At 72.5% G+C, this 54070-nt stretch carries 53 protein-coding genes, 1 tRNA gene and 2 riboswitches (2 of these 56 only partly in view); of the genes, 16 read left to right on the top strand and 38 right to left on the bottom strand.

Annotation, left to right across the window (positions count from 1 at the left end):
- The 4 genes in view from OEIGOIKO_RS26570 to OEIGOIKO_RS26555 are tightly spaced (at most 55 nt apart) and all read right to left on the bottom strand, a layout consistent with a single transcriptional unit that may run on beyond the window.
- Nucleotides 1-805 carry the 5' portion of a 2-aminoethylphosphonate ABC transporter permease subunit gene (locus OEIGOIKO_RS26570; RefSeq protein WP_125056113.1) on the bottom strand. Its footprint begins 107 nt before the window's first position, so 805 of the gene's 912 nt are visible here — the first part of the coding sequence; its start codon is at nt 803-805; its stop codon lies off the left edge, out of view.
- A gap of 55 nt (nt 806-860) precedes the next feature.
- Complete coding sequence (locus tag OEIGOIKO_RS26565) at nt 861-2009, bottom strand: ABC transporter ATP-binding protein (RefSeq protein WP_246177543.1); 1149 nt, start codon at nt 2007-2009, stop codon at nt 861-863.
- Nucleotides 2006-2773: a phosphonatase-like hydrolase gene (locus tag OEIGOIKO_RS26560; RefSeq protein WP_125056112.1), complete on the bottom strand. Its 768-nt coding sequence runs from the start codon at nt 2771-2773 to the stop codon at nt 2006-2008. The genes OEIGOIKO_RS26565 and OEIGOIKO_RS26560 overlap by 4 nt, the downstream gene beginning before the upstream one ends.
- 5 nt (nt 2774-2778) lie before the next feature.
- Nucleotides 2779-3900, bottom strand: a complete 1122-nt coding sequence (locus tag OEIGOIKO_RS26555; protein ID WP_125056111.1) for a TIGR03364 family FAD-dependent oxidoreductase — start codon at nt 3898-3900, stop codon at nt 2779-2781.
- Between the two features lie 250 nt (nt 3901-4150).
- On the opposite strand from OEIGOIKO_RS26555, the gene OEIGOIKO_RS26550 reads away from it, so the two are divergent.
- Nucleotides 4151-5869: a DUF2079 domain-containing protein gene (locus tag OEIGOIKO_RS26550; protein ID WP_246177542.1), complete on the top strand. Its 1719-nt coding sequence runs from the start codon at nt 4151-4153 to the stop codon at nt 5867-5869.
- A 36-nt stretch (nt 5870-5905) separates the two neighbouring features.
- On the opposite strand, the gene OEIGOIKO_RS26545 is transcribed toward OEIGOIKO_RS26550, so the two are convergent.
- The gene (locus OEIGOIKO_RS26545; RefSeq protein ID WP_125056109.1) at nt 5906-6664 is read right to left on the bottom strand and encodes a GntR family transcriptional regulator; all 759 of its coding nucleotides are present in this window, start codon (nt 6662-6664) and stop codon (nt 5906-5908) included.
- 705 nt (nt 6665-7369) lie between these two features.
- Nucleotides 7370-8632 carry an ROK family transcriptional regulator gene (locus OEIGOIKO_RS26530; protein ID WP_174857223.1) on the bottom strand — a complete coding sequence of 421 codons (1263 nt, stop codon included), beginning with the start codon at nt 8630-8632 and terminating at the stop codon, nt 7370-7372.
- A gap of 56 nt (nt 8633-8688) precedes the next feature.
- Here OEIGOIKO_RS26530 and OEIGOIKO_RS26525 point away from each other — a divergent pair, with 56 nt between their 5' ends.
- Both OEIGOIKO_RS26525 and OEIGOIKO_RS26520 read left to right on the top strand, forming a co-directional pair.
- Nucleotides 8689-9786 carry a Gfo/Idh/MocA family oxidoreductase gene (locus tag OEIGOIKO_RS26525; RefSeq protein WP_125056107.1) on the top strand — a complete coding sequence of 366 codons (1098 nt, stop codon included), beginning with the start codon at nt 8689-8691 and terminating at the stop codon, nt 9784-9786.
- Nucleotides 9783-10337 carry a heme-degrading domain-containing protein gene (locus tag OEIGOIKO_RS26520; protein ID WP_246177541.1) on the top strand — a complete coding sequence of 185 codons (555 nt, stop codon included), beginning with the start codon at nt 9783-9785 and terminating at the stop codon, nt 10335-10337. Before OEIGOIKO_RS26525 ends, OEIGOIKO_RS26520 begins: the two co-directional genes overlap by 4 nt.
- 8 nt (nt 10338-10345) lie before the next feature.
- Here the strand turns inward: OEIGOIKO_RS26520 and OEIGOIKO_RS26515 are convergent, their stop codons facing one another.
- The 5 genes from OEIGOIKO_RS26515 to OEIGOIKO_RS26495 form a co-directional block, all read right to left on the bottom strand.
- Nucleotides 10346-12268 (bottom strand): choice-of-anchor A family protein, encoded by a 1923-nt coding sequence (locus OEIGOIKO_RS26515; RefSeq protein ID WP_125056106.1) that lies wholly within the window; start codon nt 12266-12268, stop codon nt 10346-10348.
- 165 nt (nt 12269-12433) lie between these two features.
- Nucleotides 12434-13291: a fumarylacetoacetate hydrolase family protein gene (locus OEIGOIKO_RS26510; protein WP_125056105.1), complete on the bottom strand. Its 858-nt coding sequence runs from the start codon at nt 13289-13291 to the stop codon at nt 12434-12436.
- Between the two features lie 137 nt (nt 13292-13428).
- The gene (locus OEIGOIKO_RS26505) at nt 13429-14337 is read right to left on the bottom strand and encodes a YidC/Oxa1 family membrane protein insertase (RefSeq protein WP_125056104.1); all 909 of its coding nucleotides are present in this window, start codon (nt 14335-14337) and stop codon (nt 13429-13431) included.
- Nucleotides 14338-14436: 99 nt separating this feature from the next.
- The gene (locus OEIGOIKO_RS26500; RefSeq protein ID WP_031013120.1) at nt 14437-14742 is read right to left on the bottom strand and encodes a DUF6412 domain-containing protein; all 306 of its coding nucleotides are present in this window, start codon (nt 14740-14742) and stop codon (nt 14437-14439) included.
- Between the two features lie 160 nt (nt 14743-14902).
- Nucleotides 14903-15961 carry a PucR family transcriptional regulator gene (locus OEIGOIKO_RS26495; protein ID WP_125056103.1) on the bottom strand — a complete coding sequence of 353 codons (1059 nt, stop codon included), beginning with the start codon at nt 15959-15961 and terminating at the stop codon, nt 14903-14905.
- A gap of 634 nt (nt 15962-16595) precedes the next feature.
- Between OEIGOIKO_RS26495 and OEIGOIKO_RS26490 the strand changes: the two genes are divergently transcribed.
- From OEIGOIKO_RS26490 to OEIGOIKO_RS26480, 3 genes are all read left to right on the top strand, one after another.
- Nucleotides 16596-17306, top strand: a complete 711-nt coding sequence (locus OEIGOIKO_RS26490; protein ID WP_246177540.1) for a hypothetical protein — start codon at nt 16596-16598, stop codon at nt 17304-17306.
- Between the two features lie 402 nt (nt 17307-17708).
- Complete coding sequence (locus OEIGOIKO_RS26485; RefSeq protein ID WP_125058963.1) at nt 17709-19220, top strand: NADH-ubiquinone oxidoreductase-F iron-sulfur binding region domain-containing protein; 1512 nt, start codon at nt 17709-17711, stop codon at nt 19218-19220.
- A gap of 232 nt (nt 19221-19452) precedes the next feature.
- Nucleotides 19453-20520 carry an SCO0930 family lipoprotein gene (locus OEIGOIKO_RS26480; protein WP_413790151.1) on the top strand — a complete coding sequence of 356 codons (1068 nt, stop codon included), beginning with the start codon at nt 19453-19455 and terminating at the stop codon, nt 20518-20520.
- Here the strand turns inward: OEIGOIKO_RS26480 and OEIGOIKO_RS26475 are convergent.
- The 4 genes from OEIGOIKO_RS26475 to OEIGOIKO_RS26460 form a co-directional block, all read right to left on the bottom strand.
- Complete coding sequence (locus OEIGOIKO_RS26475; RefSeq protein WP_125056102.1) at nt 20498-22114, bottom strand: sodium:solute symporter family protein; 1617 nt, start codon at nt 22112-22114, stop codon at nt 20498-20500. The genes OEIGOIKO_RS26480 and OEIGOIKO_RS26475 overlap by 23 nt on opposite strands.
- Complete coding sequence (locus OEIGOIKO_RS26470; protein ID WP_174857222.1) at nt 22111-22368, bottom strand: DUF3311 domain-containing protein; 258 nt, start codon at nt 22366-22368, stop codon at nt 22111-22113. Before OEIGOIKO_RS26470 ends, OEIGOIKO_RS26475 begins: the two co-directional genes overlap by 4 nt.
- An 11-nt stretch (nt 22369-22379) precedes the next feature.
- Entirely contained in the window at nt 22380-23201 is an 822-nt protein-coding gene (locus OEIGOIKO_RS26465) for a class E sortase (protein ID WP_246177539.1), read from the bottom strand.
- Nucleotides 23202-23440: 239 nt separating this feature from the next.
- Complete coding sequence (locus tag OEIGOIKO_RS26460; RefSeq protein ID WP_371858967.1) at nt 23441-24835, bottom strand: DUF445 domain-containing protein; 1395 nt, start codon at nt 24833-24835, stop codon at nt 23441-23443.
- A 258-nt stretch (nt 24836-25093) separates the two neighbouring features.
- Here OEIGOIKO_RS26460 and OEIGOIKO_RS26455 point away from each other — a divergent pair, with 258 nt between their 5' ends.
- Nucleotides 25094-26452 carry an SGNH/GDSL hydrolase family protein gene (locus tag OEIGOIKO_RS26455; protein ID WP_125056100.1) on the top strand — a complete coding sequence of 453 codons (1359 nt, stop codon included), beginning with the start codon at nt 25094-25096 and terminating at the stop codon, nt 26450-26452.
- 125 nt (nt 26453-26577) lie between these two features.
- Here OEIGOIKO_RS26455 and OEIGOIKO_RS26450 read toward each other — a convergent pair whose 3' ends face one another.
- From OEIGOIKO_RS26450 to OEIGOIKO_RS26435, 4 genes are all read right to left on the bottom strand, one after another.
- Complete coding sequence (locus OEIGOIKO_RS26450; RefSeq protein WP_125056099.1) at nt 26578-27291, bottom strand: DUF1707 domain-containing protein; 714 nt, start codon at nt 27289-27291, stop codon at nt 26578-26580.
- Between the two features lie 17 nt (nt 27292-27308).
- Nucleotides 27309-28370, bottom strand: coding sequence for an ABC transporter ATP-binding protein (locus OEIGOIKO_RS26445; RefSeq protein WP_246177538.1), 1062 nt, complete (start codon nt 28368-28370; stop codon nt 27309-27311).
- A gap of 8 nt (nt 28371-28378) precedes the next feature.
- Nucleotides 28379-29143, bottom strand: coding sequence for an ABC transporter permease (locus OEIGOIKO_RS26440; protein WP_246178109.1), 765 nt, complete (start codon nt 29141-29143; stop codon nt 28379-28381).
- A 67-nt stretch (nt 29144-29210) separates the two neighbouring features.
- Nucleotides 29211-30041: an ABC transporter permease gene (locus OEIGOIKO_RS26435; RefSeq protein WP_125056097.1), complete on the bottom strand. Its 831-nt coding sequence runs from the start codon at nt 30039-30041 to the stop codon at nt 29211-29213.
- 263 nt (nt 30042-30304) lie between these two features.
- Here OEIGOIKO_RS26435 and OEIGOIKO_RS26430 point away from each other — a divergent pair, with 263 nt between their 5' ends.
- Nucleotides 30305-32743 (top strand): transglycosylase domain-containing protein, encoded by a 2439-nt coding sequence (locus OEIGOIKO_RS26430; protein ID WP_125056096.1) that lies wholly within the window; start codon nt 30305-30307, stop codon nt 32741-32743.
- Nucleotides 32744-32814: 71 nt separating this feature from the next.
- Here the strand turns inward: OEIGOIKO_RS26430 and OEIGOIKO_RS26425 are convergent, their stop codons facing one another.
- The 3 genes from OEIGOIKO_RS26425 to OEIGOIKO_RS26415 form a co-directional block, all read right to left on the bottom strand.
- Complete coding sequence (locus tag OEIGOIKO_RS26425; RefSeq protein WP_030023730.1) at nt 32815-33135, bottom strand: DMT family transporter; 321 nt, start codon at nt 33133-33135, stop codon at nt 32815-32817.
- Between the two features lie 34 nt (nt 33136-33169).
- Nucleotides 33170-33242, bottom strand: a riboswitch (guanidine-III (ykkC-III) riboswitch).
- Between the two features lie 91 nt (nt 33243-33333).
- Entirely contained in the window at nt 33334-33717 is a 384-nt protein-coding gene (locus OEIGOIKO_RS26420) for a GroES family chaperonin (protein ID WP_174857221.1), read from the bottom strand.
- A 19-nt stretch (nt 33718-33736) separates the two neighbouring features.
- Complete coding sequence (locus OEIGOIKO_RS26415; RefSeq protein WP_125046746.1) at nt 33737-34057, bottom strand: DUF3618 domain-containing protein; 321 nt, start codon at nt 34055-34057, stop codon at nt 33737-33739.
- Nucleotides 34058-34250: 193 nt separating this feature from the next.
- Between OEIGOIKO_RS26415 and bcp the strand changes: the two genes are divergently transcribed.
- The gene (bcp, locus tag OEIGOIKO_RS26410) at nt 34251-34718 is read left to right on the top strand and encodes a thioredoxin-dependent thiol peroxidase (RefSeq protein WP_125056095.1); all 468 of its coding nucleotides are present in this window, start codon (nt 34251-34253) and stop codon (nt 34716-34718) included.
- A gap of 94 nt (nt 34719-34812) precedes the next feature.
- Here the strand turns inward: bcp and OEIGOIKO_RS26405 are convergent, their stop codons facing one another.
- Nucleotides 34813-36174 (bottom strand): sensor histidine kinase, encoded by a 1362-nt coding sequence (locus tag OEIGOIKO_RS26405; protein ID WP_125056094.1) that lies wholly within the window; start codon nt 36172-36174, stop codon nt 34813-34815.
- A complete protein-coding gene (locus OEIGOIKO_RS26400) occupies nt 36174-36680 on the bottom strand; it encodes a hypothetical protein (protein ID WP_125046740.1) in 507 nt (168 codons plus the stop codon). The genes OEIGOIKO_RS26405 and OEIGOIKO_RS26400 overlap by 1 nt, the downstream gene beginning before the upstream one ends.
- Nucleotides 36681-37189: 509 nt before the next feature.
- Between OEIGOIKO_RS26400 and OEIGOIKO_RS26395 the strand changes: the two genes are divergently transcribed.
- The 4 genes from OEIGOIKO_RS26395 to OEIGOIKO_RS26380 all read left to right on the top strand — a co-directional run bounded on the left by OEIGOIKO_RS26395 (nt 37190) and on the right by OEIGOIKO_RS26380 (nt 40343).
- Nucleotides 37190-38728, top strand: coding sequence for an MFS transporter (locus tag OEIGOIKO_RS26395; RefSeq protein WP_125056093.1), 1539 nt, complete (start codon nt 37190-37192; stop codon nt 38726-38728).
- A 160-nt stretch (nt 38729-38888) separates the two neighbouring features.
- Nucleotides 38889-39551 carry an HNH endonuclease signature motif containing protein gene (locus OEIGOIKO_RS26390; protein ID WP_125056092.1) on the top strand — a complete coding sequence of 221 codons (663 nt, stop codon included), beginning with the start codon at nt 38889-38891 and terminating at the stop codon, nt 39549-39551.
- The gene (locus tag OEIGOIKO_RS26385) at nt 39548-40210 is read left to right on the top strand and encodes an HNH endonuclease signature motif containing protein (RefSeq protein WP_125056091.1); all 663 of its coding nucleotides are present in this window, start codon (nt 39548-39550) and stop codon (nt 40208-40210) included. The genes OEIGOIKO_RS26390 and OEIGOIKO_RS26385 overlap by 4 nt, the downstream gene beginning before the upstream one ends.
- A 50-nt stretch (nt 40211-40260) precedes the next feature.
- Nucleotides 40261-40343, top strand: a tRNA-Leu gene (locus tag OEIGOIKO_RS26380).
- Nucleotides 40344-40391: 48 nt separating this feature from the next.
- Here the strand turns inward: OEIGOIKO_RS26380 and rdgB are convergent.
- The 5 genes from rdgB to OEIGOIKO_RS26355 form a co-directional block, all read right to left on the bottom strand.
- Nucleotides 40392-40994: an RdgB/HAM1 family non-canonical purine NTP pyrophosphatase gene (rdgB, locus tag OEIGOIKO_RS26375; RefSeq protein WP_030023741.1), complete on the bottom strand. Its 603-nt coding sequence runs from the start codon at nt 40992-40994 to the stop codon at nt 40392-40394.
- A 35-nt stretch (nt 40995-41029) separates the two neighbouring features.
- On the bottom strand, nt 41030-41470 hold the full coding sequence (locus tag OEIGOIKO_RS26370; RefSeq protein ID WP_125056090.1) for a hypothetical protein: 441 nt from the start codon (nt 41468-41470) through the stop codon (nt 41030-41032).
- Nucleotides 41471-41705: 235 nt separating this feature from the next.
- Complete coding sequence (locus OEIGOIKO_RS26365; protein ID WP_125056089.1) at nt 41706-41870, bottom strand: SCO1431 family membrane protein; 165 nt, start codon at nt 41868-41870, stop codon at nt 41706-41708.
- 153 nt (nt 41871-42023) lie between these two features.
- Nucleotides 42024-42755: a ribonuclease PH gene (rph, locus tag OEIGOIKO_RS26360; RefSeq protein ID WP_031007338.1), complete on the bottom strand. Its 732-nt coding sequence runs from the start codon at nt 42753-42755 to the stop codon at nt 42024-42026.
- Nucleotides 42756-43043: 288 nt separating this feature from the next.
- Entirely contained in the window at nt 43044-43277 is a 234-nt protein-coding gene (locus OEIGOIKO_RS26355) for a glucose PTS transporter subunit EIIB (RefSeq protein ID WP_003986022.1), read from the bottom strand.
- Between the two features lie 228 nt (nt 43278-43505).
- Between OEIGOIKO_RS26355 and OEIGOIKO_RS26350 the strand changes: the two genes are divergently transcribed.
- Together OEIGOIKO_RS26350 and OEIGOIKO_RS26345 are read left to right on the top strand one after the other, a co-directional pair.
- On the top strand, nt 43506-44816 hold the full coding sequence (locus OEIGOIKO_RS26350; protein WP_125056088.1) for a PTS transporter subunit EIIC: 1311 nt from the start codon (nt 43506-43508) through the stop codon (nt 44814-44816).
- Nucleotides 44817-45102: 286 nt separating this feature from the next.
- Complete coding sequence (locus OEIGOIKO_RS26345) at nt 45103-46368, top strand: PTS transporter subunit EIIC (protein WP_125056087.1); 1266 nt, start codon at nt 45103-45105, stop codon at nt 46366-46368.
- Nucleotides 46369-46566: 198 nt separating this feature from the next.
- Here the strand turns inward: OEIGOIKO_RS26345 and OEIGOIKO_RS26340 are convergent, their stop codons facing one another.
- Nucleotides 46567-47319 (bottom strand): MBL fold metallo-hydrolase, encoded by a 753-nt coding sequence (locus OEIGOIKO_RS26340; protein WP_031007345.1) that lies wholly within the window; start codon nt 47317-47319, stop codon nt 46567-46569.
- A 363-nt stretch (nt 47320-47682) separates the two neighbouring features.
- Here OEIGOIKO_RS26340 and OEIGOIKO_RS26335 point away from each other — a divergent pair, with 363 nt between their 5' ends.
- Entirely contained in the window at nt 47683-48192 is a 510-nt protein-coding gene (locus OEIGOIKO_RS26335) for a type II toxin-antitoxin system PemK/MazF family toxin (protein ID WP_125056086.1), read from the top strand.
- 70 nt (nt 48193-48262) lie between these two features.
- Here OEIGOIKO_RS26335 and OEIGOIKO_RS26330 read toward each other — a convergent pair whose 3' ends face one another.
- The 8 genes from OEIGOIKO_RS26330 to OEIGOIKO_RS26300 form a co-directional block, all read right to left on the bottom strand.
- On the bottom strand, nt 48263-49213 hold the full coding sequence (locus OEIGOIKO_RS26330) for a PLP-dependent cysteine synthase family protein (RefSeq protein WP_125056085.1): 951 nt from the start codon (nt 49211-49213) through the stop codon (nt 48263-48265).
- Nucleotides 49213-49518 (bottom strand): MoaD/ThiS family protein, encoded by a 306-nt coding sequence (locus OEIGOIKO_RS26325; protein WP_125056084.1) that lies wholly within the window; start codon nt 49516-49518, stop codon nt 49213-49215. Before OEIGOIKO_RS26325 ends, OEIGOIKO_RS26330 begins: the two co-directional genes overlap by 1 nt.
- 139 nt (nt 49519-49657) lie before the next feature.
- A complete protein-coding gene (locus tag OEIGOIKO_RS43980; protein WP_359873471.1) occupies nt 49658-49771 on the bottom strand; it encodes a putative leader peptide in 114 nt (37 codons plus the stop codon).
- Nucleotides 49772-49871: 100 nt separating this feature from the next.
- A complete protein-coding gene (locus tag OEIGOIKO_RS26320) occupies nt 49872-50705 on the bottom strand; it encodes a (2Fe-2S)-binding protein (RefSeq protein WP_218040007.1) in 834 nt (277 codons plus the stop codon).
- Nucleotides 50702-51550 (bottom strand): ABC transporter ATP-binding protein, encoded by an 849-nt coding sequence (locus OEIGOIKO_RS26315; RefSeq protein ID WP_125056083.1) that lies wholly within the window; start codon nt 51548-51550, stop codon nt 50702-50704. The genes OEIGOIKO_RS26320 and OEIGOIKO_RS26315 overlap by 4 nt, the downstream gene beginning before the upstream one ends.
- A complete protein-coding gene (locus OEIGOIKO_RS26310) occupies nt 51547-52596 on the bottom strand; it encodes a FecCD family ABC transporter permease (RefSeq protein WP_125056082.1) in 1050 nt (349 codons plus the stop codon). Before OEIGOIKO_RS26310 ends, OEIGOIKO_RS26315 begins: the two co-directional genes overlap by 4 nt.
- Before the next feature lie 5 nt (nt 52597-52601).
- Complete coding sequence (locus OEIGOIKO_RS26305) at nt 52602-53606, bottom strand: ABC transporter substrate-binding protein (RefSeq protein ID WP_125056081.1); 1005 nt, start codon at nt 53604-53606, stop codon at nt 52602-52604.
- 35 nt (nt 53607-53641) lie between these two features.
- Nucleotides 53642-53756: riboswitch (cobalamin riboswitch) on the bottom strand.
- Nucleotides 53757-53836: 80 nt separating this feature from the next.
- Nucleotides 53837-54070, bottom strand: partial view of a M67 family metallopeptidase gene (locus OEIGOIKO_RS26300; RefSeq protein WP_031007361.1) — the 3' portion only. It continues 189 nt past the right edge of the window; 234 of the gene's 423 nt are visible here — the last part of the coding sequence; its start codon lies off the right edge, out of view; its stop codon occupies nt 53837-53839.

Raw genomic sequence — 54070 nt, 5'->3', positions numbered from 1 at the left:
TGTTGACGACGGCGACGACGCACGCGCCCGTGTAGTCGCCGTCGAGGATGGCCTTGGTGTAGACGAGCACGGGCAGCGTCACCACGTCCTTGGCGCCGGTGAACAGCACGATCCCGAACTCGTTGAGCGTCAGCACGAGGACGAGCGCGCCGCCCGCCGCCAGCGAGGGCAGCGCCTCGGGCCAGATCACCTTCCGTACGATCCGGGCCGGCCGGGCGCCGAGCGACGCGGCGGCCTCCAGCTGCCCGGTCTCCACCTGGGAGAAGGCCGCGAGGAGCGGGCGCAGCACGAAGGGCGTGAAGTACGTGATCTCGGCGAGGAGCACGCCCCACGGGGTGTGCAGGAAGGCGAACGGCCCGGCCGCGGCGCCGGTGGCGTCCGTCCACAGTCCGTTGGCCAGCCCGGCCGTGCCGTACACGAAGAGCAGGGCGAGGGTGATCAGGAAGGACGGGAAGGCGAGGAAGACGTCGACGAAGCGGCTCAGCGCCCGGCTGCCCGGGAACGGGACGAACGCGATCACCAGCGCGAGGACGAAACCGAGCAGCAGACAGCCGACGGTGGCGCCGACGGCGATCAGCACGGTGTTCCCGAGCGCGTCCCGGAAGGACGCCTCCGCGAAGACCTGTGCGTACGGGGCGGTGGACGGCGGGCCGCCCTCCTCGCCCGTGAACGACTGCCGTACGACCAGGGCCAGCGGGTAGAGGAAGACGAGGGCGAGGGCGGCGAGCGGGGGCAGGGCCCAGAGGAGCGGTGAAAGACGCGCGGCCCGGCTTCCCGCGCCCTGGCTTTTCGCGCCCGTTCCCATGTCCCGGCTTCCCGCGTCCCTTCCTGTGCCTCGCGGCAGCGCAAGGGTCTCCGGCCTACTCATCGGCGGTGCTCCCCGCCCCGGCCGGCAGCAGCACCGCGTCCTCGGCGGCGAAGTGCAGGACGACCTCGGCGCCGGGCTCCGGAGTGGCGCGCAGCTCCCGTACGTCCGCCATGACGCGGTGCCCGGCCACGTCCGCGTACACCCGGTGGGTCGCGCCGCGCCACTGCACCTCGGTGACCCGGCCGTGCAGCGCGTTGGGCCCTTCGCCGAGTCCGACGAGGTGCGGGCGTACGCAGAGTGTGGCGGACGCGCCGGGGGCCGCGCCGTCGGCGGGGGTGACGGCCAGCCGCGTACCGGCGAAGTCCGCCGTGCCGTGCGGACCGGCGGTCACCGGCAGCAGGTTGGCGTTGCCGACGAAGGAGGCGGTGAACTCGGTGCGCGGGCGCCGGTAGAGGTCCTGCGGGGTGCCGCAGTCGCGCAGCCGCGCCCGGTCCATGACGGCGATACGGTCCGCCAGCGTCAGGGCCTCCACCTGGTCGTGGGTGACGTACAGAATCGATACGTCCGGCAGTTCGCGGTGCAGCCGCGCCAGTTCGGCGAGCATTCCGGAGCGCAGCCGGGCGTCGAGGGCGGACAGCGGCTCGTCCAGGAGCAGCACCCCCGGCCTGATGGCCAGTGCCCGCGCGATGGCGACGCGCTGCTGCTGCCCGCCGGACAGCTCACGCGGGTAGCGCCGCGCGTACGCGGCCATGCCGGTCATCTCCAGTGCCTCGGACACGCGCGCGGCGGTCTCGGCACGCGAACCGGTGCGCCCGCGCCGCGCCTTGAGGCCGAACGCGACGTTGTCCTCGACGCGCAGGTGCGGGAAGAGCGCGTACTGCTGGACGACCATGCCGATGCCGCGCCGGTGGGGCGGCAGCCCGGTCATGTCCCGGCCGCCGATCAACACGCGCCCCGCGCACGGCCGGACGAATCCGGCGACCGCCCGCAGCGCGGTGGTCTTGCCGGAGCCGGACGGGCCGAGCAGGGCCATCACCTCGCCCGGTTCGACGGTCAGGTCGAAGTCCTCCAGGACGACGTTTCCGCCGTACGCGACGGAGACGTGGTCGAAGCGGATGCCGGAGGGGGCGGGGGCAGGTGTGGAAACGGGGGCCGTGGGGGCCGTGGGCGCGCCGTCGCGGGTACCGATGGCGGCACTCATACAGGACGCTCCGGCCACCGGCCGCCGCTCTGCCGCTCCCGGCCGCCGCTCTGCGGTTCCTCTCCGCCGTCGAGCAGTGCGGGCAGTCCGGCCACCGAGCCGAGGACGTGCGTGGCGCCCGCGCCGCGCAGCGCCGCTTCGTCATGGGCGCCGGTCAGGACCCCGGCCACGACCGAGGCACCCGCCCGGCGGCCGGAGCGCATGTCGTACGAGGTGTCACCGGCGACCGCGATCTGCTGCACGGAGTCGGCGGCGCCGGTCCGCAGCAGCGCGGCCAGCACCATGTCCGGGTACGGCCGCCCGCGCCCGCCCGCGTCGGCGGGGCACAGGGTCAGCGTCACCAGGTCCCGCCAGCCCAGCGCGTCCAGGATGGCGTCCTGGGTGACCCGTGCGAATCCGGTGCTCAGCACGACCGTGCGGCCCGCGTCCTGAAGGGCCTCGACGGCCTCCCGGGCGCCGGGCAGGGGCGCGATCCGCCCGCCGTCGACCAGTTCCCCGTACGCCTCCTCGAAGGCGCTGTTGGCGCGCCGCGCCCGCTCCTCGTCGCCGAACAGGTGCCGGAAGACGGAGATCTTCGACTCGCCCATGGTGGCGCGGACGTACGCCAGGTGCTTCTCGTGCTCGGCGCTGCCCGGTACGACGCCGAGCCGCCCGGCCGCCACGCTGAACGCCTGCTCGACCAGCCCGCCGTCGGCCACCGTCGTGCCCGCCATGTCGAGCACGACCAGCGAGATCCGTGCCCGTTCCGTGTCGTCCACCGTCATCACCCTCACCACCCGATCTCGTTCGCGGTCTCCTCGGCCAGCGCCGGGGAGCAGGTCATGCCGCGCCCGCCGGGCCCGGTGACCAGCCAGACGCCGTCGCGCACCTGCTGCCGGTGCACGACGCGCGAGGTGTCCGTGCACTGCGCGTACACCCCGGCCCAGCGGCGGCGCACGGCGGGCAGCGGACGCCCGAGCAGGCCCTCGACGACCCCGGCCAGGTGCTCGTACGGGTCCTCGACGACATCGAACCCGAACGGCGCGTCGTACTCATGCGTGTCACCGATGGTCAGTCCGCCGTCCGCGCGCTGCACCATCAGCAGCTGCATCCGGTGCTCGGCCGCCACGGGCGCCTGCGGCCGCGCCGCCGCCCACTCGTCCAACTCGGGCCCGTCGTAAGCCGGGTAGTAGCGGAAGCTGTCCGCATCCGCGACCGAGGTGGTCAGGGCCTCGCCGAGCGGCGCGGTCTGCATCATCTGGAGCCGGACGCGGCGCACCGGCAGGTCGGGCACCAGCTCCCGCACCAGACCGCCGAGCCAGGCGCCGGTGCAGAGCACGACGGCGTCCCCTTCGTGCAGGTCACCGTGGTCGTCGCGGACAGCGCGTGCACCAACGACCTCGCGTACTTCACGACCCGCCAGAAAGGTGTAACGCCCGGACGCCGTCAGCGCCTCGCGCAGCGCGCGCTGGGCGGTACGCGGTTCCACGGCGGCATCACGCTCACACCACAGCGCGCCGGCGAACTCGCCCCGCAGGGCAGGGTTCACGTCCCGCACCTCGTCGGCGTCGAGCAGCTTGAAGCCCCGGGACGCGGCGTCCGGGCGGCGCAGGGCGGCCTCCGCGACGGCGCGCTCCGCCTCGTCCCGTACGACGGTCAGTGAACCGTTCGCCCGGAACCCGAGGCCTGGGACCCGCGCTCCGATGTCCTCCCACAACTCCCGCGCCCGCAGCGCCGTCTCCAGCTCCGCTCCACCGGCCCGCCCGCCGACCCAGACCAGCCCGAAGTTCCGCACCGAGGCGCCCCGCGCCTCGGCCTCCCGCTCGATGTGCACGACCTCGTGCCCGCGCCCGACCGCTTCCCAGGCGTGCATGGTCCCCAGCACCCCGGCTCCGACAACTATGACTCGCATGCCGGGAACGTTCGCGGGGCCGGGTGGCCCGGGGCGGGCCGGGAGGCGACGCCGGGGTGAACGGGGACTCAATCTTGGCCTAGACCCGTTATCGTTTCGTGACTATCAGGGGGTGTTCCGCTCTCCGGCTTCGCTCACGGGCAGCCACACGTGTTTGATCGCGCCTACCCCGTGCGTGTTTCTCTCCGCAGACAAGCACATGGAAGAAGACTTCCGATCGGCATCCTTCTGCCGATCGAGGGGAACAGGCGTGCCGACAACTCATCACACAGAATCCTGGGAAAGCGGCCGCCGTGCCGAGCTCACAGCTCCCCCGTCGCCTTCACGCACAGCGTTCGACAGGCGCACCGAAGGAGTCTCGGAATACCTTTCGATTCGCCGCACCCGTCTATGGACCGCCCTCTGCTTCGCCATCTCCTTGACTCTGGGCCTGCAGCAGTGGAGTGCGGGAAATCTGGGCGGTTTCGACCTGGGGATCTTCGACCAAGCAATCCGCAACTACTCCGGCTTCCGATTACCCGCATCGGAACTGAAGAGCACCCACCATGGTTTCCCGCCGGACTTCTCCATACTGGGAGACCACTTCTCCCCCGTACTGGCGCTCCTCGCTCCCCTTTACTGGATCTGGGACGACCCGCGCGTACTCCTGATCGCCGAAGCGGCGCTCTTCGCCGCCGGAGTCCCCGTGGTCCGGCGCATCGCGGAGAGCTGTTTCGAGAGCGCACCGTCCCCGGTCGTCGCCCGGGCCGCGCATCTCGCCGGTGCGGCGTACGCGCTGGGGTGGCCGCTGATGACGGCGTCCCGCCGCGGTTTCCACGAGGTCGCGTTCGCCGTTCCCTTGCTGCTGCTCCTGCTGGAGCGGGGAATGCGCCGGCGCTACGGAGCTGTACTGGTGTACGCCGGATTGCTGTGCTGCACCAAGGAAGACCTGGGCCTGGTGGTCGGCGTCCACGGCGCGGTGCTGGCCTACCGCAGCCGACGCGGCGGCGTAAAAGGCCGGGCAGGCATCGCGACCGGGGCGGCCCTGTTCGTCCTGGGCCCTGCGGCCTCCCTCGTGACCATCAAGTGGCTGCTCCCGATGATGGGAGGAACTCCGGGGTTCTACTGGAGCTACGGTCAACTGGGTCCCGATTTCGGCGCCGCCCTGCTGCGCATCGTGGCGGAACCCTGGATTCTGTTCGGTGTGGCCACCGCACCGACGGTGAAAATCACGCTGGTCCTGTGGCTGTTCGGCACCTTGCTGTTCCTGCCGCTGGGGTCGGCGACGGCGTGGTGCGCGCTGCCTCTGGTGGCAGAGCGCATCCTGTCCGAGACGTCGAACCACTGGACGGTCCTGTACCACTACGACGCCTTCCTCTGGCCGGTCCTGCTCACGGCCGCAGTGGAAGTGTCGGGAAGGCTCTACCGTCGGAGCCGCACGAGCGGTCCGGAAATGCGCGAAATCCGCAGGAGTCGGAGGAGCCGCAGAAGCCGCAGTACGAGCTGGGCCGTGCGGTGGTGGGGGCCGGGCGCCGGATTTTTGACCCTGGTCATCGCCGTCCCCTTCGGCTTGTTCGTCCTTCCCCACCCCACCTACTGGACGCCCGCCCCGCACACTCGCGCCCTGCGCGAAGCGGCGCGGATGATTCCCGCCGGGGCTTCAGCGGAGGTGGACAACATCATCGCGCCGCACCTGACCGCCCGTGGCCCCGTGGTGCTGGCGGACACGGTTCCGCGCGGCGCGGATTACGTGCTGCTCCAGTTCGGCGCCGTCTCGTTCCCCTTCACTTCGGTCGCCCAGGAGCAGGCGTACGCCGATTTTCTGTTGAAACACGGATACCGCCGGGTCTGGGAGCACGACAGAGTGCTGCTGTTGCACCGCGAAGCCGAATTCCCGATCACCCCGGAGGTCCCTACCGCCGGCCCCGAAGGCAACCCGGTTCCGGAAGGAACAGCACCGGGAACGGGAATGAGCATCTTCCGGGGCTGAGGCGGGCGGGACTGTTGGCCGGGAATCCGGCTGCCGTCAGTCGCCCAGATGGGTCGTGAACGAGAAGCGGTCGCCCCGGTAGAGGGACCGCACCCGCTCCAGCGGTACGCCCCGGGTGTCGCGGGAGAGGCGGTGGATCAGCAGCATCGGGAGGGCGCCCGGTGTGCCGATCAGCAGGGCCTCGCGTGGGGTGGCCAGTACGGTTTCCAGGCGCTCGTCCGCGTTGCCGAAGCCGATGCCCAGGTGCTCGTGGAGGTAGGCGTAGAAGGAGGAGTCGGGCTCGAACTCCGTGTCCAGGTGCGGTACGCGTGCCACGGCCACGTACGTGCTCTCCAGCCCCACCCGTTCCTCGTCCGCCAGCAGCACCCGCTCCAAGTGCCACACCTCGTCGCCCACTTGCAGGCCCAGTTCCCCGGCCAGCCTCGGCTGCGCGGGAAAGCGGTCCAGGCCGACGAGATGACGGCCCGGCCGGCGGCCCTGCTTCCGTACACCCTCGGTGTAACTCGCCAGGGACAGTGGCTGCTCCAGCTTGGGGCTCGCCACGACCGTGCCCCGGCCGAGGCGCCGCAGCCGTCCCTCCAGGTGGAGTTCGCGCAGCGCCAGGCGCAGAGTTTCGCGGGAGACCTCGAAGCGCAGGGCCAGGTCGCGTTCGGTGGGCAGCGCCTCGCCCTCGCCCAGTTCGGCGAGGAGCGCTTCGATCCGGACCTTCGCCGCGTAGTACTTGGGGATGCGTCCGTGCTCGGGAATGCCGGAGCGGATCGGTGCGCCAGGTTCCTGGCCGTTCGGGTAGTCCACCGGCCGATCCTCGCACCCTTCTCGCAGGGCGGGTCGGCGGGTTCGGCGTCGGCGGCTTCGACGTCGATGGCTTCGACGTCGGCGGCTTCGACGTCGATGGCTTCGGCGTCGATGGCTTCAGCGTCGGCGGAGGCGGCGGGCCGTCGCCACGAGGAGCGCGCCGGCCGACAGGAGTACCAAGGCGGCGGCTCCGATGCGGGGCACTCCTGGTGAACTGGTGTCGGCGAGACGGGGTGGGGGCTCGTCCCGCGTCGCGGGTCCGGGGGTGGCCCCGTAGGCGGCAGCGGCAGGAGCAGGAGCAGAAGCAGGAGCGAAGTCCGCGAGGACGGCGGCCGGGGCGGCGCGGACCGAAGGCACGGTGTGAGCCGGTGGGCCGGCGTGGGCCGGTGGACCGGCGTGGGCCGGTGGACCGGCGTGGGCCGGTGGACCGGCGTGGGCCGGTGGACCGGCGTGGGCCGGTGGACCGGCGGCCGGGAGGGTCGCGGTCACCAGGGTCGCGGCCAGCAAAGCCGTCGGGAGGGTGGCGCGCAGCAGTGCGCGGGGCGGACGCACGGGCATGACGGACGCTCCTGCTCGCTCGGCTCAGGCGATGGGACCACACCAGGCCGCTCGTATGACCGGTCGGTTCCGGACCTTGCCATGCGGGCCCGCCGCCGGGGCACCGACGCCCCGGTGCGGCGCACCGATCGCCCGAATGCCGCGCGTTCAGCGCAGTCCGGTGGCCGTAGCGGCGCCGAACGGTGCCCCCGGCGCGCCGAAGAGCGGGGCCAGGACGAGGTGCGCCGCGCCGTCCGCGACCGCTCGCGCGCCGCCCTCGGCCAGCTCCACGGGGACCGCGGACGTACGGCCGTCGCCGCGCACGCGGGCCTGTTCGGCGAGAGCTTCGGCCACGCCGCGTACGTACGTGCCGGGACGCGCCAGCACCGTACGGCCGCCGAGCAGGACCCGGTCGATGTCGAGGAGTTCCACGAGGTTGGCCGCGGCGGTGCCCAGGATGCGCGCCGCCTCGGCGGGCTCGCCGCGCGCCGCGCTGTCGAGGCACAGGGCCTCGACGCAGCCGCGCTTGCCGCAGCCGCAGCGCGGCCCGTCCAGTTGCAGCACCTGGTGGCCGAACTCCCCCGCGCCGGTCCTGGCCCCCCGGTACAGCGCGCCGCCGAGCACCAGGCCGGCGCCCAGGCCCGTACCGAGGTGGAGGTAGCCGAACGAGCCCCGGCCGTCCGGTTCGCGCTGGGCGAGGCCGAGCGCCGCGGCGTTGGTGTCCTTGTCGAGGACGACGGGGAGGCCGAGCCGTCCGGCGAGCGCGGCGCGCAGCGGGAAGCCGTCCCAGGCCGGGAAGCCGGTGACCCGGCGCAGTACCCCGGCCGTGTGGTCCAGCGGCCCCGGGCAGGCGGCGCCGACGCCCAGGACGCGGGGCGAGCGGGCCTCGTCCGGCAGCGCGGCAAGCTGCCCGGCCACCGTGTCGAGCACGGCGGGCGCGCCCGCGCCGAAGTCGAGCGGGGCGGTGCGCTCCGCGACGGTGCGGCCCGCGAGGTCGGTGAGGACGGCGGTCAGCTCGTCGCGGTCCAGGTGCAGGCCGATCGCGTACCGGGCCTCGGGCACCAGGCACAGCACCGTACGCGGCTTGCCGCCCGTGGAGGCGCGCCGGCCCGCCTCGGCCGCCAGGCCGTCGGCCCGCAGCCGGGCGGTGATCTTGCTGACGGCCTGCGGGGTCAGACCGGTGTGCGCGGCGAGCTCCAGCCTGCTGACGCCCGCCGGCCCCGCCGACCGCAGCAGGCCCAGCACCAGAGCGGCGTTGTGGCCGCGCAGGGCGGGCAGGCCGGCCCCGCCGCCGGGCGGCGCGGAAGCCGGGGCGCCGGGCGGCGGGGAGGACGAGGCGGAGGACGGCGCCGAGGCCGGGGCTCCGGGTGGCGCCGAGGCCGGTGCGGGGGCGTCCGCAGCGACACGTTCCTCAGGGTCGTTGCTGGTCACCCGTCCATTGTCCGCATTGCTTGCACTTTGGCAACAGCGTTGCTTAAGTGGACGCCATGAACGACTCCCCCGGCACACCCCTCCGCGTCGGCCTCATCGGCTACGGCCTGGCCGGCTCGGTCTTCCACGCCCCGCTGATCGCCGCCACCGACGGCCTGGTGCTGGACACCGTCTCCACCGGCAGCCCGGACCGGCAGGCGCAGGCCCGCGCCGAACATCCGCGGGTCCGTACGGTCGCCACCCCCGACGAGGTGCTGGACCGCGCCGGCGAACTGGACCTCGTCGTCATCGCGTCCCCCAACAAGACGCACGTCGCGCTCGCCGAAGCCGCGCTGCGCGCCGGGCTGCCGGTCGTCGTCGACAAGCCGCTCGCCGGGACCGCCGCCGAGGCCGACGGGCTGGCCGCCCTGGCGGACGAGTGCGGCCTGCTGCTCTCCGTCTTCCAGAACCGCCGCTGGGACAACGACTTCCGTACGGTGCGCAAGCTGGTCACCGAGGGCGCGCTCGGCGAGGTGCAGCGCTTCGAGTCGCGTTTCGAACGCTGGCGGCCGAAGCCGAAGGGCGGCTGGCGCGAGTCCGGCGACCCGGCGGAGCTCGGCGGCCTGCTGTACGACCTGGGCAGCCACGTCGTCGACCAGGCACTCGCCCTGTCCGGGCCGGTCACCCTGGTCTACGCCGAGTCCGACGTACGCCGCCCGGGCGCGGAGGCCGACGACGACACGTTCCTCGCCCTCACCCACGCCAGCGGCGTCCGCTCCCACCTGTGGGTCAGCGCGACCACCGCCCAGCTCGGCCCGCGCTTCCGGGTGCTGGGCAGCCGCGCGGGTTACGTGAAGTACGGCCTGGACCCGCAGGAAGCCGCCCTGCGCGAGGGACGGCGGCCGGGTGACGACCCGGACGGCTGGGGTACGGAGCCGGAGTCGGCGTGGGGCCGGATCGGCGCCGGGGAATCCCCGCTGACCGGCGGCGGCGACCCCGTACCGACCCTGTCCGGTGACTACCCCGCGTACTACGCCGCCGTCGCGGAAGCACTGCGCACCGGGGGCGAACCGCCGGTGAGCGCCAGGGAGGCGGCGGCCGCCCTGCGCGTCCTGGAAGCGGCGAAGACATCGGCGGCCGAGGGCCGCGCGGTCCGGATCGAGGAGTCGGCATGAGCGGCACGGTGAACGGGAACGGCACGGGCCACACGGGTGGCACCGGAGTGCTGAACGGCCTGGACGAGCGCGAGGCGGCCCGCCACCAGGTCCGCGAACTGGAGGAGCAGGAGCGCCGCCTGGTCCTGGACCGCTTCGGCAACGAGGACGCCTGGCGGCTGGGCTGCCTGCTGGCGGACCTGGCGCGCGAGCGCGGCGCGGCCGTGACGGTGGACATCCGGCGCGGCGCGCAGCAGCTGTTCCACTGCGCGCTGCCGGGCACGTCGGCCGACAACGACGCGTGGATCGAGCGCAAGCGCCGCGTCGTCGAGCGGTACGCGGAGTCCTCGTACCTCGTCGGCGCCCGCTTCCGCGCCAAGGGCCGGACGTTCGAAGAATCGTCCCGTCTCGACCCGGACCGCTACGCCGCGCACGGCGGCGCCTTCCCCGTACGGCTGCGCGGTACCGGCGTCGTCGGCACCGTCGCGGTCTCCGGCCTCCCCCAGGGCGACGACCACGCGCTGGTGGTCGACGCCCTGGGGCGCTACATCGAGCAGCAGCCGGCGGGCTGACCCGGAGGTCAGCTGCCGGAGCGGCGGCGGCGGGTGCGGATGATCAGTACGAGCACCGCACCGCTGACGACGGCGGCCGCTGCCGCCCCGATGAACAGCGGATCCTGGAAGGTACTGCTGCCGCTGTGCGCCAGCTGGTCCCCGTCATCCGTCGGCCCAGGGCTGGGCACCGGGCCGACGGAGGAGGAGTCCGTGGGGGTGGGGGTGGGGGTGGGGGTCGGGGTGGGGGTCGGGGTGGTCGGTGACGGTTCCGGGGTGGGTTCGGTGGGTTCCGGGGTCGGCTCGGTGGGCTCCGGGGTGGGGGCCGTGGGCTCCGGGGTGGGGGCGGTCGGTGACGGAGGTGCGGTCGGCCCGGTCGGTTCCGGGGTCGGCTCCGGAGGAGTCGGCGACGGCGGCCGGGTCGGCTCCGTGGGGGTGGGGGTGGGGGTCTGCGTGGGCGTCGGATCGGTCGGCGTCGGCCTCGGCTCGGTGGGCGTGGGCCTCGGCTCGGTGGGCGTCGGGGACGGGCTCGGCTCCGTGGGGGTGGGGGTCGGAGTCGGCTCCGTCGGGGTCGGACTCGGCTCCGTAGGCGTGGGCGACGGCTCGTCGGTCGGCGACGGCGACGGCTCGTCCGTGGGCGACGGGCTCGGCTCGGTCGGCGACGGGCTCGGGTCCGTCGGGCTCGGTGACGGTTCATCGGTCGGCGACGGCTCGTCCGTGGGGGACGGCTCATCCGTCGGCGACGGTGACGGCTCGTCCGTCGGCGACGGGCTCGGGTCGGTCGGAGACGGGCTCGGCTCGGTCGGCGACGGACTCGGATCCGTCGGACTCGGCGACGGATCCGTCGGTGTCGGCGTAGGCGTCGGAGTAGGTGTCGGCGTAGGCGTCGGGCTCGGGCTCGGTGCGCGGCAGTCCGGCAGGTCCCCGTTGAACGGGTAGTTGTGCAGCTCCGCACCGGACGTCGAGGTGTGCACCAGCGAACCGACCGTGAAGAACCGGCCGTTCATCCCCGGCACCGAGACCGTCGTCGTACTGCCCTGCCTGCCGACCAGCACACTCCCCTGGAACTGCGCGCCACCCTTGAACTCCACCGTGTTCGCGTCCGGGAAGTTCCACAGCAGCCGCTCGCGGATGCCGGGAGGCTGGAGGTCGTGGCCGATGTAGGTGTTGACGGTGCGGGCGTCGCCGACCAGGTTGACCAGCACGGTCGCGCCGGCCGGGATGTTCTGGAAGGTGATGCCCTGCGCGCCGCCGTTGCGGCCCACCAGGTCGAAGTCGACGTTGAAGACCTGGAGGGCGGAGGTCCCGTCGCCGGTGAAGACCGTCGAGTAACCCTGGTTGACGGCGGTGCCGGTCGCGGGCCGCGGCCCGTCGCCGGTCCGGGCGTAGCACTGGCTGGCCGCCGTGAGGTCGGGCACCAGTGCGCGGTACGGATCGGCGGCGCCCGGCCGCTGGTCCGACTGGGGGATCACGGTGCCGGTCAGCCTGCCTTCGTACGCGACGACGCCGTGGGTACTGCCTTCCTCGGCGAGCAGCCGCTGTCCGGGCGCGATGGTGACGTCACCGCCCACGGTCAGGAAGTCGGAGCCGTTGGGCGGGGGCACCCGGGAGCCGACGCCGACGACACCGACGTTGTAGACGCTGGAGCCGCCGGTCTTGTTCATCTCGAAGCCGCCGAGGGTGACGATCTTGCCTTCGGCCTCGGCGGCCGAGCCGCCGACGCGGAAGTCCCCGCCGACGAAGATGTTGAGATTCTCGTCCCGTCCGGCCACCGGTCCGTTGTTCGGATCGGCGTACGAGGACGGGCACTGGCTCCCCAGGCACGGGCCGAGGCCGCCGGGCAGCGGGGCCGCGAAGCCGAACGCCGCGAACAGGCCGAGGAGCACGGCGGCCACGGCTCCCAGTGCGGCAGCCCCCACCACGTGGGTCCGTTTTGTCTTTTTTGCAGGCATACGGGCACTATGTGCGCGGAGCGGCCGGGCAGCGGGACCGTTCGCGCACCCGTACGGCGAGTCCCCCTGTCCAGCCGACAGCCGACCACCGACCACCGACCACCGGCCACCGGCCACCGGCCACCGGCCGCCCACCCCGGGCAGGACCGCGCGCCTGATAACCCGTCAGGCTCCCTTGAGCTCCTGCCGCTGCCGCCCCAGGCCGTCGATCTCCAGCTCCACCACGTCACCGGCGCGCAGGTACGGCTTGGGCTCCGGGCAGCCCATCGCCACGCCCGCCGGAGTGCCGGTGTTGATGACGTCGCCCGGGTACAGGGTCATGAAGCGGCTCACGTAACGGACCACTTCGGCCACCGGGAAGATCTGCTCGGCGGTCGTGCCGTCCTGCCGCAGCGTGCCGTTGACCCACAGCCGTACGCCCAGCGCCTGCGGGTCCGGCACCTCGTCCGCCGTCACCAGCCACGGGCCCAGCGGGTTGAACGTCTCGCAGTTCTTGCCCTTGTCCCACTGGCCACCGCGCTCGATCTGGAACTCCCGTTCGGAGACGTCGTGCGCGATCGTGTACCCGGCTACGGCGGCGCGGGCCTCGTCGTCGGTCTCCAGGTAGCGCGCGGTACGGCCGATGACGACGGCCAGTTCGGCCTCCCAGTCCGTCTTCACGCTGCCGCGCGGTACCAGCACCGTGTCGTCGGGCCCGACGACCGTGTCCGGCGCCTTCATGAAGACGATCGGCTCGGCCGGTACGGTGGCGCCGGTCTCGCGCGCGTGGTCGTGGTAGTTCAGCCCGATGCACACGATCTTGCCGATCCGGGCGACCGGCGGCCCGGTGCGCAGACCGGCCGGGTCCAGGCGCGGCAGCACCCCGGCGGCGGCCGCCGCCCGTATCCGGTCGAGCGCCGGGCTGTCCCCGAGCAGCGCCCCGTCGACGTCCGTGACCAGCGACGACAGATCGCGCAGTACGCCTTCCTCGTCGAGCAGCGCCGGGCGTTCCGCCCCCACCGGACCGACACGCAACAGCTTCATCGGTACAACTCCCGTGGTCGAAGGGTCGGTCCGGGAGGGCTCTCCCGGACCGGCCGATGGGGACGGCCATCGAGCGATTCGGACGATCGTCCAAGAACGGCGTCCGCCCCGCAAGACCCGGTTCACGTACTGGACCGTTACCCGGTGGTACGGACGGGGGCCGTGCCGCTGTTCCGGCTGTCCTGACCGTCGCCGACCTGGCTGTCCTGGCCGTCGCCGCTCTGGCTGTCGAGGCCGTCGCCGTCCTGGCTGTCCTGGCTGTCGCCGCCCTGGTCGTCCCGGTCCCGGCCCCGGTACAGCAGCGCCCGCTCGCACGCCGTCCACGCCGTGGTCGTCACCAGGTAGAGCGCGGCCGCCAGCGGCAGCACCGCGATGCTGACCAGCGTCCCGAAGGACAGCAGCGGCATCGCCTTCGTCATGGCGGCGAGGCCGGGCACCGCCCCGCCGTCGGCCGGACCGCCGTCAGCCGGACCGCCGTCAGCCCTACCCGCCTGGCCGAGGGCCGCGCCCGACGCCACGTTCCGCGCCATCGTCGTACGGGCCCGCAGGTAGTTCCAGGTGGCGACGGCGGCGGCCAGCGCGAACAGCGCGAGGTAGACCAGCCCGTGCGGCCCGACCGGACCGCCGTCCGCGAGGGCCTGCGTCCAGTGCCCGCCGAGCGGCGCGCCCAGCAGCGTGTGCGCGAGCAGGCCACTGCCGTCGCTGGTGAACAGGTGGTACATGACGAAGAAGACGGGCAGTTGCAGCAGCGCCGGCAGGCAGCCGGCCAGTGGCGAGGAGCCGGTCTCGGCGTAGAGGGCGGCGGTCTCCTCCCGTAGGCGCTGCGGGTCCTTGGCGTACGTACGGCGCAGCTCGGCGAGGCGCGGAGCGTGCGCGGAACGGGTCTTCTCGCCGCGGGCGGCGACGCGGGCGAGCGGGTGCAGTGCGGCGCGTACGCACAGGGTGCAGAGGATGATCGCGGCGGCGGTCGCCGAGGCGCCGAAGAGCGGTTCGATGAGGTCGGCGGCCTGGGACAGCGCGCCGCCCAGGGTGGCGAAAACGGACATGGGTGAGCCCTCCACGGGGTCTCGTCGTGCCGGAAGAGGATTTCGGCGTGACGAGCCGCGCGGGGCCGGGGCCTCCGCGGAGTGCGAGGGGGAAGGCGCCTACGCGGCCGTCGGGAGGGGACGGCCGGGTGCCCTGGGCCGCGGGCGGCCCGCGGCGTCGGGATCGCGTTGCGGCAGGAAGGCCGTACGGCGTTCCCGGTCGCGGATGGCGGTACGGACCCGGCCCGGCGGTTCGGGCCGGGCGAGCGCGGCGGCCAGGAAGGCGCGGCACAGCAGCAGTACGGCGGCGGTGGTCGCGGCGGCGGCGAGCGTCGAGGTCAGACCGCTCTGGGCGAGCGCGAACCCGGAGAGCAGGAAGAAGAGCGCGCCCACGTACAACCGCCAGGCGTCGGCGAAACGCCGCATGTGCTCACCCCCTCCCCCGGTCCGTACGGCCTACGGCATACGGCATACGGCAGGCCACGGTTCGTCCGGCCTGCTTGCGCCCCAGGGTAGCGGCAGGGCTGCCGGGCAGGGCGGCGGCCCCGGAGGGGAGCCCGGGGCCGCCGCGGTCATGGTGCGCCGGTCACAGCCCGTTGACCCGGGCTTCCCTGGCCATGCCCAGCGGCCGGATGGTGGAGGCGACGGCCCGGGCCCGGCGGCCGGCCCGCGAGCGGTAGCGCCGTACGTGGGCCATCAGGCGGCGGCTGCGCAGCGCCATCTCCAGTTCGAAGCGGGTCCGAGGGTCGCGCAGCGCGGGCCCGAAGAGCTTCTCGATCTGCCGCAGGCGGTAGCGCACGGTCTGCGGGTGCACCTGGAGCACCCGGGCCGCCTCGGGTGCTCCGCCGCTCTCCAGCCAGGCGAGCAAGGTGACCTCCAGGCGCTCGCTCTGGCGTGGCGTCAGGTCGTCGAGGGGGCTCAGCCAGCGTGCGGAGAGCGCTGTGGCCAGCGACTCGTCCTGGAGGAGGAGCAGGGCGGAGAGGTGATCGTCCACGAAGGCCGGTCGGGTGTCGGGGCCGCCGCGGCCGGGGGACAGGGCGAGCAGGGCGCGGGCCCAGCGCAGCGAGGAAGCGGTGTCGCCCGCCGGCACGGCATGGCCGACGGCCGCCGCCCGGCCCCTGAGGGCGGCCTCCAGACGGGCACGGGTCTGCGTCCCTGGGTCGGGGACGAGCAGGCAGGTGTCACCGTCGACGGTGCCGATGAGGGCGTCACCGAGGGCTGCGGCCAACTGGGGGGCTTCGGCGGGCGAGGCGAGCGCGACGGCCTGGACGTATGCCGGTACGGGCCAGCCGGCGCAGCGGGCCACTTCGGCGAGGGCGACGTCGGAGACGTCCTTGGCCCCGGTGAGGGCGGCGAACACCTCCCGGCGGGCCGGTGCCGTCGGGAGCGGAGTGACGACGAGGTCCTTGGGCCGGCGGACGCGCTCCGCGCTTTCCTGGTAGCCGAGCGCCACCAGCATGGCCTGTTCCACGGCCCGGCGGGCCTCTGCGACGGCACCCGTTTCCGCGAGCAGTGCGGCAAAGGCGGGAAATCCGCTCCGCAGCTCCTCGGTCACCTTCTCGGCGAGCGCCGGGAGTTCCTTTCTCAGCACGCGGGTCCATTCGCCACGGGGGCGTGACCATATGCGGTTCAGGAGATCACACATCGCTACCTCGTTCCTGGCGTGATGCGGAGGGGGGTTCGGCCCTGCTGCTCGGAAGCGCCGTGGGCGGCGAGCGCATCGTGCGACGGCACTTCGTACGGTGGTGCCGCGTGCGGCGGCGCGGCGTCCGGTGGCGCTTCGAGCGGTGGTCGTGCTTGAGGGGGCACCATCCGGAGTTACCACGCGTAACTTCGATGCCGGTGCAGGAATTTGTCACAGCGCGATAAACCGGAGGACGCTCCGTCGGCGTTCCGTGATGCTGCTGCTCACCCCGGAGCACCGCCTTTGGCGCACACCTTTCCGCGTCCCGGCGGGACACCGCGCATAAACCGCGGCGAATATCCCCGTATCCCCGGCGGCCCGACCCGGGCCACGCCTTGCGCCGATAGCGGCGGCCGTCACCGAAACCGGCCGTCGCCGACACGGAACCGGCCGTCACCGAGTACCGGAACCGGCCGTCGCCGACACGGAACCGGCCGTCACCGTTACCGGAAGCGGCCGTCGCCGACAGCGGCGGCTGACGCCGGAACCAGCGCGCGGCGTACGTATGCCGCCGCGCGGCCACCATCCCGGGACGCCGCCCTCCCCCGCCCCGTTCCCCCACTCCCGTACCCCCGCTCCGCATCAAGGAGGCCCGATGCCCGCATCCCGTCTGCGGACCGCCCTGCGCCCGGCGCTGCCCGCCGTCGTACTGCTCTTCCTCGCCGTGGCCACCCAGGCCGGAGCCCCCCGGCGGGCGCTCGACTTCCTGGACTTCGGCGCGGGCGTCCTCGCGCTGATCTCGCTCACCGGCGCCGTCCTGTGGGGCCTGGCCGCCACCGACCGGCTGCTGCTGCACTCCGGCCACCGGCTGGTCGCGCAGGCCGTGCACCGCGGCACCGGCGTCGCCGGGCTGGGGTTCCTCGCCCTGCACATCGGGGTGAAGATCGCCCGCGGCCGGACGAGCGGCACGGCCGCCGCGGTGCCGTTCGCCGACGACGGGCGTCCGCTGCTCATCGGGCTCGGCACGCTGGCCGGCTATCTCTTCCTCGCGGCGGCGGTGACGGGCGCGGTACGCGGATCGTTCACCTCGCGCCGCGGGTCGCGGTGGTGGCGGGTGCTGCACATGGGCGCGTACGTGGCCTGGTGCGCGGCGCTGGTGCACGGGCTGAAGTCGGGGCGTGCGGCCGCCGGTTGGGTGACCACCGGGTACATGCTGTGCGTCGCCGGGGTCGCGGTGGTGCTCGTACTGCGACTGCGGGCGCCGCGACGGGGCCGGGCCCCGTACAGCCCGCCGCCGGGCGCGGATTCCGGCGGGCCCCGGTCTCCGGACCGGGTGGCCCGGCACTCACGCGGTGGCCGTCCATGACGTACGGCTGCGTGCGGAGAGTGCGCCGGTATGGCCGGTATGGCGGCGGGGGCGAACGGTGCGCATACGGGGCCAGCTTCTGTGGGCCCCCGGTTACCACAACGTATCGCAGGGTGAAGGGAGTTCCCTATGACGTTCTTGGCGTCGGCCACCACTATTCCGATGCCTGCCGTCGGCTGCGGCCCCGCCGTCGGGTGTGCCCCCGATGTCGGGCAGGTGCCCGTCGACTGCCCGGCCCCCTCAGCGCCCGGCCCGGCCGTCCCCGGCCTGGCCGTGTTCGGAGCTCCTCGGCTGCTGGCCGGGCTGATCGGGGTGGACGGTCTGGGCAGGCTGGACGGGCTGGGCAGGTTGGACGGGTCGGGAGGGGTGGACGGAACGCAAGGGGTGGACGGATCGGAAGGGATGAACGGGGCGAGAGGGGTGGGCGGGCCGGGACGGACGGATCGCCTGGACCGGGTGGCCCATCTCGCCCGGCACGGCAGCCCGCCCGTTCTGTCCGCGAGTGAGCTGGTGGCGCTGGCCGAGGACACCGGCCTGCGCGGGCGTGGCGGTGCGGGCTTTCCGTTCGCGCGGAAGGTGCGCGCCGTCATGGAAGGGCGGCGCCGTACGGGCGGGCGGGTCGCGGTGGTCGTCAACGGCAGTGAAGGCGAGCCCGGTTGTCTCAAGGACACGGTTCTTCTGCTGTTCGCGCCGCACCTGGTGCTGGACGGCGCGCTGCTGGCCGCGCGGGCGCTCGGCGCCGAGGAGATCGCGGTCGGGGTGACCCGCGCGGACGTGGCCCGGTCGGTGCGCCGGGCGATCGCCGAACGGGGGCCACTGTCCACGCCGGTACGCGCCGAACTACTGGCGGAACGTTTCGTCACGGGCGAGGGCACCGCGCTCACCGACAGCCTCAACCGGGGGCCCGGCCTGCCCTCGGGCCGCAAGGTCCGCTCCAGCGAACGCGGCCTGCACGGCCTGCCCACCCTCCTCTCCAACACCGAGACGTACGCCCAGCTCGCCGTCGCCGCCCGGCTGGGCGCCCTGGGCTACCGCGCCACGGGCGACCCCGCCGAACCCGGCACCGTCCTGCTGACCGTGGCCGGCGAACGGGTCGTGGAGGCGCCGACCGGCGTGCCGCTCGCCCGCGTCCTGGCCCTGTGCGGCCTCGGCCCCGGCCAGGGCGTCCTGATCGGCGGCTACCACGGCACCTGGCTGCCGCCGTCCGCCGCCGGTACGGCCCTCCTCAGCCGCGACGACCTGGCCGCGTACGGCGCGGTGCTCGGCGCGGGGGCGGTGCTGCCGCTGCCGGAGGGAACCTGCCCGGCAGGCGAGACCGTACGGGTCGCGCGCTGGATGGCCGCCGAATCGGCTGGCCAGTGCGGGCCCTGCGTCCTCGGGCTGCCCGCACTCGCCGACGCGCTCGGCCAGGCGGTCGGCGGTGGCGGACAGCGCGCGCTGGACGCCGTACGGGACCGGATGCGCGCGGTGGAACAGCGCGGCGCGTGCAGTCATCCCGACGGCACCGCCCGTTTCATCGCCTCGGCACTGGCCGCCTTCCCCGACGAGTTCGCCGGGCACGCCGGCGGCGCCGGGTGCGGCCGTCCGGTGCTCGGCGCGCTGCCGGTGCCCGGCGAAGCGGCGTACGGCGTCGGGGGCGCGCCGCAAGCCAGCGACCGACGGCGCTCCGGCGACCGTGCCGCCGCAGCCACCTCCGCCCGGCCGCACGCGCCCGAACAGCGGCTGCTCGTCGACTGGACGCTGTGCCAGGGCCACGGCCTGTGCGCCGACCTCGTGCCCGGCATGGTCCGGCTGGGCCCCGACGGCTACCCGGAACGGGCCGCGATGCCACTGCCCGCCCGGATGCGCCGCCGCGCACAGCTCGCGGTACGGCGCTGCCCGGCGCTCGCGCTGCGCGTCCAGGACGGCGAATGACCCGTACGACCGACGACCGAGGAACGACGGACGACCGACGACGGACGACGGATAGCGGACGGCGGACAGCGGACAGCGGACGGCCACCGAACTGCCGCCGTACGGACACCACTTCCGCACTCTTTCGTCCGCCGATGACAACTTCCGCCCCGCCTGAACACCCGCTCCCCACCCCCCGTACCCCCGCAGACAACACACCCCGCCATTCCTCGTCCCCTCGAAGGAGACAACGATGAGCCCCCAGCCCCACCCGCACACCGACCACCCGCACACCCCCCATCCGCACCCCGACGCCCACCCTCGCCCCAATGCCCACCCCCGCCCCAACACCCAGCGCCGCCACGCCGTCCTGGCGGTAACGGCCGCCGCCGTCATGGCACTCACCACCGCCTGCGGCTCCGGTGACCGCACCGACGCCGCGCCCGTGGCCAACGACAAGGTCCAGGCGGGCAGCGGCAGCGGCAGCGGTTACGGCGACGACAGCGGCGCGGACAAGGGCCAGGCCGGCGGCGACGGTTACGGCTACGGCTCGACGGGCGACAGCAACCGGCCCGCGGCCCAGGGCGCGCCTGCCCGGACCCTCGCCCTGCGCCAGTCCCCCGAACTGGGCCCCGTCGTCACCGACAGCAAAGGCATGGCGCTCTACCGCTTCGACAAGGACACCGCCAAGCCGCCGAACTCCGCCTGCTCCGGGACCTGCGCGACCACCTGGCCCCCGGTCCCCGCCGACGACGCCACCGCCGCTTCCGGCATGGCCGCGAGCGCCCTCGGTTCGGTCACCCGCGCCGACGGCACCAAGCAGCTCACCATCGGCGGCTGGCCCGCCTACCGCTACGCCAAGGACACCGCGCCCGGCGACACCAAGGGCCACGGCGTCGGCGGCACCTGGAACGCGTTCGCCCCCGACGGCAAGAAGGCCACCGCCGGGCCGGCCGCCGACGTCTCCGTCTTCGACCAGCCCAAGCTCGGCAAGCTGCTCGTCGACAAGGAGGGCCGTACGGTCTACCGGTTCAACAAGGACAGCGCCTGGCCGATGAAGTTCGGCTGCAACGGCGCGTGCCTGGACACCTGGAAACCCGTCGGCCCGGCCGACAAGAGCAAGCTGGAAGGCGTTCCCGAAAAGCTGATCACCACCGTCACCCGGCCCGACGGCAGCAAGCAGCTGGCGGTCGACTGCTGGCCGGTCTACACCTTCAGCGGCGACCAGCAGCCCGGGGACGTGAACGGGCAGGGAAAGATGGGCACCTGGTTCGCCGTCTCCCCCGAGGGCAAGAAGATCACCTCGCCGGCGACGGGCTGACCCCGGCCGCACCGTCCCCGGCCGCGTCGTCCCCGCCGGTGCCGTCCCCGCCGGCGCCGTTCCCACCGGTGCCGTGCCCGCCGGCGCCGCCCCCTGCCTCCTCGGGACCGTCCTCCGGATCCAGGTCCGACGCCAGCACCTCGGCGTCCGGCCGGTCGTCCACGGGCTTCGGCCCCAGCCAGGTCACCGCCAGCGCCACCACCAGGTTCACCGCGAGCGCCACGATCCCCGCGTTCATGCCCCACACCGGATCGTGTTCGGTGAAGACCAGTCCGCAGACCACCACGAGGCCCGCCAGCAGGCCGGTGACGGCTCCGTACAGCGTCAGCCGCCGCCACACCAGCCCCAGCAAAATCATCGGCACCAGCTGCGCCATCCCCTCGTACGAGATGAGGGAGAGCCGTACGAGGGTGTTCGGCGCGGTGTACGTCAGCAGCAGCGCCAGCGCGCCCGCCACCACCACGACGACCTGCGACCACAGCTTCTGGCGGTTCGCCAGGCGGGGCACCGCGCCCAGTACGCTCCTCCCCCACATCGTGCCGATGACCAGCATGAACACGGCCATCGGCACGATGGAGGAGAGCGCCGCGGCGACGCCGGTGACGCCCACCAGCCAGGCCGGCAGCGAGTCCACCACCAGCCTGAACAGCGCCAGATTGGAGTCCGCGCCGGTCAGTCCCGGCACCACGAACAGCGCCGCCATGCCCAGCAGCATCGGCACGAACAGCAGCACGTTGTAGAAGGGCAGCAGCACCGCGTTGCGCCGCAGCGCGTCGGCGTTGCGCGCGCCCAGGTAGCCCGCGACGGTCGTCGGGAAGATGACGACGGTCAGCGAGTTCAGGAGGGAGGTGGTGACGAACCAGCCCTGGCCCAGGCCGCCCGACTCGTGGCCGGGGAAGGTCAGCCACTGCGGCTTCTCGGCCACGATGCGGTCCAGGAAGGGCCCGTACCCGTCGAAGTAGTGCAGGGGTACGTACACGGCGAGGAACGCCAGCGTCGCGATGACCAGGATGTCCTTCAGCACGGACACCCAGGCGCTGCCGCGCAGCCCGCTGACCACGACGAAGAGGGTGGTCACCGCGAAGCCGATGAAGTAGGCCCAGTTCAGGCTGATCGCCCCGTAGGAGATGGTCGTCACGACCACGCCCATGCCGGTGATCTGGAGCTGGATGTACGGCAGCAGGCAGACGGTGGCGAGGACCGCCACGGCCGTGCCGAGCCAGCGCCGCCCGTAGCGGTGCGCGACCAGGTCGGTGATGCCGACCAGGCCGTGCCGGCGGGCGTACGACCAGAGCATCGGGCCGACCACGAAACCGAGCGCGTAGCCGCAGGACATGTACGCGAGGACGTAGAGGACCGGGGCGCCGAAGTTGTAGCCCCAGCCCGCCGCGCCCAGGTAGCTGAAGCTGGTGTAGCTCTCGCCCGCCATCAGCACCCAGATGAAGACCGTGCCGAGGCTGCGGCCGCCCACCGACCATTCGGCGAGCCCGCCCTCGCCCTTGCCGCGCGCGCCGCCGCGGACCGCCAGCAGACCCAGGGCCAGCGTCAGCACCATGAACGCCGCGAAGATGGAGGTGGCGATGGTCGCGTTCATGCCGCGCTCCCGTCTCCGGCCCGCTCTCCGGCCGCGGCGCCCGCTCGCCCGGCGGCCCGCCGCGCGGCCCGTTTCCGGTCACCGCGCCAGGCCAGCCACACCGACGCGGGCGTCAGCAGGGTCGCGAGCAGCATCCAGAAGACGAGGAAGGGCAGACCGAGGACGGTCGGCGTCACGCGGTTCACCAGCGGCAGCACACCGAGGTAGAGCACATGAGGGACCAGGAGCCACAGCAGCGTGGGACGTTTCAGCACAGCGGAAGAGCCTATCGGGGCAGCGCGCCCGTCAGACGGCCCCACACCACCAGCCGGTACGCCGAGGAGTACTCGGGAGTGCAGGTCGTCAGCGTCAGGTAGGAGCCCGGCTCGGTGTAGCGCAGGGACGGGTGGGCGCTGCTGTACGGGACGGGGGCGATGACCGTGCCGTCGGAGGGCGTGGTGCGCGGCACGGTCCGGTCGACCGCGTACGTGTAGCGGGCGGCCGCGGTGATCACCTCCACCGTGTCGCCGGGCCGCAGCCGGTTCAGGAAGCGGAACGGTTCGCCGTGCGTGTTGCGGTGCCCCGCGAGCGCGAAGTTGCCCGTCTCACCGGGCTGCGCGGTGTGCGCGTAGTGACCCGCGTAGCCCTTGTTCAGGACGGCGGACCTGCCGGTGCCCTCGGCGACGGGGACGGTGAGGCCGAGCCGCGGGATGCGCAGGACCGCGTACGCGGCGTCCCGGCGCGGGCGCGGCGGCGGGACCTGCTCCAGGATGCTGCGGAACTCCCGCCCCATACGGTCCCCGCGCCGCTCGGGCGCCGTGGAGACGGCCGGGCCGGGCGACGGTCCGGCGGGCGGCGTTCCGGTGGCCGGCGGCCCGGCGGACGTGGGGTGCTGCGCGTCCCACTGCCGTTCCAGCCGCGCCACCTGGTCGCGCGCGCCCGCCTGCGCCTGCCGGTTCGTCCAGTAGAGCTGGTGCACAACCAGCAGCAGGACGAGCACCCCGAACGTCACCGCCAGCTCCGCGCCCACCCACAGCACCCGCACAGCGCGCGACCGTCGCCGCCGCTGCCCCTGCACCACCACCGGTACCCGCTCCCACCCGCGCACGCGCTGCACGGTAGGGCCTGCGGCGGGAGACTTCCATAGACGGTGCGGTCTGAGGCGGGGCCAGGTGCCACGTCCCACGCGGTCCGGGTACTTCCTCCAGCGTTCACGAGTGGACGACGCGCACGTACGCCGGGTAACCCTCAGGGACGGTCCCGGTGACGACGTGCCGCCGTGCGTCGGTGTCGGGCGGGCAGCCGCTCGCGCGGTCCCCTACCTCCTACCTCCTACCCCCCTACCCCCTATCCCCCGAGCACCCGCGACACCGCGTAAATGCACAGCCCGGCGAGGGCGCCGACGACCGTGCCGTTGATCCGGATGAACTGGAGGTCGCGTCCGATGTGCGCCTCGATCTTCTTCGAGGTGTGGTCGGCGTCCCAGCTCGCGACGGTGTCGGTGATCAGCGACGTGATCTCGGCGCGGTACGTCGTCACGACGTAGACCGCGGCGCCCTCCAGCCAGCCGTCGACCTTGTTCTGGAGCCGCCCGTCACGGGCCAGCCGCTGGCCCAGCGACAGCAGTGCCGCCCGGGTGCGCTGCCGCAGCTCGCTGTTCTCGTCCTCGGCGGCCGCCACGATCATGGTGCGTACGGAGCCCCAGGCGGAGGCGATCAGGTCCTGCACCTCGCCGCGCCCCAGCACCTCCGACTTCAGGCGCTCCACCCGCTCCCGGGTGTCGGTGTCGGACTGGAGGTCGCCCGCGAAGTCCTTGAGGAAACGGTCCACCGCGCCGCGCGCCGGGTGCTCCGGCATGTCCCGCATCTCGGTGACGAACCGCAGCAGCTCCTTGTAGACCCGCTCGCCGACCTTGCGGTCCACGAAGCGCGGCGTCCAGCCGGGGGCGCCGCCGGAGACCGCCGTCATCACGGAGTCGCTGTGCGAGGTCAGCCAGTCGTGCGCCCGTACGCAGACCAGGTCCACGACCCGGCGGTGGCCGCCGTCCGCGACGACCTTCTCCAGCATCTTGCCGAGGCCCGGCGCGACCTCCTGCGCGTCGGCGCGGCGGGTGATCGCCTCGCCGACCACCGCCTGCACGTCGGAGTCGCGCAGCACGGTCAGCGCGCCGCGCAGGGCGGTGGACAGCTCCGCCGTCACCCGGTCGGCGTTCTTCGGTTCGGCGAGCCAGGCGCCCAGCCGCCGGCCGATGCCGACCTTGCGCAGCCGCTGCCGTACGACGTCGCCGGACAGGAAGTTCTCGCCGACGAACTCGCCGAGGCTCACCCCGAGCTGGTCCTTCTTCGTCGGGATGATCGCGGTGTGCGGGATGGGCAGCCCCAGCGGCCGCTTGAACAGGGCGGTGACCGCGAACCAGTCGGCCAGCGCGCCGACCATGCCCGCCTCGGCCGCCGCCGCCACGTACCCCGCCCAGCCGCCCGCGCCGGCGGCCTTCGCCCAGGTGGCGAGGGCGTACACCAGGGCCACCCCGAGCAGCAGACCGGTCGCCAGGGTCTTCATGCGCCGTACGCCGCGCCGCTTCTCCGCGTCCGCGGGGCTGTCCGCAAGGCTCTGCGGGAAGCCGCCGGGCGGTACCGGGCCGCGGAACCGGCCCGTGCCCGCGCGCCCGCCGTCCGGCGGTGTTCCGTCCGCTCCCGCGCCCGTATCCGCCCCGGGGACCACGTCCGTCTTCGTCCGTTCCATCCGCTCCACCCGCTCGAACCCGTCAGCGCCGTATGTACAGGCATCTGCCCTGCTTCATGCCGACTGTGCGTTCAACTGTGTCCTACTCCGGAGGCGAACCACGAGTTCCCCTGCGCGCCGCCAGGACGCCACCCGGGCCGTCCGGACCGCGTGGCAGCATGAAAGAGCCGACCGGAACCCGGCGCCGCCGCTGATCTCACGCTGCCCTGTGCCCGCCCGGAGCACGCCGCTCCGCCTGCCGTAGGAGACTGTGCCCGCATGCCGACTCCAGTGGGCCGCCCGCTGCCCTTGATCGCCGGTGTGGCGGTGCTGCTGGTGCTCACCGTGGCTGCGGTGCTCCTCAGCTCCGGCGGTGGCGGCACCCAGGGCCTCTCAGGAGACGACCGCCCGCCCTCGGCGGAACGGTGGGCCGGCACGTGGTCGGCCGCCGCCGCGGCCGCCGAACCCGGCAAGCTCGACGGCTACGCGGACACCTCCATACGCAACGTGGTGCACACCAGCATCGGCGGCACCAACGCCCGTATCCAGCTCTCCAACCTCTACGGCACCCGCCCGCTGTCCGTCGGCCACGCCACTCTCGCCCGCGCCTTCGCCCCCGGCGCCCCGGCGGCCACGCCCGGCACCATGCGCCGGCTGACCTTCTCCGGGCGGCCCGCGGTGACCGTCCCGGCCGGCGGCGCGGTCACCAGCGACCCGGTCCGGCTGACCGTCCCGGCCGCCGCCGACCTCCTGGTCACCACCTACTCCCCGGCCCCCTCCGGGCCCGTCACCTACCACCCGCACGCCCGCCAGACGTCCTACCTGGCGCGCGGCGACCGCGCCGCGGACACCGCCGGCGGCGCCTACACCCAGAAGGTCACCGCCTGGCGCTATCTGACCGGTGTGGACGTCCTCGGCCCGCACACCGACGGCGCCGTCGTTGCCGTCGGCGACTCGATCACCGACGGCAACACCTCCACCCCGGACACCAACCACCGCTGGCCCGACTTCCTCGCCGCCCGGCTGCGCACCGAGCCCGGCGCGCCCCGCTACGGCGTCCTCAACCAGGGCATCAGCGGCAACCGCCTGCTGACCGACAGCAGCCGCTGGTCGGTCAGCGGCGGGCCGAGCGTGCTGTCCCGGCTGGAGCGCGACGTGCTGTCGCGTGCGGGGGTGCGGTCCGTCGTCGTCGAGATCGGCCTCAACGACCTGTTCAAGTCACCGCGCCAACTGGACGCGGAGAAACTGGCGGACGGGATGCGGGAGATCGTGCGGCGGGCGGCGGAACGGGACATCCAGGTCATCGGCAGCACGCTCACCCCGTTCGGCGGCCACCGCGGCTACCGGCCGGAGCTCGACGCCGTACGGCAGGAACTCAACGCGAAGATCCGCGCCGGAGAGGTCTACGGACAGTACGCGGACTTCGACAAGGCGCTGCGCGACCCGCACCACCCGCTGCGGCTGCGGCCCGCCTACGACTCGGGCGACCGTCTGCACCCGAGCGACGCGGGCTACCGGGCGATGGCCGACGCGGTCGACCTGCGGCAGCTCAAGGGAGCGGGCAAGGAAGCAGGCAAGGGAACGGTCGAGGAGGCGGACCAGGAAGCGGTCAAGGGAGCGGCGCGGGCTGCACGGTGAGGCGGACGCGGGTGCGGGGGTCCGGAGACCGGAGACCGGGGGCCCGGAGGCCGGTGAGGCCGGGGGCCGGGAGACCGGGGACCCGGAGACCGGTGAGGCCGGGGCGCCCGTGCCCGTACGCGCCGTCAGTCCAGCTCCTTGCGCCGGCGCTCCGGCACCTCGTACCCGCGCGCGTCCCCCGGAAGCGCCGACTCCGCGCGCCGCTCACGCTCCCGCCTGATCCGCTGTTTCTCCAGCTTGGAGAGCTTGCGCCGGACCCCGACGCCGCCCATCATCGCGAACCCGGTGATCTTCACCCGGGGCGCGCCCGGGTCCCCCGGCTCGCCGTCGCCGTTGTCGAAGCCGCCCATGAAACCCCAGCCGGTCACCTGCACCTCGACGCCCGGCGGCACCACGACGTCGATGCCGCCCATGAGCACGAAGCAGCGCACCGTGATCTCGGCGGCCTCGAAGTGCGCGTCACGCAGGTCGATCTCGCCGCCCGCCTGGAACACCCCGGCGGTGAACGTCCGCGGCGCCGTCCAGCGCCCCTTGCGCGAGAAGCCGCTCCAGAAGGCGAAGGCCCCCCGGGAGGACGGCTCGCCGCCGATCCGCTCCCGCCAGGCGGCCGGCCCGGACCCGGCGGCCCGGGCGTCCGGCACCCCGCCGTCGAACGTCTGCGGCAGGTCGGCGACCAGCGGCCGCAGCGCGCCGACCGTACGCGCCTCGTACGTCGCGGTCAGCCGCTCGTCGAACTCCTCCATCGCCAGCCGGCCTTCGGCGAGCGCGTCGCGCAGGATACCGGCGACCCGGTCGCGGTCGGCGTCCGAAGCGCGCAGATCGGGGAGTTCGTCAGTCATACAGACAGATTAATGCCTCATGGCGCCGCGTTGTCCGCGTACATCCGGGAGATGACGTCCTCGATGTCCGGTTCCCGCACCGACAGATCGACCAGCGGATACCGCTCCGCCACCGCCGAGACGACCGGCGCCGCGCTCTGTGCCGCCGGGAACGCCAGCCACTGCCGCGGGCCTTCGACCTTGACCGTACGGGCGCCGGGCACGCCCTCGATCGGCGGCAGCGCCCGCTCCAGGTCCACCACCAGCGTCCGCTCGCTGCGCCCCACCGCGTGCAGCCCGTCCAGACCGCCGTCGTACACCAGCCGCCCGTGGTCGATGACCATCACCCGGCGGCACAACTGCTCGATGTCGGTGAGGTCGTGGGTGGTCAGCAGGACGGTGGTGCCCTGCTCCGCGTTCACCTCGCGCAGGAAGCCGCGGACCTTCGCCTTGCTGATGACGTCCAGGCCGATGGTCGGCTCGTCGAGGTAGAGCACCTCCGGGTCGTGCAGCAGCGCCGCCGCGATGTCGCCGCGCATCCGCTGGCCGAGCGAGAGCTGCCGGACCGGAACCGGCAACAGCGCTGCCAGGTCGAGCAGTTCGACGCAGCGCTCCAGGTTTCGGCGGTATACGTCCTCCGGAATCCGGTACATCCGCCGCACCAGCTCGTAGGAGTCCCGCAGCGGCAGGTCCCACCACAGCGTCGTCCGCTGCCCGAAGACCACCCCGACGCGGCGCGCGAGCCGGGTCCGCTCCCGCGCCGGGTCGATGCCCGCCACCCGCAGCCGGCCGCCGCTGGGCACCAGGATGCCGGTGAGCATCTTGACGGTGGTGGACTTGCCCGCGCCGTTCGGGCCGATGTAGCCGACCATCGCGCCGCGCGGCACCCGGAAACTGATGCCGTCGACGGCCCGCACCTCCTCGCGCACCCGCCGCAGCCGCCCCGCCTTGCGCCGTACGTGGAAGACCTTCTCCACGCCGTCCAGTTCGATGAAGCCGGACTCGCCGCCGCGCGCCGCCGCCCCGGTCCCTTCCGGACCGCACACCGCCGCCCCGGTCTCCTCCGGGTCGCGCACCGTATCCCCCGTACCGCTCCGCATACCGTCCCTCAGCTCCCCGTGCTCCGATAGTTGCGCAGGCCCGCCCGCCAGGCCAGCCAGGCCAGTCCGCACATCGCCGCCGCGACCACGGGCCCCAGGAAGTCCACCCAGCCCGGCAGGCCCAGCGGGTCGTCGCGGCCCAGCAGCCGCAGCGCGGGCAGCCAGTTGACGAAGGCGAGCGGGACGACGAAGGTGACGCCGCGCACCAGGTCCTTGGCGAAGACGGTGGGCGGGTATTGAAGCAGCGTCTGCCCGCCGTACGTGAACGAGTTCTGCACCTCGGCGGCGTCCTGCGCGACGAACTGGAACGCGGCACCGATGGTGAAGACCGCTCCGAAGATCACCGCGCCGCACAGCAGCATGAGCGGCACCAGCAGCACCTTGCCCGGTGTCCAGTCCACCTCCAGCCGGGGCATCGCCCAGCCCAGCACCAGCGCCGCCTGGAGAATCCGGCCGAGCCGGCGCAGCGCGAACCGGTCCGCGGCGACCTGCGCGAACACCGGGACGGGCCGCACCAGCAGCACGTCCATCGTGCCGTCCCTGACCCGCGCCCCGAGCCGGTCCATGCTGCCCAGCACCAGGTCCGCCAGGCCCAGCGCCGCGCCGGACGTGCCGTACAGGAACGCCACCTCCGGCAGCGAGAACCCGCCGAGGACCGTGATGTGCGAGAACATCAGCAGGATCGCCAGGAAGTCCAGCCCAGTGGCGGCGAAGTTGCCGAACGCCGTCAGCAGGAAGGACGTCCGGTAGGCGAGCGTGGAGCGTACCCACATCGCCGCGATCAGGCCGTACGCCCGCAGGCCCTCGGACAGCCGCGAGCGGTGGGTCCGCGTACCGTCCTCAGCCACCCTGCACCACGACCTTCCGCGTCGCCACGGACTGCACCAGCCGCCCCGCCGCCAGCAGCGCCACCGCCCACCCCGCCTGGAAGGCCAGCGCCCGCGCCACCCCCGGGCCGTCGTGCACCCCGAGCAGCACGTCGGCCGGCACCTGGAGCATCGAGGACCACGGCAGCAGCCGGACGGCCTCGCCGAACCCGCCGGGGAAGACGTTCAGCGGCAGCACCATCCCGGAGAAGAACAGGCACATCAGTCCGGCGACCATCCCCACGCCCGCGCCGTCCAGCAGCCAGAAGGACGTCAGCGCCACCAGGTAGCGCAGCGCGAAGCCGACCACCACACCGAGCGCCACCGACACCAGGAACAGCAGCCAGGTCACCGGCGAGGCGGGCAGCGCCGACGGGAAGACCAGCGTGCCCACCGCCATCGGCACCAGCCCCCGGCCGAGCAGCTGGAAGGCGGCCCGCCCGAGGTCCGCGGCCAGCCACCACAGCTGGAGGTCGGCGGGCCGGTACAGGTCGACGGCGATGTCCCCGCTGCGGATGCGCTCCTGCAGCTCGTCCATGCCGCCGCCGATCAGCAGACCGGTGGCCGCCAGCAGCGCCTGCCCGGTCCACACGAAGGTCAGCGCCTGCGGCAGGTCGTAGCCGCCCAGGTGGGGGCGCTCGGTCCACAGGGCGGTGTAGGTGTAGGCGAGGATGAACCCGAAGACGGTGTTGGTGAAGACGCCGGAGGCGGTGGCGATACGGTAGGTGGCATAGCGCCGGAAGCTGCCCGCCGCGACGGCTGCGTACAACACGTCCGGCGCCTCCCGTTCCTGACGGCGCGCCATTTTCGGCGCGGAGCACCGGAGCCTAGTCCGGCGCGCGGGGGCCCGGCCACGCATTTATTCACCCGTTCCGGTGAGTCTTTCGACCCGTTCGGCCGGTCACGGAGCGGTCACAGGTGCGCGCCGCCCCTCGTGGGTGAAGGGCTTGATGCGAGAGTTTCGTATCGGGCGACAGTTCCTTTTCCGGCTTTGAACGCGAATCGCCCGACACGTCACCGATCCGCCGCGGTACAACCCTCGGCGGCGGCCGAGGAGTCCATACAGACATGAGCGACGATCCGCAGCAGGACGGCAAGGCCGGCCCCCGCGTACCGAAGTGGGCCGCACGCTCCGAGTTGCCCGCGGCCGCCGACGGGGACGGCCCCCGGGAGGACCCGGCCGACGGCCGGCAGGCCAAGGCCGGCAAGGGCCGCCCCAAGCGCACCGGCTGGCGGCGCGCCCTGCCCACCTGGCGGATGGTGCTGGGCGGTTTCCTGCTCGTCCTGCTGCTGGTCGCGGGCGGCCTCGTCGCCGGGTACATGCTCGTGCCCATCCCCGCCGCCAACTCGGCCGCCCAGGCCCAGAGCAACGTCTACCTGTACGCCGACGGCAGCCAGATCGCCCGCGACGGCAAGGTCAACCGCGAGAACGTCCCGCTGAGCCAGGTCCCCAAGACCACCCAGGAAGCCGTCCTGGCCGCCGAGGACCGCGACTTCTACTCCGAGTCCGCCGTCGACCCCGTCGCCATGCTGCGCGCCGCGTGGAACACCGTCACCGGCAAGGGCAAGCAGTCCGGCTCCACCATCACCCAGCAGTACGTGAAGAACTACTACCTCGGCCAGGAACAGACCATCACCCGCAAGGCCAAGGAGTTCTTCATCGCGATCAAGCTGGACCGCGAGCGCAGCAAGTCGGAGATCCTGGAGGGCTACCTCAACACCAGCTACTACGGCCGCAACGCGTACGGCATCCAGGCCGCCGCCCAGGCGTACTACAGCAAGAACTCCGACCAGCTCACCACCGCCGAGGGCGCCTACCTCGCCACCCTGCTCAACGCGCCCAGCGCGTACGACGTCGCCACCCACCCGCAGAACCGGCAGCGCGCCCTGGACCGCTGGAACTACGTCCTGGACGGCATGGTCAAGAAGAAGTGGATCAGCGCGTCCGAACGGGCCGGCCTGACCTTCCCCACCCCCGGCAAGGCCAAGCCGCCCACCGGCCTGTCCGGACAGCGCGGCTACCTCGTCGAAGCGATCAAGGACTATCTGACCAACAACAAGATCATCGATGATCAGACGCTCGCCGCGGGCGGCTACCGCATCACCACCACCCTCGACAAGAAACGCCAGGACGCCCTGGTCGAGGCCGTCGACAAGAAGCTGATGCGGCAGCTCGGCACGTCCACGGCCGACCGCTACGTACGGGCCGGCGGCGCCTCCATCGACCCCGCCACCGGCAACGTCGTCGCCATGTACGGCGGCATCGACTACGCCAAGCAGTACGTCAACAGCGCCACCCGCCGCGACTACCAGGTCGGCTCCATCTTCAAGCCGATCGTCTTCACCTCCGCCGTCGCCAACGGCGCCGTCACCCAGGACGGCAACAAGATCACCCCGAACACCGTCTACGACGGCACCAACAAGCGCGAGGCGGTCAGCAACGGCCGGCGCGTCGGCTTCGCCCCCGAGAACGAGGACGGCCGCTCCTACGGGCCGATCACCGTCTCCACCGCCACCGACAAGTCCGTCAACGCCGTGTACGCCCAGATGGGTGTCGACGTCGGCCCGGAGAAGGTCAAGGACACCGCCGTCGACCTCGGCATCCCCAAGGACACGCCGAGCCTCGGCTCCTCCCAGGGCGCCATCTCGCTCGGCACCGCCACCCCCAGCGTGCTGGACATGACGCAGGTGTACGCCACCCTCGCCAACCACGGCAAGCAGCGCGCGTACAGCCTCGTCGGCAAGGCCACCAAGGGCGGCGAGACCGTCGAACTGCCGGACCGCGGCGAGAAGACCGCGGTGCCCCGCAACGCCGCCGACACCACCACCTCGATCCTGCGCAGCGTCATCGAGAGCCCCGGCGGCACCGGATCGGCGGCCCGCGCCGTCGGCCGGCCCGCGGCCGGCAAGACCGGCACGGCGGAGCAGGACAAGGCCGCCTGGTTCGCGGGCTACACCCCCGACCTGGCCACCGTCGTCGGCGTCCTGGGCCAGGACCCGGACACCGGCGCGCAGAAGCCGCTGTACGGCGCGGCGGGACAGACCCGCATCAACGGCGGCGGCTTCCCCGCCGAGATCTGGGCCGCGTACACCGAAGCCGCCCTGGACGGCACCCCGGCCAAGGACTTCGACCTGGACCTGGAGGCCGGCGCGAGCCAGGCGCCCAGCCAGGCACCGAGCTCGCCCGGCGAGCAGCCGAGCACCAGCGAGGCACCGCCGAGCGACACCCCGCCGCCCAGCGGCCCGACCGGCACCCCGCCGACCAGCGGCCCCGGGCCCACCACGGCCCCCGGCCCCAGCTTCCCCACGTTCCCGACCGAGGAGCCGACCACCGCCCCCACCGACGACTGGCCCACCGTGGAACCCCCCGCCGGGGGCGTCGAGGGCGGCATCAACGGCGGCCGGGGCGGCGCCATCGGAGGCGGCAGCAGCGGCGGTACGGGAGGCGGCGTGGGGGGCGGGTACGACGGGGGGTACGGCGGGTGGGAGAACTTCCCGGGGGCGTGACGCGGTGCTTCCGGGGGCGTGACGCGGTGCTTCCGGGGGCGGGCGTACGGGCGCCCGCCCCGCGCCCGGCGTCAGTGGCCGGACGTCATCTTCAAGCCGACGACCGCCACCAGCAGCAAGCAGATGAAGAAGATCCGCGCGGCGGTGGCGGGCTCACCGAGCACCAGCATGCCGACGACCGCCGCGCCGGCCGCGCCGATGCCGACCCAGACGCCGTAGGCGGTGCCGATCGGCAGGGTCCGGGCGGCGTACGAGAGCAGCACCATGCTGGCGACGATGCCCGCGCCGGTGAAGACACTGGGCCACAGCCGGGTGAACCCGTCCGTGAACTTCATACCGATCGACCAGCCGACTTCGAGCAGACCGGCGACGGCGAGCAGAATCCATGCCATGACGGCACCTCCGTGGAAAACGAGCTCCTACAGGGGTGCGTCGTCTTGTCGTGACCCGGTACGGCGCGTCTCGTCGGGATGTCTCCGAGCCTAGCAAAAGGCACACAAAACGGGCGGTGACGCTGGTCACCGCCCGCCCTCGCCTCAGCACAGCCGCACGGCCGCACGGCCGTACCGTCGCGGGTCCGGCAGGTCCGTCTACAGGTACAGCCCCGTCGCGTCCTCGGCGCCCTCCAGGCGCTCCGCCGCCACCGCGTGCAGATCGCGCTCGCGCATCAGGACGTACGCGACGCCGCGCACCTCGACCTCGGCCCGGTCCTCCGGGTCGTACAGCACCCGGTCACCGGGCTCCACGGTCCGCACGTTCTGCCCCACCGCGACCACCTCGGCCCAGGCCAGCCGGCGGCCGACCGCCGCGGTCGCGGGAATGACGATGCCGCCGGTGGAACGGCGCTCGCCCTCGGCGATGTCGGTACGGACCAGCACCCGGTCGTGCAGCATCCGGATGGGCAGCTTGTCGTGGGTGTCCTTGGCGTTATTCGGGCTCACGGCAAGACCGTACCTGGCCGCGCGGCCCCGCATCGCCCGTCCCGGGCCTCTCCTAGGACCGGCGGCGCTTCGAGCCCACCACGAGCAGCCCGACGACGGCCACACCGATCATCGCCAGCGGCACCACCCGCTCCAGCCGGGGCGCGCCGTCCTCCGCCACCAGCTGGGCGCGGATGTCCGAGACCGCGCGGTTGGCGGCCACGTACGCCCGCCCCGCCGTGCGGTCCACGGCCGCCGCCGTCTTCGCCTTCGCGTCCCCCATGATCGTCTTCGGGTGCAGCCGCACACCGATCTCGTCCAGCGTCACGGCAAGCTCCTGCCGCCTGCGGACGATGTCCTTCTCGATCTGCGCAGGGGTCCTGGCTTCCGACACCGCGCTGCCTCCGGTCGTCTCGATCCGTCTCCGTGCGGACAGTCTGTCAGCACCACGGGCACGCCGCCCCACAGCACCCCCTTTTCGAGCGGCTCAGTAACCTCAGGGCGTAGCGCAAACAGGGGCGCGACCCGCTCGCGCACCCGCCTTTCCCGTACGCGCACCCCGCGCGCCGCCCACCCCAAGGAGAGCCATGAGCGAGCGACTGCAGCCCGGCGACACCGCCCCCGCCTTCACCCTCCCCGACGCGGACGGCAAGCAGGTCTCGCTCGCCGACCACAAGGGCCGCAAGGTCATCGTCTACTTCTACCCGGCCGCGCTGACCCCCGGCTGCACCAAGCAGGCCTGCGACTTCACCGACAACCTCGACTTCCTGGCCGGGCACGGCTACGACGTCATCGGCATCTCCCCCGACAAGCCGGAGAAGCTCGCGAAGTTCCGCGAGAAGGAGGAACTGTCGGTCACCCTGCTGGGCGACCCCGACAAGCAGGTCCTGGAGGCGTACGGCGCGTACGGCGAGAAGAAGCTGTACGGCAAGGTCGTGACCGGCGTCATCCGCTCCACGGTGATCGTGGACGAGGCGGGCAAGGTCGAGCGCGCCCTGTACAACGTGAAGGCCACCGGCCACGTCGCCAAGATCATCAAGGATCTGGGGCTGTAAGGCGGAGGCCGCCGGCCGGCAGGCGGCAGGCAGGGGGAGGGGCGGGCGGCCGAAGCCGGTACGGCCCGCCCTCACCGCCCCCCTGAGGGGCGGCCTACGAGGCCGCCACCACCCCCCGCTCCGCCGCCGGCCCCCGCTCCGTCTCCCCCGGCCCGGCCGGCTCCGGCAGCTCCAGCACCGCCTCCGCGCCGCCGCCCGCCGCCGTACCGAACACCAGCCGGCCGCCCAGCACCTCCGCCTGACCGGCCGCGATCGTCAGCCCCAGACCGTGCCCCGTACCGCGCTCCGGAGCCGCCGTACGGAACCGGCGCGGCCCCTCCTCGCACAGCTCCGGCGGATACCCCGGCCCGTGGTCGCGCACCACGATCCGCACACCCTCGACCCGTACCTCCACCGGCGGCGCGCCGTGCTTGGCCGCGTTCGCCAGCAGATTGACCAGCACCCGCTCCACCCGGCGCCGGTCGGTCTCCACCACCCGCGCCGGACCCGCCACGACGATCTCCACACCCGTGAGGCCCCGCACCCGCTCCGCCCGGCCCACGATCCCGCGCACCAGCGACGGCAGGTCCACCGCGTCCAGCTGCGCGGACTCCACGCCCGCGTCCAGCCGGGACACCTCCAGCAGGTCCTCGACCAGGTTGCGCATCGTCTGCGCCCGGTCCCGCACCAGCTCGACGGCCCGCTCGTGCGGCAACAGCTCGGCCGCCGCGACCAGACCCGCCACCGGCGTCCGCAGCTCGTGCGCCACGTCCGCGGTGAACTTGCGCTCCGCCTCCACCCGCGCCGCCAGCGACGTCGCCATGTGGTGCACCGAACGGCCCAGCTCCGCCACCTCGTCCCGGCCGCCCGCCGCCAGCGCGTCCGCGTCCGGCGGCTCACCCGCCGCGATCCGGCGCGCCGCGGCCGCGCTGTGCCGCAGCCGCCGCGACAGCCGCTGCGAGACGAACCACGACACACCGGCCATCAGCACCACCGTGCCGACACCGGCGATCACCAGGGCCCGGTCCAGCGCCTCCTGGGCCGGGTCGTTGTCCGGGAACGCCGCCGACACCGACAACGTCCGCGGCTGCCCGCCGGAACCGCTGTCACGGGAGCCACCGTCACCCGAACCGCTGCCACCGGAGCCACCGGCCCCGTCCCTGGCCCCGCCGCCCACGCCCGTCGCGGCCCACACCCGCGGATCCTCCCCCTGACTCACATACGTACCGGACTTCCCCTCGAACACCGCCGCCCGCAACGGGCCCGGCAGCGTCGCGTCGTCCAGCTGCGCGCCCAGCGCCAGCGTGCCGTCCCGCTCGTAGATCTGCAGCGCCGAACTGAGCCGGTCGTCCTGGTACGAGCGCGCCGAACGCTCCCGCTCCGCGTCCGCGATGTGGTGCACCGCGAACCCCAGCACCACCACGGCCAGCGCCGTCACACACGAAATGGCCAGCGCGATCCGGCCCCGGATGCCCATCACGCGAGGTTGTACATCTCCGTCGAGTCACCGAGCGGCGTCGAGCCCTCGTACGTCACCTCCAGCCCCGTGAAGGCCCGCGCGCCGTCCACCGTCTTCGCCGCGTACAGCCGGAACGTCGCCGGGAAACCGGCGTCCGTGCCCGCCCCCGCGGCGGCCTTCTCCACCTGCACCACGCCCTTGCCCTCGGCTTCCGCCGTGCCGTACCGGTGCCAGGTGATGCCGGTCGCCACCATGCCCGCGTCCGCACACGTCAACGTGATGACCTGCGGCTTGATCTCCGGCTCGCCGAACCCGCAGTCCCGCACACCGGGCAGCCCGCCGGTCGCCTTCCCGGCCGACTTCACGTCCTGCACCGCCGACGTCTTCGGCGCCGCGTCCACCGCCGACGCGCGGTCCGCCGCCTGGCTGAACCACACCCCGCCGGCCGCCAGCGCGGTGACCGCGGCGAAGGTCGCCAGGGCGGTGCGCCCGCTGAACCGGCGGGCACCTTCGCGGTCGGTCATGAACTTCTCCTTCCGGGGCAGCGGCCCCGTGCCGGCGCGGTGCGGACCACCGCATCCGAACGCCGCACGCGTGCCGGTGAACGTCCTCCCGCGCGCGAGGACGAGGCACACGTGCGCGAGGTGTCCGCGGGGCGAACGGTTCGGAGCATAAGGGTGGTTTCGATACCCACCACTGTCCCCTCCCCGCCACACGGGCTGATTGCCCGGACGCTTCGGTGACCACGCGGCTTTGTACCAGTTCTGTAACAGCGATGGTCACAGCCCTGGCGAAATCCACCACGAAACCAGGAGAAACCGCTGCGCCGGACGGCGCAGACCACGTGACGTACATCGCGTTGTGGGGTCAGAGTGGTTTGAGTCGCGCTCCAGTGCGCAGGCGCACCTGTCGTACGACCACCTTTGTGATCACCGGCGACCGCCGACGGCCCACCCGGCCACGAGGACGCCCACGACCGCTGCGAAACCCTGCCGCGCATCGAGCGCGCTGACCGACCGAGAGGACTCGACTCGTGCCGACCGGCAGCACCGAAGCCGAACCCACGACCGACCGGGACCCGGCGGCGTTCAAACGCCACAGAAACCTGTTCCGTGCCGTCGCCCGCCGCCGGAACCCCCGGCTGCGCCGCACCGACATCACGGTGACCGACGAGCGCGTCGTCAAACGTGCCGTGAAGGCCGCCGCGCTCGGCAACGCCATGGAATGGTTCGACTTCGGCATCTACAGCTACCTCGCGGTCACCATCGGCAAGGTCTTCTTCCCCGGCGGCAGCGACACCACCAGCCTGCTCTCCTCCTTCGCCACCTTCGCCGTCGCCTTCCTCGTACGGCCCGTCGGCGGCGCGTTCTTCGGCCCCCTCGGCGACCGCGTCGGCCGCAAGAAGGTCCTCGCCCTCACCATGATCATGATGGCCGCGGGCACCCTGTGCATCGGCCTGATCCCCTCGTACGCCAGCATCGGCCTGTGGGCCCCGATCCTGCTGATCGTCTTCCGCATGATCCAGGGTTTCTCCACCGGCGGCGAGTACGGCGGCGCCTCCACCTTCATCGCCGAGTACGCCCCCGACAAGAAGCGCGGCTTCTTCGGCAGCTTCCTGGAGATGGGCACCCTGGCCGGCTACACCGGCGCCGCCGGCCTGGTCCTCCTCCTCAACACCACGCTCGGCTCCGAGACCATGCACGACTGGGGCTGGCGCATCCCCTTCCTCGTCGCCGGACCGCTCGGTCTCGTCGGCCTCTACCTGCGGATAAAGCTCGACGAGACCCCCGCCTTCCAGAAGCTGGAAGCCGCCCAGACCCACAACGGCGACGCCTCCGTCACCGAGACCGAGGCCGACTTCTCCCACCTCTCGGAGAACGCCCCCAAGAAGAAGCTCGGCGAGATCTTCTCGCAGCAGTGGCCGATGCTGATCCTGTGCATCGCGCTGGTCGGCGCGTACAACATCTGCCACTACATGCTGCTCTCCTACATGCCGACCTACCTGACCGACACCCTCCACTACGACGAGGCGCACGGTCTGCTGGTCGTCATCGGCACCATGGCCGTCCTGATGTGCATCATCAGCAGCGTCGGCAAACTCAACGACCGCTACGGCCGCAAGCCCCTCCTGATGGCCGGCATGCTCGGCTTCTTCCTCCTCTCCGTCCCCGCCTTCCTGCTGGTCAAGCAGGGCAGCATGGCCGCGATCATCCCCGGCATGCTGATGCTCGGCCTCTCCCTGGTCTGCCTCCTCGGCACCATGTCCGCCGCGCTCCCCGCCCTCTTCCCCACCAGCGTCCGCTACGGCTCCCTCTCCATCGGCTACAACCTCGCCGTCTCCCTCTTCGGCGGTACGACCCCCCTGGTCATCACCGCCCTCATGGACGGCTTCGGCGGCAACGACATGATCCCCGCCTACTACGCCATGGGCGCCGCCCTGGTCGGCGCCATCGCCGTCGCCTGCATGAAGGAAACCGCCCAACAGCCCCTGGAGGGCTCCCCGCCCGCGGTCGCCACCAAGGAGGAAGCCGTGGAAATGGTCACGGCCCAGTCCCCGGACCCGCGGTTCTGATCTCTCTTCGCACTCCGCTTCGCGGCCCTCGCCCTGGTTGGGCGGGGGCCGCGGTCGTTTTTTTGGCTTTTTGGGCTGTTCGGCGTAACTGGGTGGGGGGTGGGGGCGTTGGGCAGTTCGAGGGTGAGACACACAGCCGAGAGACATCACGGGGGTTCACATGCCGGTCAGTCCGTTTACCCGCGAGCGCTTGGCCGAGGCGGCGGCTTCGTCTCGTACGTTGTCGGAGGCGTTGGTCAAATTAGGGGTGGATCCGAAAGGTTCACGGCGTACTTACCTCCGTGAGCGCATGAGGTTGATGAAAATCGACACCTCGCACTTCGCGAGCGAGGGCGCCCGCTGGACCAAAGAAGTACTGGAGCCCGCGGTGGCCTCCTCCACGAACGTCTGTGAAGTACTGCGGTACCTCGGCATCGAGGAGGTGGGCGGCCACCACACCCACATCAGCCGCCGGATCCGGGCGCTGGGGATCGACACCTCGCACTTCACGGGCAAGAGCCGCACCAGGCGGGCGACCCGGCGCCGCTCCGACGCCGGTCTGCTGGTGGAGATGCCGATCGCAGGTGCCCGCCGGGTGCCGAGCAGCCGCTTGAAGACGGCGATGCTGGCCCGCGGCGCCACGGACGAGTGCGCGCTGTGCGGCACGGGGCCGAACTGGCGCGGTGGCACCATCCCGCTGGAGATCGACCACATCGACGGCAATTGGCGGAACAACCGAATGGAAAATCTCCGGATTCTCTGCCCCAACTGCCATTCGGTGACGGACTCCTATCGCGGACGCGCCAAAAGGGCCCGGAGCGCGCGGGCGGGTGTACGGCGATGAGCAGCGGTGTGCGTTACACCAGGGAACTGCTCGACGAGGCTGCTCGCCATTGCAAGAACATCGACGAAGTCATCACCTTCGTCGGTGTCCGCCCCTACCAGCAGGTCCGGAGGTACATTCTCCGGCGCTTCGCCCACTTCGGCATCGACGTTTCGCACTTTGAAGCCGTGGGGCGGAACGGCCGCCCGCGCCCCACGAAGGCGGCGCTCCAGGAAGCCGTCGTCTCCTCCTGTTCCGTGGCGGCGGCTCTACGACATGTGAACCGGGAATCGAACTGTTGCACGCGCAAGCAGTTCCGGCGTTGGGTCGCCGAGTACGGCATCGACACCAGCCACTTCTTGGGCCAGGCCCACCAGCGGGGAAAGACGATGCACAACAGGAAGCCAGCCCATGAGATTCTCAAGAAGCAGTGCACCGGACGTCGCACCAGCACAGCACAACTGCGGCGGGCGTTGCTGGAGAGCGGCGTCGTCGACCGGTGCGCGGAGTGCGGCACCGAACCGATATGGCACGGTCGGCCGATGACACTGGAGATCGACCACATCAACGGCGACTGGAGCGACAACCACCCCGACAATCTCCGCCTGCTGTGTCCCAACTGCCATGCGGCAACCAGCACCTGGTGCAGAGGAGGTAACCGGCGCCGCAACGCCAGCTGACCCGCCCGTCTTCCGCTGTAGCCGCCAGCCGGTACCATGGCTGGCGGCTAGTGGCCGTGGCGGAAAGGTAGACGCGCGCCGGCTTAGAACCGGGTGAGCTTAGCTCGTGTGGGTTCGAATCCCACCGGCCACACTGGTCAGAAGGGCTGTCCCCCAGGGAGGGACAGCCCTTCTGCTTGCCTCAGCCCACCAGCTCCCGAACCACCGGCACCAGCCCCCGGAACGCCTTGCCGCGATGGCTGATGGCGTTCTTCTCGTCGGCGGTCAGTTCGGCGCAGGTGCGGGTGTCGCCGAGGGGCTGGAGGATCGGGTCGTAGCCGAAGCCGCCGGTGCCGGCGGGGGTGTGGCGGAGGGTGCCTTCGAGGCGGCCTTCGACGACGCGTTCGGTGCCGTCGGGGAGGGCGAGGGCCGCGGCGCAGGCGAAGTGGGCGGCGCGGTGGCCGTCGGCGATGTCGGAGAGCTGGGCGAGGAGCAGGTCGAGGTTGGCCTGGTCGTCGCCGTGCCGGCCCGCCCAGCGGGCGGAGAAGATGCCGGGCGCGCCGCCGAGGACGTCGACGCAGAGGCCGGAGTCGTCGGCGACGGCCGGGTGGCCGGTGGCGCGGGCGAGGGCGTGGGCCTTGAGGAGGGCGTTCTCGGCGAAGGTGACGCCGGTTTCCTTGACGTCGGGGACGTCCGGGTAGGCGTCGGCGCCGACCAGTTCGACGTCGAGGTCGGCGGCGGCCAGGATGGCGCGGAGTTCGGTGACTTTGCCGGCGTTGCGGGTGGCGAGGATCAGGCGCTTCATGGGACTCGATTATCCAGGGGCGGCGGCCGGTCCCCTCATCCCGTGGCGCAGCTCTTGGTGAGGGCGGCGGCCGCGTCACCCAGTGCGGACAGGTCGGGGCTGCGGCCGTCGCGCACGGCGTCGTCGGCCTTGTCGAGGGCGCCGGTCAGGCGGCTGAGTGCCTGCTGGACCTCGGGGTCGTCCGTCGCCTTCTGGATCTTGGCGAGGTCCTTTTCGAGGCGGTCGAGGGCGCGCTGGGCGTCCTGGGGGCTGTCGGCGGCGTTGCCGAGGTCCTGCTGGAGGGAGGACAGGTCGTTGGCGAACGCCGTGGCGGTCTTGGCGCAGCCGACGGCCTTGTCGACCGCTCCGCAGGCGGCGAGGAGCGGGACGGCCAGGGCGGCCGCCGCCAGGAGGGCGGCGGTGGTGGCTGCCGGGCGGCGGTCCGCGGTGTGGCGGGTTGCGGTACGGCGTAGTGCGGTACGGCGGCGCAGAGCCATGGAACGGTCCTCCCCTGGGCCTGCCCGTGCACGGGCCCGTGCACGGGCGGTGCACCGGTACTCGTACTGGTACCGGTATGAGGGAGAACGCCTACCGGCCGGCTTTGGTTGCCGGGGGCCGGGCGGGCCGGGGCGCTCGGAGCGGATACGGGCGCGCGGTGCGGGCCGGGGTGCTCGGGGCGGACCCGGGTGGGGCGGGGGCGGTCCGGGTGGTGCGGGGCGTGCGCCCCGTGTGTCACATGAGGCCGGTCTGGGTGAAGAGCATGGCCAGGACGATGACGAGGGTCCAGCCGACGAGGTGTTCCAGCAGGTTGGAGCCGTCCTTGGGGCCGCCGGTGCGGACCCGGGACGCGGTGACGGAGGCGTCGGCTGCGGCAGCCGTGGCAGCGGAAGTGGACATGTGGTCCACGGTGCGCGGCGGGCCGCCGTTTTCCTAGAGACGCAGATCCCACGAGGGAAAGGTCACAGGCGGGCCCGGCGGGACGGTGAGCGGCGCGCCGGCCCGTCGTTGCGGGGCCGGCGCGTCAAGAGGCCCGTACGGCGGCGGGGGCCGTCAGAGCGTGCGGGCGAGGGCCTCGCGCTGGGCGGCGTCCAGGGTGGAGCAGCCGGCGACGGCCAGGTCGAGGAGGGAGTTGAGTTCCTCGCGGGCGAAGGGTTCGGCTTCGGCGGTGCCCTGGACCTCGACGAAGCGGCCGTCGCCGGTGCAGACGACGTTCATGTCGGTCTCGGCGCGCACGTCCTCCTCGTAGCAGAGGTCGAGCATGGGGACGCCGCCGACGATGCCGACGCTGACGGCGGAGACGGTCCCGACGAGCGGCTGGCGGCCGGCCTTGATGCTCTTCTTGGCCTGGGCCCAGGAGATCGCGTCGGCGAGGGCGACGTAGGCGCCGGTGATGGCGGCGGTGCGGGTGCCGCCGTCGGCCTGGAGGACGTCGCAGTCCAGGACGACGGTGTTCTCGCCGAGGGCCTTGAAGTCGATGACGGCGCGCAGCGAGCGGCCGATGAGACGGGAGATCTCGTGCGTACGGCCGCCGATCTTGCCGCGGACGGATTCGCGGTCGCCGCGGGTGTTGGTGGAGCGCGGCAGCATCGAGTACTCGGCGGTGACCCAGCCTTCGCCGCTGCCCTTGCGCCAGCGCGGGACGCCTTCGGTGAAGGAGGCGGTGCAGAAGACCTTGGTGTCGCCGAAGGAGATCAGTACGGAGCCTTCGGCGTGCTTGCTCCAGCCGCGTTCCACGGTGACGGGGCGGAGCTGGTCGGGGGTGCGGCCGTCGATTCGAGACATGGCCACGACCCTATCGGCTCGGTAGAGGGGCGCGTTCCGGATCGGGTGAGGTCGGGTCACGGGGCCGGGTGAGGCCGGGTTCCTGGGGGTGGGTTCCGGCCGTCTGAGGGGGTGGTAGTACGCGTACGGAAACGGATCCGGGCCCGCACCCGGCCGTAGCCGTGCACGTACGGCCCCGGGCCCGCACCCGGCCGTACACGTACGGGCCCGTCCGTACACATGCCGAAGCCCCGGTCCGTCGCCCGGTGGGGCGGGCGGCCGGGGCCCGGCGGGTGAGCGGTCAGCCGCTCACATCATGTCTTCGATCTCGGCGGCGATGGGGTCCGCGTCGGTGCCGATGACGACCTGGATGGCGGTGCCCATCTTGACGACGCCGTGCGCGCCGGCGGCCTTCAGCGCGGCCTCGTCGACGAGCGAGGGGTCGGCGACCTCGGTGCGCAGGCGGGTGATGCAGCCCTCGACCTCTTCGATGTTGTCGAGGCCGCCGAGCCCGGCGACGATCTTCTCAGCCTTGCTGGCCATGTCCACTCCTGCTTGTCTCGGCCACCGGCGGTCGGTGCCGCGCGGTGATCACACGGTAACGCACGTTCAGCCCAGTTACCCGGGCGCGTGCCCGTGCTCTGGCGAATGATGGCGACCACCCGGCAGCGCTTTTCCGGGGGTCCGAAACGCACCACAAGTGGTCTACACCATCAGTATGCGGCACGTACCGAGCCGGCCCACTACGGACCGGCGGCCGGGAGGACGCGGATGAGCTCGAACGCGGCAGCGGCGGGGGCGAGGAAACGGTCGGCGGGCCTGTTCCAGGGCTTGCAGAAGATGGGGCGCAGCCTGCAGCTGCCCATCGCCGTGCTGCCGGCCGCGGGCATCCTGAACCGGCTCGGCCAGCCGGACGTCTTCGGTGCGGACGGTCTGGGCTGGGAGAACGTGGCGAAGGTGTTCGCGGGTGCGGGCGGCGCGCTGCTGGACTCCTCGCTGGGGCTGCCGTTGCTGTTCTGCGTCGGTGTGGCGATCGGGATGGCGAAGAAGGCGGACGGTTCGACGGCGCTGGCCGCGGTGGTCGGGTTTCTCGTCTATTACTCGGTGCTGCACCAGTTCCCGCAGGACTGTGCGGCGGGGGCGACGTATGCGACGGCCGGTCAGTGGGGCGGGGTGTGTGTCGACGGAGGCGGTAGGGCGACTCCGGCGGAGTTCCAGAATCCGGGGGTCTTCGGCGGCATCGTGACGGGTTTCTTCGCCGCGTGGATCTGGCAGCGGTATCACCGGGTGAAGCTGGTGGACTGGCTGGGCTTCTTCAACGGGCGCCGGCTGGTGCCGATCATGATGGCGTTCGTGGGGCTGGTCTTCGCCGCGCTGTGTCTGTGGGTGTGGCCGCCGATCGGTGACGCGCTGACGAGTTTCAGCAAGTGGCTGACGGATCTCGGCGCGACCGGTTCGGGCATCTTCGGTGTCGCCAACCGGGCGCTGCTGGTGATCGGGATGCATCAGTTCCTGAATACGTTCATGTGGTTCCAGTTCGGTGATTTCACCAAGCCGGACGGCACGTCGGTGCACGGTGACATCAACCGGTTCCTGGCGGGGGATCCGTCGGCCGGGCAGTTCACCACGGGTTTCTTCCCGATCATGATGTTCGCGCTGCCGGCCGCGGCGCTGGCGATCACGCACTGCGCCAAGGCGCACCGCCGCAAGGAGATCGGCGGTCTGATGCTGTCGGTGGGGCTGACGTCGTTCGTCACGGGGGTGACCGAGCCGATCGAGTACTCGTTCCTGTTCGTCGCGCCGGTGCTGTACGGGATCCATGCCGTGCTGACGGGGGTGTCGATGGCGGTGAGCTGGGCGCTGGGCGTCAAGGACGGGTTCAGTTTCTCGGCCGGTCTGATCGACTACGTGATCAACTGGGGACTGGCCACCAAACCGTGGATGATCATTCCGATCGGTCTGTGTTTCGCGGTCGTCTATTACGCGCTGTTCCGCTTCGTGATCACCAAGTTCGACCTGCACACTCCGGGGCGTGAGCCGGAGGAGGTGGAGGAGGAGCTGACGAAGGAGAATACGAAGTAGGAGGGCGTGGGGCGGGTCGGGGGCGCGGGGTGCGGGGGCACGGACCGGGCGGGGCCCGGCGGGGCGGTGCGGGGCGCGGGCGGTACGGAGTCCGGCCCGGGCCGACCGGGCCCCGGAGCCGCGGCACTTGTAGGCCGCTCGGCATGTGATCTAAACGTTGGGGAACAACGGATTCCTTTATGTGTGGGCGACATGCTAAGAATGGTCTAAACCACTGAGTGGTGTAGACCAAGCTTGGCGGGCCGTCCCCCTTTCTCCGAGTGCCCGCCTCACCAGGAGGAATCCGATGAGTTCGGCCACCGCCAAGGCGGCTCCCGACAAGAAGCGTGGCGCCGGTGCCATGGCCGTCGCGCAGCGCATCGGCCGCAGCCTCATGCTGCCGATCGCGACGCTGCCCGCCGCGGCGCTCATGGTCCGTCTCGGCCAGCCGGACATGCTCGGCCGGGACTCGTTCCCCGCGTTCCTGAACAAGATCGCGGAGTTCATGGCCGCCGGCGGCGGCGCGCTCCTGGACAACATGCCGCTGCTGTTCGCCGTGGGTATCGCCATCGGCTTCGCCAAGAAGGCGGACGGCTCGACCGGTCTGGCCGCCGTCGTCGGCTACCTGGTCTTCAGCAAGGTGCTGGCGACGTTCGGCGACGACAGCCTCCCGAAGATCGCCAAGGTGGTGGACGGGAAGATAGTCGAGCAGGCCGCGCCCGCCGACGCGAAGGTGCTCGGCGGCGTGGTGATGGGCATCGTGGTCGCCCTGCTCTACCAGCGCTACAGCCGCAAGAAGCTGCCGGACTGGCTCGGCTTCTTCAGCGGCCGCCGCCTGGTGCCGATCCTGTCGTCCTTCGCGGGCCTGGTCATCGGCATCGTCTTCGGCTACATCTGGCCGGTTCTCGGCGCCGGTCTGCACAACTTCGGTGAGTGGCTGGTCGGCTCCGGCGCGGTCGGCGCGGGCATCTTCGGCGTCGCCAACCGCGGTCTGATCGCGGTCGGCATGCACCACCTGCTGAACTCCTTCCCGTGGTTCCAGGCCGGTGACTTCGAGGGCAAGCACGGCGACATCGCCCGCTTCCTGCAGGGTGACCCGAGCGCCGGCCAGTTCATGACCGGCTTCTTCCCGATCATGATGTTCGCGCTGCCCGCCGCGTGCCTGGCGATCGTGCACTGTGCCCGTCCGGAGCGCCGCAAGGTCGTCGGCGGCATGATGTTCTCGCTCGCGCTGACCGCCTTCGTCACCGGTGTGACCGAGCCGATCGAGTTCACGTTCATGTTCATCGCGCCGCTGCTGTACGCGGTGCACGCCGTCCTGACCGGTGTGTCGATGGCGCTGACCTGGGCGCTGGGCATGAAGGACGGCTTCGGCTTCTCGGCCGGTGCGATCGACTACCTGCTGAACCTGGGCATCGCGACCAAGCCGCTGATGCTCGCGGTGGTCGGCCTGTGCTTCGCCGCCCTCTACTACGTGATCTTCCGGTTCGCGATCACCAAGTTCAATCTCAAGACGCCGGGCCGCGAGTCCGACGAGGAGATCGCCGAGATGCAGAAGCTCGAAGGCAAGTAGGCCCCCGGCCGCGCCTGCGACAGCGGAAGGCCCCCGTGACCACCTGGTCGCGGGGGCCTTCCGCGTACGGATCGGACGCGCGTACGGATCGGACGCGCGTACGGCTGAGGCGGGGGCCTTCCGCGTACGCCTCGGGCGGGGCCTTCCGCGTACGGCGCACACGCGTGTACGGCTCGCACGGGGCTTCCCGCGTACACCTCAGATCTCGTACACCGCGCCCGCCTTGGCGACCTCGACCGGTCCTTCGAAGACCTCCTGCGCGTCGCGCAGGTTGATGCCCGGGTCGGTCCACGGCGGGATGTGGGTCAGGACCAGCCGCCCCGCGCGGGCGCGCGCGGCGTGCGCGCCGGCTTCGCGTCCGTTGAGGTGGAGGTCCGGGATGTCCTCCTTGCCGTGCGTGAAGGACGCCTCGCACAGGAAGAAGTCGGTGTCCTCGGCGAGGCCGTCCAGGGCGTCGCAGACTCCGGTGTCCCCGGAGTACGTCAGGGTCTTGCCGTCGTGTTCGATACGGAAGCCGAACGCTTCGACGGGATGGCTGACCAGGTCCGTACGGACGGTGAAGGGACCGACGGTGAACGTGCCGGGGGTCAGCGTCCGGAAGTCGAAGACCTCGCTCATGGCCTGGTCGGTCGGCAGGTCCGCGTGCGCGGCGGTCAGCCGGCGTTCGGTGCCGGCCGGGCCGTACACGGGCATCGGCGCGCACCGGCCGCCGTCGGGCCGGTAGTAGCGGACGACGAAGTAGCCGCACAGATCGATGCAGTGGTCGGCGTGCAGGTGGGACAGGAGTACGGCGTCGAGGTCGTAGAGACCGCAGTGGCGCTGCAGCTCGCCAAGGGCACCGTTGCCCATGTCGATGAGCAGCCTGAAGCCGTCGGCCTCCAAGAGGTAGCTCGAACAGGCCGATTCCGTGGAAGGGAACGACCCCGAGCAACCGACGACAGTGAGCTTCATGCGGGCGTGAACCTCCGTGGCTGGGGGCGGAGCGGCGGGTCCATGCGGGGCTTCGGCGGGGGCGTGCACAAGTCCCCGCCGGTCCTCGTCCGGCGGGCGTCGTGCCGGGTCCTGAGCGGTCATTGCGGTGCCCACGAGCGTAAGGCGCGAAAGGGCTGGTGGCTCCTCCGGCGGGGCGAGCTGTGGGCGGAATCACCAGTCCGGGTGGGTGTGTACAGGAGGGTGTTCCCTACCTGTCGTTCCCCGGTCCGGTACGCCTACACGACGCCCGTGCGGCGGCGCCCTACTCCCGGGTACAGCCGTGCCGCCCGGCTGCCCGGACGGGTACGGTCGGACGGGGCCCGGAGCTTGGAGGGAACGGGTTTGGACGTCTCGGGGTGGTGGCCCGCGCTGGCCGTGGTGGCCGCGCTGGCGCTGGTGGCGGCGCTCGTCGACGGGCGGGCACGCGCGCGGGGCGCGCGGAAGCGGCAGAGCGCTCGGTTCCGGCCAAGAGCGCGGGCGCGTGACCGTACGCGCCCCGGTGGCCGCCCCTCCCGGGTCGCCGCGTCCGGCGGCGCCGCGACGCCGCGGGCGCGGGAGATCTGGTGGGCCCTGGTGCCGTACGAGGACGGGCCGGGCGCGAAGGACCGCCCGTGCCTGGTGCTGTCGGTGCGCGGCGGCACGGCCCACGTCGTGAAGATCACCAGTCGGCACCATCCGGACCGGCCGGGGGTGCTCCCGCTGCCGCCCGGCGCGGTCGGGGACGGGCGGCAGCGGGCGAGCTTCCTGGAGACGGACGAGCTGCGCGACGTGCCGCTACGGGATTTCCGCCGCCGGGCGGGGACGGTCGACGACGCCCTGTGGAAGCGGGTACGCCGCCTGACGAGGAGGTGAGGCGGCGGGACGCCTCGCGTCCCGCCCCTCCGCGGAATCCGCTCCCGGGCCGTACGGCCCTCTCAGGCCCTCACGCCCAGAGCTGTCCGTGCAGCGTCTCGATCGCGGCTTCGGTGGATGCGGCGGTGTAGACGCCGGTGGAGAGGTACTTCCAGCCGCCGTCGGCGACGACGAAGGCGATGTCGGCGGTCTGCCCGGCCTTGACGGCCTTGCGGGCCACGCCGATCGCCGCGTGCAGGGCGGCCCCCGTCGAGACGCCCGCGAAGATGCCTTCCTCGGCGAGGAGTTCGCGGGTGCGGCGGACGGCGTCCTCGGAGCCGACGGAGAAGCGGGTGGTGAGCACCGACTCGTCGTACAGCTCGGGCACGAAGCCCTCGTCGAGGTTGCGCAGCCCGTAGACCACGTCGTCGTAGCGCGGTTCGGCGGCGACGATCTGTACGCCGGGGACGTGCTCGCGCAGGTAGCGGCCGACGCCCATGAGGGTGCCGGTGGTGCCCAGGCCGGCCACGAAGTGGGTGATGGACGGCAGGTCGGCGAGGATCTCCGGGCCGGTGCCGGCGTAGTGCGCGCCGGCGTTGTCGGGGTTGCCGTACTGGTAGAGCATCACCCAGTCGGGGTGCTCGGCGGCCAGTTCCTTGGCGACCCGTACGGCCGTGTTGGAGCCGCCCGCGGCGGGTGAGGAGACGATCTCCGCGCCCCACATGGCGAGCAGTTCGCGCCGTTCGGAGGAGGTGTTCTCCGGCATGACGCAGACGATCCGGTAGCCCTTGAGCCTGGCCGCCATCGCCAGCGAGATGCCGGTGTTGCCCGAGGTGGGCTCCAGGATGGTGCAGCCGGGGGTGAGCCGGCCGTCCTTCTCCGCCTGCTCGATCATGTGGAGCGCGGGGCGGTCCTTGACCGAGCCGGTCGGGTTGCGGTCCTCCAGCTTGGCCCAGATGCGGACGTCGGCGGAGGGCGACAGCCGCGGCAGGCGGACCAGCGGGGTGTTGCCGACCGCCGCCAGCGGGGAGTCGTACCGCATCAGCGCCGTTCCCGGGGGCCGTCGGACATGCCCGAGCCGCCGGCCACGGCCGGGAGGATGGTGACGCTGTCGCCGTCGCTCAGCTCGGTGGAGATGCCGTTCAGGAAGCGCACGTCCTCGTCGTTGAGGTAGACGTTCACGAAGCGGCGCAGCTGCTCGCCGTCGACGAGGCGCTCCCGGATGCCGTTGTGGCGGCTCTCCAGGTCGGCGAAGAGGTCGGCGAGGGTCGCTCCGCTGCCTTCGACGGCCTTCTGGCCGTCGGTGTAGGTGCGGAGGATGGTCGGGATACGGACCTCGATGGCCATGGGAGCTCCTGTGGGAGGGCGGTGACGTGCGGGCGGGCGTGCGGCGCAGGCTCGGGGCGTGCGGCGCGGAGGCGCTGGGCGTGCGGGCGCGATGCGGGTGCGCGCGCGGGCCGCCGCGCGGCCGGTGGGTCCGGCGGCGTCAGACGGCAGCGCGGATCGGACAGATGGCGCTGGCAAGGCGGCACAGGTCGACGTGCAGCCGCGCCACAAGCAACATGCCCGGCGTCTTCTCGCTCACGTCGTCAAAAACCATGCGGTCATCGTATCGATTCCCGGTCCGGGGACTGGAACCTCGTCTTGCGATGCGGACGCTCGGTGCACAACAGGTGGGACGCGGCCCGCGGCGGTACGCCTCAGGGGCGCGCCGCATATGCCGCGATCCGCTCGTCCCTGCTGGTCAGGCAACAACTGACACAGCGCACGGCTTCGGCGCTCGTGTAGAAGAGGCAGCAGGTGCGGCGGAGGTAGACCAGGCGCGGGGTGCCGTCGCGGCGTGTGACGGTGACCACATCGCCGAGTGGGGCGAGGCCGCCGGGCGCACCGTCCAGGAAGGCGGTCCAGCGGCGGGCCAGCTGGGCCGGATCGGCGGAGGACGCGGCGAGGGCGGTCGCGCAGCCGTGGGCCACTCCCCCGCGCAGCTGTCGCAGTCCGGCCCGGGTGCGCTTCCGCAGCGCGTCGGCCAGGGGCAGCAGGTGGCGGGTGAGGACGACGTGCTGAATCGTTTCGGCGCCCGTCCCGGACCCGTCCAGCATGCGGAACGTCCGTAGCCGGACCCCGGCGATGCCGTGCCCGGGGTCCGGCCGCAGCAGGACGTTCTCCGGCCGTACGTCCAGGACGCGGCCGGTCAGCGCCCAGTGCAGGACGGCCGCCGCGGTGACCCGGCCCGCGTAGACCGCGATGAGGGTGAGGGCGGCGGCGTGGGCGGTGCGGTGGCCGCTGCCCCGGTGCTCGGTGTCCAGGAGGCGGGACAGTTCCGGGCCGTACGGGTCGAGCAGGCGGTCGGCGGCGAGCCAGTCGGTCTCGCCCTGGGGCGGGGAGCCGAGGCCGAGGCGGTAGCGGGGGCCGTGTGCGGCGAGTGCGGCGAGCGGCTCGTCCGGGATGCCGGCGGCCGGCGGCCCGTCCGCGTCACCCACGGCCGGCGGCCCGCCCGAATCGCCGGGGCCGGGTGTCGCTCCGTACGCGCTCACCGCCGCCCCACCGCCCCCGAAGCCGCCGCGCTCCGCCCGTCCGCCGCCCCCGGCGGCAGATACACCACCGTCGGCGCCCCGGTCACCGGATGCGTGCTGACCTCGGCGGCGACCCCGTACACGTCGGCCAGCAGGCCAGGGGTGAGGATCTCGTGCGGCGTGCCGTGGGCGACGACGCGGCCCTCGCGCAGCACGTACAGGCGGTCGCAGTAGTACGCGGCGAGGTTGAGGTCGTGCAGGGCGAGCAGGGTGCTGGTGCCGAGGGAGGTCACCAGGGAGAGGACGTCGAGCTGGTAGCGGATGTCGAGGTGGTTGGTCGGCTCGTCGAGGACGAGCAGGGACGGCTGCTGCACGAGCGCCCGCGCGACCAGGACGCGCTGTCGCTCACCGCCGGAGAGCGCCGCGAAGGAACGGTCCCGCAGCTCTGCGACCCCCACCCGTTCCAGCGCCTCGTCCGTGCGGGCGGCGTCGTCCGCCGTGTCGGTCTCCCAGAAGCGCTTGTGCGGCGAGCGGCCCATCGCGACGATCTCGCGCACGGTCAGCTCGAAGGCACCGCTGCCGTCCTGGGGGACGGTGGCCACCCGCCGGGCCCGCTCCTTGGCGGAGAACCCGGCCAGGTCGCGGCCGTCCAGGGTGATCCGGCCGTGGGTGGGGGCCAGGGTGCCGTACACGCAGCGCAGCAGGGTGGTCTTGCCGCTGCCGTTGGGGCCGACCAGGCCCACCGTCTCCCCGGGCGCGACGTGCAGGTCGGCGCCGTCGACGAGGTGGCGGCCGTCGACGCCGTACGACAGTCCCTCGGTCCGCAGCTCGGCGGGGGCGGCGGGTCCCGTGCTCAGGCCGCTCATCCGGTGATCCCTTCCGTACGGGTGGTGCGGCGCAGCAGCCACAGGAAGAACGGCCCGCCGGCCAGCGCGGTGACCACTCCGACGGGGATCTCCTGCGAGCCGGCGACGGTACGGGCCAGCAGGTCGGCGAGGACGACGAAGACCGCGCCCGCCAGGGCGACCACCGGCAGCAGGGCCCGGTGCGAGGCGCCGACGACCATCCGGACGGCGTGCGGCACCATCAGGCCGACGAAGCCGATCGACCCGCTGGCCGCCACCAGCACCCCGGTGACCAGCGACGCGAGGACGAACACGGCGGCGCGGAAGCGACCGGTGTCCAGCCCGAGGACCGTCGCGCCCTCCTCGCCCACCAGCAGCAGGTCCAGCGGCCGGGCGAGGGTGAGCAGCAGCACGAGGCCGGCGAGCAGGACGAGGGCGGGCAGCCACAGGCTGTTCCAGCGGGCCTGGCCGAGGCCGCCGAGCGTCCAGAACATGATCGACCGCAGGTGTTCGGCCTTGGCCGAGGTGACCAGGACGAGGCTGGTGAGCGCGGAGAGGATGTACTGGACCGCGACGCCCGCCAGCACCAGCCGCCCGGTGGTCATGGTGCCGCCGCGCCGGGCCAGCGCGTACACGGCGATCAGCGCGCCCAGTGATCCGGCGAAGGCGGCCAGCGGCATCGAGACGGTGGTGGCCAGGCCGCCGCCGACGCCGAGGACGACGACCATGACGGCGCCGGTCGAGGCGCCCGAGGAGACGCCGAGCAGGAACGGGTCGGCGAGCGGGTTGCGGACCAGCGCCTGCAGGACGGTGCCGATGACGGCGAGTCCCGCGCCGACGACGGCGCCGAGCAGCACGCGCGGCAGCCGTACGTCGAGGACGATGGTCGGGAACGGGCCGGCCGGCGCGTCCCCGGTCAGGATGCGCAGTACGTCGCCGGGCGGGATGCGGACGGAGCCGAGGACGAGCCCGGCCAGCCCCGCCGCGAGCAGGGCGGCGGCGAGGACGGCCAGGACGAGGGTGTAGCGCAGCCGGCGCGGCGGTGCGGCCGCGGTCTTGCAGCTCACCGGGGCTACTTGAAGGCGTCCGGGTGCAGCTGCCCGGCCAGCGACCGGACGGCGTCCGGTACGCGTACGCCGAGTACCGCGCTGGACAGGGGCAGCACCGCGAACCGCTTGTTCTTCACGGCCGGTACGTCCTTGAGGGCCGGGTCGCCGAGCAGTTGCTTCTTCTTCGCCGCGACGGGGGTGCCGCCGTAGTCGTAGATCACGATGATCTCGGGCTTGCGCTCGACGATCTGCTCCCAGGACACGTCGGTGAAGGTCTTGGCCCGGTCCGCGAAGACGTTGCGGCCGCCGGCCAGCGAGATGATCTCGTTGCCGATGCCCTTGCCGCCCGCGGTGTGCACCGCGCTGTCGCCGTTGTCGTAGACGAAGACGGACGCCGGGGCGGTCCCCTTGAGCTTGTCCTTGGTGGCGTCGATGCTGGCCTCGGCCTTCTTGACCAGGGCCTCGGCGCGGTCGCGCACGCCGAAGGTGGCGCCGACCTCGCGGATCTCCTGGGCGAGCTGCTGGACGCCGGTCTTGTCCTGCGCGCAGTACTCGATGTTCAGGCGGGTCTTGATGCCGGCCTTCTCCAGGGCGGCCCGTTCGCGGCCCTCGGCCTTGTCGAAGGCGCTGGAGTAGCCGCCGTAGACGAAGTCGGGATTGGCGCCGAGCAGCGTCTCGTAGGAGGGGTACTCCTTGGCGAGGACCTTGACGCTCTCGTAGTCCTTCTCGTACTGCGGCAGCACCTTGTCGTCGAGGTAGGCGGTGCCGGCCAGCCGGTCCTTGAGGCCGAGGGCGAGCATGATCTCGGTGGTGTGCTGGTTCATGGTGACCACGCGCTCGGGCGGGGCCTCGAAGGTGGTGCGTACGCCGCAGTTGTCGACGGTGTACGGGAAGCCGGCCGCCTTGGCCGTGGCCCCGCCGGACGCCTTCGCGTCGCCGTCGCCGCCGGTGCCGCAGGCGGCGAGCGGCAGCAGGAGCGCCGCCGAGATGAGCGCGCGCAGTGCGCCGCGGGACCTGCGTCTGGACATGGCCGTGCCTCCTCCGGGGGATCCGCGTCCCCTGGTCGGTGTGCAGGCGGCAGGTCAGTTCCTGGCTTCCAGGCCGTGCGGCCTGGTCACAGTGGCGGGACCGTCCCGGATTCGCACCGGGTTCCTGGGTCCTGCCGCCCGAGGTGATGCGGCACAGTGTGTCAGGTGCGTCGGCGGCGTCCGCCGTCGCGGTGGCCGGCAGGCGGCCGCGGCTCGGCGGACGTCCACGGTCAGTAGGCGTCCACGACCTCGACGTCTTCCTCCGTGACCTGGCCGTCCAGGATCCGGAACGAGCGGAACTGGAACGGTCCGGCGTCGTCGGTGTCGGCCGTGGAGACCAGGACGTAGTGCGCGCCGGGTTCGTTGGCGTAGGAGATGTCCGTACGGGACGGGTACGCCTCGGTCGCGGTGTGCGAGTGGTAGATGATCACGGGTTCCTCGTCCCGGTCGTCCAGCTCGCGGTA

The organism is Streptomyces paromomycinus (assembly GCF_003865155.1).
Lineage (GTDB): Bacteria > Actinomycetota > Actinomycetes > Streptomycetales > Streptomycetaceae > Streptomyces > Streptomyces chrestomyceticus.
The sequence above is the reverse complement of the archived record's forward strand: the minus strand, read 5'-3'. Positions and strand labels throughout refer to the sequence as shown.

Excerpts from the sequence above, each read along its gene's own strand:
- OEIGOIKO_RS26515 (WP_125056106.1), bottom strand. The coding sequence starts at position 12,268 with ATGCCTGCAAAAAAGACAAAACGGACCCACGTGGTGGGGGCTGCCGCA.
- OEIGOIKO_RS26330 (WP_125056085.1), bottom strand. The coding sequence starts at position 49,213 with ATGCGGTACGACTCCCCGCTGGCGGCGGTCGGCAACACCCCGCTGGTC.
- OEIGOIKO_RS26400 (WP_125046740.1), bottom strand. The coding sequence starts at position 36,680 with ATGACCGACCGCGAAGGTGCCCGCCGGTTCAGCGGGCGCACCGCCCTG.
- rph (WP_031007338.1), bottom strand. The coding sequence starts at position 42,755 with ATGTCTCGAATCGACGGCCGCACCCCCGACCAGCTCCGCCCCGTCACC.
- OEIGOIKO_RS26505 (WP_125056104.1), bottom strand. The coding sequence starts at position 14,337 with ATGTCCGTTTTCGCCACCCTGGGCGGCGCGCTGTCCCAGGCCGCCGAC.
- OEIGOIKO_RS26520 (WP_246177541.1), top strand. The coding sequence starts at position 9,783 with ATGAGCGGCACGGTGAACGGGAACGGCACGGGCCACACGGGTGGCACC.
- OEIGOIKO_RS26455 (WP_125056100.1), top strand. The coding sequence starts at position 25,094 with ATGCCGACTCCAGTGGGCCGCCCGCTGCCCTTGATCGCCGGTGTGGCG.
- OEIGOIKO_RS26365 (WP_125056089.1), bottom strand. The coding sequence starts at position 41,870 with ATGTCCACTTCCGCTGCCACGGCTGCCGCAGCCGACGCCTCCGTCACC.
- OEIGOIKO_RS26445 (WP_246177538.1), bottom strand. The coding sequence starts at position 28,370 with ATGCGGAGCGGTACGGGGGATACGGTGCGCGACCCGGAGGAGACCGGG.
- OEIGOIKO_RS26315 (WP_125056083.1), bottom strand. The coding sequence starts at position 51,550 with ATGAGCGGCCTGAGCACGGGACCCGCCGCCCCCGCCGAGCTGCGGACC.
- OEIGOIKO_RS26555 (WP_125056111.1), bottom strand. The coding sequence starts at position 3,900 with ATGCGAGTCATAGTTGTCGGAGCCGGGGTGCTGGGGACCATGCACGCC.
- OEIGOIKO_RS26490 (WP_246177540.1), top strand. The coding sequence starts at position 16,596 with ATGCCCGCATCCCGTCTGCGGACCGCCCTGCGCCCGGCGCTGCCCGCC.
- OEIGOIKO_RS26430 (WP_125056096.1), top strand. The coding sequence starts at position 30,305 with ATGAGCGACGATCCGCAGCAGGACGGCAAGGCCGGCCCCCGCGTACCG.
- OEIGOIKO_RS26500 (WP_031013120.1), bottom strand. The coding sequence starts at position 14,742 with ATGCGGCGTTTCGCCGACGCCTGGCGGTTGTACGTGGGCGCGCTCTTC.
- OEIGOIKO_RS26440 (WP_246178109.1), bottom strand. The coding sequence starts at position 29,143 with ATGTGGGTACGCTCCACGCTCGCCTACCGGACGTCCTTCCTGCTGACG.
- OEIGOIKO_RS26340 (WP_031007345.1), bottom strand. The coding sequence starts at position 47,319 with ATGAAGCTCACTGTCGTCGGTTGCTCGGGGTCGTTCCCTTCCACGGAA.
- OEIGOIKO_RS26495 (WP_125056103.1), bottom strand. The coding sequence starts at position 15,961 with ATGTGTGATCTCCTGAACCGCATATGGTCACGCCCCCGTGGCGAATGG.
- rdgB (WP_030023741.1), bottom strand. The coding sequence starts at position 40,994 with ATGAAGCGCCTGATCCTCGCCACCCGCAACGCCGGCAAAGTCACCGAA.
- OEIGOIKO_RS26525 (WP_125056107.1), top strand. The coding sequence starts at position 8,689 with ATGAACGACTCCCCCGGCACACCCCTCCGCGTCGGCCTCATCGGCTAC.
- OEIGOIKO_RS26325 (WP_125056084.1), bottom strand. The coding sequence starts at position 49,518 with ATGGCCATCGAGGTCCGTATCCCGACCATCCTCCGCACCTACACCGAC.
- OEIGOIKO_RS26405 (WP_125056094.1), bottom strand. The coding sequence starts at position 36,174 with ATGGGCATCCGGGGCCGGATCGCGCTGGCCATTTCGTGTGTGACGGCG.
- OEIGOIKO_RS26425 (WP_030023730.1), bottom strand. The coding sequence starts at position 33,135 with ATGGCATGGATTCTGCTCGCCGTCGCCGGTCTGCTCGAAGTCGGCTGG.
- OEIGOIKO_RS26355 (WP_003986022.1), bottom strand. The coding sequence starts at position 43,277 with ATGGCCAGCAAGGCTGAGAAGATCGTCGCCGGGCTCGGCGGCCTCGAC.
- OEIGOIKO_RS26305 (WP_125056081.1), bottom strand. The coding sequence starts at position 53,606 with ATGTCCAGACGCAGGTCCCGCGGCGCACTGCGCGCGCTCATCTCGGCG.
- OEIGOIKO_RS26510 (WP_125056105.1), bottom strand. The coding sequence starts at position 13,291 with ATGAAGCTGTTGCGTGTCGGTCCGGTGGGGGCGGAACGCCCGGCGCTG.
- OEIGOIKO_RS26565 (WP_246177543.1), bottom strand. The coding sequence starts at position 2,009 with ATGAGTGCCGCCATCGGTACCCGCGACGGCGCGCCCACGGCCCCCACG.
- OEIGOIKO_RS26385 (WP_125056091.1), top strand. The coding sequence starts at position 39,548 with ATGAGCAGCGGTGTGCGTTACACCAGGGAACTGCTCGACGAGGCTGCT.
- OEIGOIKO_RS26450 (WP_125056099.1), bottom strand. The coding sequence starts at position 27,291 with ATGACTGACGAACTCCCCGATCTGCGCGCTTCGGACGCCGACCGCGAC.
- OEIGOIKO_RS26480 (WP_413790151.1), top strand. The coding sequence starts at position 19,453 with ATGAGCCCCCAGCCCCACCCGCACACCGACCACCCGCACACCCCCCAT.
- OEIGOIKO_RS26370 (WP_125056090.1), bottom strand. The coding sequence starts at position 41,470 with ATGGCTCTGCGCCGCCGTACCGCACTACGCCGTACCGCAACCCGCCAC.
- OEIGOIKO_RS26560 (WP_125056112.1), bottom strand. The coding sequence starts at position 2,773 with ATGACGGTGGACGACACGGAACGGGCACGGATCTCGCTGGTCGTGCTC.
- OEIGOIKO_RS26420 (WP_174857221.1), bottom strand. The coding sequence starts at position 33,717 with ATGCGGGGCCGCGCGGCCAGGTACGGTCTTGCCGTGAGCCCGAATAAC.
- OEIGOIKO_RS26475 (WP_125056102.1), bottom strand. The coding sequence starts at position 22,114 with ATGAACGCGACCATCGCCACCTCCATCTTCGCGGCGTTCATGGTGCTG.
- OEIGOIKO_RS26435 (WP_125056097.1), bottom strand. The coding sequence starts at position 30,041 with ATGGCGCGCCGTCAGGAACGGGAGGCGCCGGACGTGTTGTACGCAGCC.
- OEIGOIKO_RS26345 (WP_125056087.1), top strand. The coding sequence starts at position 45,103 with ATGAGTTCGGCCACCGCCAAGGCGGCTCCCGACAAGAAGCGTGGCGCC.
- OEIGOIKO_RS26390 (WP_125056092.1), top strand. The coding sequence starts at position 38,889 with ATGCCGGTCAGTCCGTTTACCCGCGAGCGCTTGGCCGAGGCGGCGGCT.
- OEIGOIKO_RS26460 (WP_371858967.1), bottom strand. The coding sequence starts at position 24,835 with ATGGAACGGACGAAGACGGACGTGGTCCCCGGGGCGGATACGGGCGCG.
- OEIGOIKO_RS43980 (WP_359873471.1), bottom strand. The coding sequence starts at position 49,771 with ATGGTTTTTGACGACGTGAGCGAGAAGACGCCGGGCATGTTGCTTGTG.
- OEIGOIKO_RS26350 (WP_125056088.1), top strand. The coding sequence starts at position 43,506 with ATGAGCTCGAACGCGGCAGCGGCGGGGGCGAGGAAACGGTCGGCGGGC.
- bcp (WP_125056095.1), top strand. The coding sequence starts at position 34,251 with ATGAGCGAGCGACTGCAGCCCGGCGACACCGCCCCCGCCTTCACCCTC.
- OEIGOIKO_RS26485 (WP_125058963.1), top strand. The coding sequence starts at position 17,709 with ATGAACGGGGCGAGAGGGGTGGGCGGGCCGGGACGGACGGATCGCCTG.